Origin of the sequence: Stenotrophomonas rhizophila (assembly GCF_020857975.1) — a bacterium.
In the GTDB taxonomy this organism is placed as follows: domain Bacteria; phylum Pseudomonadota; class Gammaproteobacteria; order Xanthomonadales; family Xanthomonadaceae; genus Stenotrophomonas; species Stenotrophomonas rhizophila_C.
Genome location: NZ_JACWUO010000007.1, coordinates 170623 through 225560 on the forward strand (window position 1 = coordinate 170623; position 54938 = coordinate 225560).

56 protein-coding genes (2 of these 56 only partly in view) are annotated in these 54938 nt (G+C 68.5%); 28 read left to right on the forward strand and 28 right to left on the reverse strand.

What is annotated here, in order from left to right:
• A protein-coding gene (locus IC535_RS09280; protein WP_228885395.1) for an EamA family transporter crosses the window boundary here: on the forward strand, positions 1–582 show its 3' portion. Its footprint begins 291 nt before the window's first position; 582 of the gene's 873 nt are visible here — the last part of the coding sequence; the start codon falls outside the window, past its left edge; its stop codon occupies positions 580–582.
• Positions 583–642: 60 nt separating this feature from the next.
• On the opposite strand, the gene IC535_RS09285 is transcribed toward IC535_RS09280, so the two are convergent.
• The 4 genes from IC535_RS09285 to IC535_RS09300 form a co-directional block, all read right to left on the reverse strand.
• On the reverse strand, positions 643–1383 hold the full coding sequence (locus tag IC535_RS09285) for an endonuclease/exonuclease/phosphatase family protein (RefSeq protein ID WP_228885456.1): 741 nt from the start codon (positions 1381–1383) through the stop codon (positions 643–645).
• 53 nt (positions 1384–1436) lie between these two features.
• Positions 1437–2246: a thiol:disulfide interchange protein DsbA/DsbL gene (locus IC535_RS09290; protein ID WP_228885396.1), complete on the reverse strand. Its 810-nt coding sequence runs from the start codon at positions 2244–2246 to the stop codon at positions 1437–1439.
• 137 nt (positions 2247–2383) lie between these two features.
• Positions 2384–3028, reverse strand: a complete 645-nt coding sequence (locus tag IC535_RS09295) for a thiol:disulfide interchange protein DsbA/DsbL (protein WP_228885397.1) — start codon at positions 3026–3028, stop codon at positions 2384–2386.
• Between the two features lie 105 nt (positions 3029–3133).
• Positions 3134–3919: a c-type cytochrome gene (locus IC535_RS09300; protein ID WP_228885398.1), complete on the reverse strand. Its 786-nt coding sequence runs from the start codon at positions 3917–3919 to the stop codon at positions 3134–3136.
• A gap of 155 nt (positions 3920–4074) precedes the next feature.
• Here IC535_RS09300 and yihA point away from each other — a divergent pair, with 155 nt between their 5' ends.
• Positions 4075–4698: a ribosome biogenesis GTP-binding protein YihA/YsxC gene (gene yihA / locus IC535_RS09305; protein WP_228885399.1), complete on the forward strand. Its 624-nt coding sequence runs from the start codon at positions 4075–4077 to the stop codon at positions 4696–4698.
• Between the two features lie 75 nt (positions 4699–4773).
• Here the strand turns inward: yihA and IC535_RS09310 are convergent, their stop codons facing one another.
• From IC535_RS09310 to IC535_RS09320, 3 genes are all read right to left on the reverse strand, one after another.
• The gene (locus tag IC535_RS09310; protein ID WP_228885400.1) at positions 4774–5745 is read right to left on the reverse strand and encodes an MBL fold metallo-hydrolase; all 972 of its coding nucleotides are present in this window, start codon (positions 5743–5745) and stop codon (positions 4774–4776) included.
• Positions 5746–5843: 98 nt separating this feature from the next.
• Entirely contained in the window at positions 5844–6677 is an 834-nt protein-coding gene (locus tag IC535_RS09315) for a helix-turn-helix domain-containing protein (protein ID WP_228885401.1), read from the reverse strand.
• Entirely contained in the window at positions 6674–7372 is a 699-nt protein-coding gene (locus IC535_RS09320; protein WP_228885402.1) for a VIT1/CCC1 transporter family protein, read from the reverse strand. The genes IC535_RS09315 and IC535_RS09320 overlap by 4 nt, the downstream gene beginning before the upstream one ends.
• A gap of 238 nt (positions 7373–7610) precedes the next feature.
• Between IC535_RS09320 and IC535_RS09325 the strand changes: the two genes are divergently transcribed.
• Complete coding sequence (locus IC535_RS09325) at positions 7611–8975, forward strand: glutamate--cysteine ligase (RefSeq protein ID WP_228885403.1); 1365 nt, start codon at positions 7611–7613, stop codon at positions 8973–8975.
• 155 nt (positions 8976–9130) lie between these two features.
• Here IC535_RS09325 and IC535_RS09330 read toward each other — a convergent pair whose 3' ends face one another.
• Both IC535_RS09330 and IC535_RS09335 read right to left on the reverse strand, forming a co-directional pair.
• The gene (locus tag IC535_RS09330) at positions 9131–9463 is read right to left on the reverse strand and encodes an EmrE family multidrug efflux SMR transporter (protein WP_228885404.1); all 333 of its coding nucleotides are present in this window, start codon (positions 9461–9463) and stop codon (positions 9131–9133) included.
• Positions 9464–9552: 89 nt separating this feature from the next.
• Positions 9553–10614, reverse strand: coding sequence for an NAD(P)-dependent alcohol dehydrogenase (locus IC535_RS09335; protein ID WP_228885405.1), 1062 nt, complete (start codon positions 10612–10614; stop codon positions 9553–9555).
• Between the two features lie 105 nt (positions 10615–10719).
• On the opposite strand from IC535_RS09335, the gene IC535_RS09340 reads away from it, so the two are divergent.
• From IC535_RS09340 to IC535_RS09385, 11 genes are all read left to right on the forward strand, one after another.
• A complete protein-coding gene (locus tag IC535_RS09340; RefSeq protein WP_228885406.1) occupies positions 10720–11610 on the forward strand; it encodes a LysR family transcriptional regulator in 891 nt (296 codons plus the stop codon).
• A gap of 53 nt (positions 11611–11663) precedes the next feature.
• Positions 11664–11975 (forward strand): hypothetical protein, encoded by a 312-nt coding sequence (locus IC535_RS09345; protein ID WP_228885407.1) that lies wholly within the window; start codon positions 11664–11666, stop codon positions 11973–11975.
• A gap of 134 nt (positions 11976–12109) precedes the next feature.
• On the forward strand, positions 12110–12292 hold the full coding sequence (locus IC535_RS18845) for a CPCC family cysteine-rich protein (RefSeq protein WP_429000340.1): 183 nt from the start codon (positions 12110–12112) through the stop codon (positions 12290–12292).
• Between the two features lie 61 nt (positions 12293–12353).
• Positions 12354–12629 carry a formaldehyde-responsive transcriptional repressor FrmR gene (gene frmR / locus IC535_RS09350; RefSeq protein ID WP_228885408.1) on the forward strand — a complete coding sequence of 92 codons (276 nt, stop codon included), beginning with the start codon at positions 12354–12356 and terminating at the stop codon, positions 12627–12629.
• A 55-nt stretch (positions 12630–12684) separates the two neighbouring features.
• Positions 12685–13794: an S-(hydroxymethyl)glutathione dehydrogenase/class III alcohol dehydrogenase gene (locus IC535_RS09355; RefSeq protein ID WP_228885409.1), complete on the forward strand. Its 1110-nt coding sequence runs from the start codon at positions 12685–12687 to the stop codon at positions 13792–13794.
• A gap of 50 nt (positions 13795–13844) precedes the next feature.
• Entirely contained in the window at positions 13845–14675 is an 831-nt protein-coding gene (gene fghA / locus IC535_RS09360) for an S-formylglutathione hydrolase (RefSeq protein ID WP_228885410.1), read from the forward strand.
• A 593-nt stretch (positions 14676–15268) separates the two neighbouring features.
• Complete coding sequence (locus tag IC535_RS09365; RefSeq protein WP_228885411.1) at positions 15269–15706, forward strand: hypothetical protein; 438 nt, start codon at positions 15269–15271, stop codon at positions 15704–15706.
• Positions 15707–15849: 143 nt separating this feature from the next.
• Positions 15850–16272: a hypothetical protein gene (locus tag IC535_RS09370; RefSeq protein ID WP_228885412.1), complete on the forward strand. Its 423-nt coding sequence runs from the start codon at positions 15850–15852 to the stop codon at positions 16270–16272.
• A 650-nt stretch (positions 16273–16922) separates the two neighbouring features.
• The gene (locus tag IC535_RS09375; RefSeq protein WP_228885413.1) at positions 16923–18449 is read left to right on the forward strand and encodes a hypothetical protein; all 1527 of its coding nucleotides are present in this window, start codon (positions 16923–16925) and stop codon (positions 18447–18449) included.
• Positions 18449–19924: an XVIPCD domain-containing protein gene (locus tag IC535_RS09380; RefSeq protein WP_228885414.1), complete on the forward strand. Its 1476-nt coding sequence runs from the start codon at positions 18449–18451 to the stop codon at positions 19922–19924. Before IC535_RS09375 ends, IC535_RS09380 begins: the two co-directional genes overlap by 1 nt.
• Before the next feature lie 173 nt (positions 19925–20097).
• On the forward strand, positions 20098–20430 hold the full coding sequence (locus IC535_RS09385) for a hypothetical protein (protein WP_306433064.1): 333 nt from the start codon (positions 20098–20100) through the stop codon (positions 20428–20430).
• An 18-nt stretch (positions 20431–20448) separates the two neighbouring features.
• Here the strand turns inward: IC535_RS09385 and IC535_RS09390 are convergent, their stop codons facing one another.
• The 3 genes from IC535_RS09390 to IC535_RS09400 form a co-directional block, all read right to left on the reverse strand.
• On the reverse strand, positions 20449–21309 hold the full coding sequence (locus tag IC535_RS09390; protein ID WP_228885415.1) for a PA4780 family RIO1-like protein kinase: 861 nt from the start codon (positions 21307–21309) through the stop codon (positions 20449–20451).
• A gap of 124 nt (positions 21310–21433) precedes the next feature.
• Positions 21434–22084, reverse strand: a complete 651-nt coding sequence (locus tag IC535_RS09395) for a M23 family metallopeptidase (RefSeq protein ID WP_228885416.1) — start codon at positions 22082–22084, stop codon at positions 21434–21436.
• A 4-nt stretch (positions 22085–22088) separates the two neighbouring features.
• A complete protein-coding gene (locus tag IC535_RS09400) occupies positions 22089–23060 on the reverse strand; it encodes a L,D-transpeptidase family protein (protein WP_228885417.1) in 972 nt (323 codons plus the stop codon).
• A gap of 199 nt (positions 23061–23259) precedes the next feature.
• Between IC535_RS09400 and IC535_RS09405 the strand changes: the two genes are divergently transcribed.
• Positions 23260–24687: a GGDEF domain-containing protein gene (locus tag IC535_RS09405; RefSeq protein WP_228885418.1), complete on the forward strand. Its 1428-nt coding sequence runs from the start codon at positions 23260–23262 to the stop codon at positions 24685–24687.
• A 35-nt stretch (positions 24688–24722) separates the two neighbouring features.
• Here the strand turns inward: IC535_RS09405 and IC535_RS09410 are convergent, their stop codons facing one another.
• A complete protein-coding gene (locus IC535_RS09410; RefSeq protein ID WP_228885419.1) occupies positions 24723–25562 on the reverse strand; it encodes a type 1 glutamine amidotransferase domain-containing protein in 840 nt (279 codons plus the stop codon).
• A gap of 110 nt (positions 25563–25672) precedes the next feature.
• On the opposite strand from IC535_RS09410, the gene IC535_RS09415 reads away from it, so the two are divergent.
• Entirely contained in the window at positions 25673–26569 is an 897-nt protein-coding gene (locus tag IC535_RS09415; protein WP_228885420.1) for a LysR family transcriptional regulator, read from the forward strand.
• Between the two features lie 24 nt (positions 26570–26593).
• Here the strand turns inward: IC535_RS09415 and IC535_RS09420 are convergent, their stop codons facing one another.
• The gene (locus IC535_RS09420) at positions 26594–27040 is read right to left on the reverse strand and encodes a universal stress protein (RefSeq protein WP_228885421.1); all 447 of its coding nucleotides are present in this window, start codon (positions 27038–27040) and stop codon (positions 26594–26596) included.
• A gap of 164 nt (positions 27041–27204) precedes the next feature.
• Between IC535_RS09420 and IC535_RS09425 the strand changes: the two genes are divergently transcribed.
• From IC535_RS09425 to IC535_RS09440, 4 genes are all read left to right on the forward strand, one after another.
• A complete protein-coding gene (locus tag IC535_RS09425) occupies positions 27205–28113 on the forward strand; it encodes a LysR family transcriptional regulator (RefSeq protein WP_228885422.1) in 909 nt (302 codons plus the stop codon).
• A gap of 182 nt (positions 28114–28295) precedes the next feature.
• Complete coding sequence (locus IC535_RS09430; protein ID WP_228885423.1) at positions 28296–29834, forward strand: MFS transporter; 1539 nt, start codon at positions 28296–28298, stop codon at positions 29832–29834.
• A gap of 18 nt (positions 29835–29852) precedes the next feature.
• Positions 29853–30908, forward strand: a complete 1056-nt coding sequence (locus IC535_RS09435) for an HlyD family secretion protein (protein WP_267472927.1) — start codon at positions 29853–29855, stop codon at positions 30906–30908.
• Entirely contained in the window at positions 30908–32317 is a 1410-nt protein-coding gene (locus IC535_RS09440) for an efflux transporter outer membrane subunit (RefSeq protein WP_228885425.1), read from the forward strand. Before IC535_RS09435 ends, IC535_RS09440 begins: the two co-directional genes overlap by 1 nt.
• Before the next feature lie 39 nt (positions 32318–32356).
• Here IC535_RS09440 and IC535_RS09445 read toward each other — a convergent pair whose 3' ends face one another.
• From IC535_RS09445 to IC535_RS09465, 5 genes are all read right to left on the reverse strand, one after another.
• On the reverse strand, positions 32357–32695 hold the full coding sequence (locus IC535_RS09445; protein ID WP_228885426.1) for a hypothetical protein: 339 nt from the start codon (positions 32693–32695) through the stop codon (positions 32357–32359).
• Positions 32696–32820: 125 nt separating this feature from the next.
• A complete protein-coding gene (locus IC535_RS09450) occupies positions 32821–33765 on the reverse strand; it encodes a DegV family protein (protein ID WP_228885427.1) in 945 nt (314 codons plus the stop codon).
• A gap of 81 nt (positions 33766–33846) precedes the next feature.
• Positions 33847–34485, reverse strand: coding sequence for a 2-hydroxychromene-2-carboxylate isomerase (locus IC535_RS09455; protein WP_228885428.1), 639 nt, complete (start codon positions 34483–34485; stop codon positions 33847–33849).
• Between the two features lie 77 nt (positions 34486–34562).
• Positions 34563–35861, reverse strand: a complete 1299-nt coding sequence (locus IC535_RS09460; RefSeq protein ID WP_228885429.1) for an amidohydrolase family protein — start codon at positions 35859–35861, stop codon at positions 34563–34565.
• A complete protein-coding gene (locus tag IC535_RS09465) occupies positions 35858–37270 on the reverse strand; it encodes an amidohydrolase (RefSeq protein ID WP_228885430.1) in 1413 nt (470 codons plus the stop codon). The genes IC535_RS09460 and IC535_RS09465 overlap by 4 nt, the downstream gene beginning before the upstream one ends.
• Positions 37271–37474: 204 nt before the next feature.
• On the opposite strand from IC535_RS09465, the gene IC535_RS09470 reads away from it, so the two are divergent.
• Together IC535_RS09470 and IC535_RS09475 are read left to right on the forward strand one after the other, a co-directional pair.
• Positions 37475–38251 (forward strand): AMP nucleosidase, encoded by a 777-nt coding sequence (locus tag IC535_RS09470; protein WP_228885431.1) that lies wholly within the window; start codon positions 37475–37477, stop codon positions 38249–38251.
• A 53-nt stretch (positions 38252–38304) separates the two neighbouring features.
• Positions 38305–38844, forward strand: a complete 540-nt coding sequence (locus IC535_RS09475; RefSeq protein ID WP_228885432.1) for a DUF924 family protein — start codon at positions 38305–38307, stop codon at positions 38842–38844.
• A 194-nt stretch (positions 38845–39038) separates the two neighbouring features.
• On the opposite strand, the gene grxD is transcribed toward IC535_RS09475, so the two are convergent.
• Entirely contained in the window at positions 39039–39965 is a 927-nt protein-coding gene (gene grxD, locus IC535_RS09480; protein WP_228885433.1) for a Grx4 family monothiol glutaredoxin, read from the reverse strand.
• A gap of 56 nt (positions 39966–40021) precedes the next feature.
• Between grxD and IC535_RS09485 the strand changes: the two genes are divergently transcribed.
• Positions 40022–40810: a polysaccharide deacetylase family protein gene (locus IC535_RS09485; protein ID WP_228885434.1), complete on the forward strand. Its 789-nt coding sequence runs from the start codon at positions 40022–40024 to the stop codon at positions 40808–40810.
• On the opposite strand, the gene IC535_RS09490 is transcribed toward IC535_RS09485, so the two are convergent.
• Genes IC535_RS09490 through IC535_RS09510 form a run of 5 tightly spaced genes read right to left on the reverse strand, consistent with a single transcriptional unit; the run spans position 40803 to position 44163 of the window.
• Positions 40803–41126: a hypothetical protein gene (locus IC535_RS09490; protein WP_228885435.1), complete on the reverse strand. Its 324-nt coding sequence runs from the start codon at positions 41124–41126 to the stop codon at positions 40803–40805. The genes IC535_RS09485 and IC535_RS09490 overlap by 8 nt on opposite strands.
• 28 nt (positions 41127–41154) lie before the next feature.
• Positions 41155–41520, reverse strand: a complete 366-nt coding sequence (locus tag IC535_RS09495; protein ID WP_228885436.1) for a hypothetical protein — start codon at positions 41518–41520, stop codon at positions 41155–41157.
• 43 nt (positions 41521–41563) lie between these two features.
• Positions 41564–42244 (reverse strand): class I SAM-dependent methyltransferase, encoded by a 681-nt coding sequence (locus IC535_RS09500; protein WP_228885458.1) that lies wholly within the window; start codon positions 42242–42244, stop codon positions 41564–41566.
• Positions 42245–42261: 17 nt separating this feature from the next.
• Positions 42262–42885, reverse strand: a complete 624-nt coding sequence (locus IC535_RS09505; protein ID WP_228885437.1) for an SGNH/GDSL hydrolase family protein — start codon at positions 42883–42885, stop codon at positions 42262–42264.
• A gap of 3 nt (positions 42886–42888) precedes the next feature.
• Positions 42889–44163, reverse strand: a complete 1275-nt coding sequence (locus IC535_RS09510) for a pyridoxal phosphate-dependent aminotransferase (protein WP_228885438.1) — start codon at positions 44161–44163, stop codon at positions 42889–42891.
• Positions 44164–44349: 186 nt separating this feature from the next.
• Between IC535_RS09510 and rsgA the strand changes: the two genes are divergently transcribed.
• The 3 genes from rsgA to IC535_RS09525 all read left to right on the forward strand — a co-directional run bounded on the left by rsgA (position 44350) and on the right by IC535_RS09525 (position 49629).
• Complete coding sequence (gene rsgA, locus IC535_RS09515) at positions 44350–45447, forward strand: ribosome small subunit-dependent GTPase A (RefSeq protein ID WP_228885439.1); 1098 nt, start codon at positions 44350–44352, stop codon at positions 45445–45447.
• Between the two features lie 509 nt (positions 45448–45956).
• The gene (locus tag IC535_RS09520; protein ID WP_429000337.1) at positions 45957–47198 is read left to right on the forward strand and encodes a flavohemoglobin expression-modulating QEGLA motif protein; all 1242 of its coding nucleotides are present in this window, start codon (positions 45957–45959) and stop codon (positions 47196–47198) included.
• 139 nt (positions 47199–47337) lie between these two features.
• Positions 47338–49629: a TonB-dependent receptor gene (locus tag IC535_RS09525; protein WP_228885441.1), complete on the forward strand. Its 2292-nt coding sequence runs from the start codon at positions 47338–47340 to the stop codon at positions 49627–49629.
• A gap of 287 nt (positions 49630–49916) precedes the next feature.
• Here the strand turns inward: IC535_RS09525 and phbB are convergent, their stop codons facing one another.
• From phbB to IC535_RS09540, 3 genes are read right to left on the reverse strand one after another with little or no spacing between them, the layout of a single operon-like run.
• The gene (gene phbB / locus IC535_RS09530; protein ID WP_228885442.1) at positions 49917–50657 is read right to left on the reverse strand and encodes an acetoacetyl-CoA reductase; all 741 of its coding nucleotides are present in this window, start codon (positions 50655–50657) and stop codon (positions 49917–49919) included.
• A 25-nt stretch (positions 50658–50682) separates the two neighbouring features.
• Positions 50683–52011, reverse strand: coding sequence for a CitMHS family transporter (locus IC535_RS09535; protein ID WP_228885459.1), 1329 nt, complete (start codon positions 52009–52011; stop codon positions 50683–50685).
• 39 nt (positions 52012–52050) lie between these two features.
• Positions 52051–53208, reverse strand: a complete 1158-nt coding sequence (locus tag IC535_RS09540) for an OprO/OprP family phosphate-selective porin (RefSeq protein WP_228885460.1) — start codon at positions 53206–53208, stop codon at positions 52051–52053.
• A 212-nt stretch (positions 53209–53420) separates the two neighbouring features.
• On the opposite strand from IC535_RS09540, the gene IC535_RS09545 reads away from it, so the two are divergent.
• Together IC535_RS09545 and IC535_RS09550 are read left to right on the forward strand one after the other, a co-directional pair.
• Positions 53421–54122, forward strand: coding sequence for a response regulator transcription factor (locus IC535_RS09545; RefSeq protein ID WP_228885443.1), 702 nt, complete (start codon positions 53421–53423; stop codon positions 54120–54122).
• A protein-coding gene (locus IC535_RS09550) for a sensor histidine kinase N-terminal domain-containing protein (protein WP_429000338.1) crosses the window boundary here: on the forward strand, positions 54112–54938 show its 5' portion. 556 nt of this gene lie beyond the right edge of the window; 827 of the gene's 1383 nt are visible here — the first part of the coding sequence; its start codon is at positions 54112–54114; the stop codon falls past the right edge of the window. The genes IC535_RS09545 and IC535_RS09550 overlap by 11 nt, the downstream gene beginning before the upstream one ends.

Below are 54938 nucleotides of genomic sequence, written 5' to 3' on the forward strand. Positions count from 1 at the left end.
GCGGTGGCGATCGAGTTCTGCGGGCCGCTGGCGGTGGCGATGTGGTCCTCGCGCCGGCCGATCGACTGGTTGTGGGTCGGCTGCGCGCTGGCCGGGCTGTTGCTGCTGCTGCCGCTGGGCCACGGAGCGCCGCTGGACCCGGGCGGGGTGATGTTCGCGCTGGGCGCGGCGGTGTGCTGGGCGCTGTACATCATCTTCGGCAAGCGCGCCGGCCACCTGCCGGCCGGGCACACGGTGTCGCTGGGGCTGTGCGTGGCGGCGCTGGTGGTGGTGCCGGTGGGCGTGGCGCATGCCGGCATGGCCTTGCTGGAGCCGAAGATCCTGCTGTTCGGGCTGGGTGTGGCGATCGTCTCCAGCGCGATCCCGATGTGGCTGGAGATGGCCGCGTTGAAGCGGCTGCCCAAGGAGACCTTCGGCATCCTGATCAGCATGGAGCCGGCGGTGGCCGCGCTGCTGGCGATGGGGCTGCTGGCCGAACACCTCACGCCGCTGCAGTGGGCGGCGATCGGTTGCACCGTGCTGGCCTCGGTGGGCAGCACGGTGACGGCAAGGCGGGCGACCGTACCGGTGGTGGGGGCGTAGAGCCGGGCTCTGCCCGGCTGCTCTGCACCCAGGCACCGCGCAGCCGGGCAGAGCCCGGCTCTACGTGCGCAGCGCGTGGCTGGGGACGTCGATGGCCATGGCCAGGGCCAGGTGGTCGGAGAACGCGGCCGGTACCGCTTCGGCGCTGCGTTGCTGCAGGCCGCTGCTGAGCAGGATGTGGTCGATGGCCCGGTCCGGGCGCCAGCTGGGGAAGGTCGGCACCGCGCAGCCGGGCGGCTGCAGGGTGGTCTTCTGGTACAGCACCTGCATTTCCGGGCGCTCGGCCAGGCAGTTGAAATCGCCCATCAGCACCGCATTGGGGTGGTCGGACAGCAGCTCGGCGATGAAGGCCAGCTGCGACATCCGCGAGTTGGTGCCCAGCGACAGGTGCGCCACCGCCACCGCCAGCCCCTGGCTGCCATCGCCGAACTTGGCCAGCAGCACCCCGCGCCCGCCGATGCGGCCGGGCAGGGCGTGGTCCTGCACTTCCACCGGCTCCAGCCGGCTGAGCAGGCCATTGGCACTGGAGGCCACTCCGCCCATCCGGCGGTTGGGCTGGTGGCTCCAGTAATTGAACCCGGCCCGCTCGGCCAGGTAGTGGGTCTGGTTGGTGAAGCCCGAGCGCAGGCTGCCGGGGTCGGCTTCCTGCAGGCCCACGATGTCGTGCCCGCGCGCCAGCTGGGCAATCGCATCCAGGCTGGTGCGCTTGCGCCCGGCCGGCAGCGCATGCGACCAGCTGCGGGTCACATAGTCGCTGTAGCGACGGGTGCTGCTGCCGGCCTGGATATTGGCCGTCAGCAGGCGCAGGGTCCGCGTGGTGGGGGAAGTCACAACGGTAGCCAGGTCCAACCCGATCAGCTGCCCTTGGCGGCGCGTTCGCGGGCGATCAGGTGATCGGCGATGCGCAGCATGTCCGGGAAGCTCTTGCCCTTGACCAGGTACTTGCCGTTGACGATGACCGACGGGGTGCCGGTGATCTTGCTGCGCTGGGCGAACTGCTTGGCGGCATTGGTCTTGGCGTTGACCGCGAAGCTGCCCATGGTGCTGGCGAACTGCTTGGCATCGGCGCCGTGCTTGGCATAGAAGCCGGCGATGTCGTCGACCGAATCGGCGCCGCGCTCGCCCTTCAGGGTCTGCTCGGCGTGGATGGCGGCATACATGGCTTCGTGGGTCTTGTCCTGCAGGCCCATGCTCTGCGCGGCGTAGAAGGCGCGGGCATAATTGTCCCAGGTGCCGCCGAACATGGCCGGAACGTAGACGAAGTTGACGTCGCTGGGCAGGCCGGCCTTCCACGGCCCGATCAGCGGCTGGAACGCGGCGCAGGCCGGGCACACATAGCCGAAGATCTCGGCCACTTCGATCTTGCCGGTGGCCGGCTGGAACGGCTGGCCGTTTTCGATCAGCTCATAGTCGCTGCCTTCCACCGGCTCCGGGCCGGTCGGGCGCGAGGCGGCCGGCGGCGTGGCGCTGGCCGCAGCGGTTTCGGCTGCGGCGGTTTCACCGCTGGCGGCGGTTGCCGCGGTGGCGGCCGGGTCGGTGGCCGGGGCGCTGCTGGTGGCAGCCGGTTCGGTCGGGGCGGTGGTGTTAGCGGTACCGTCCTGGGCCTTGCAGGCGGCCAGGATCGGCAGCAGGGCCATGAGCACAATGGCGAAACGGGTCTTCATCGAAGCATCTCCAGCGGATGAGCATGTTGGGGCCGGCGCTGTGGGCAGCGGCCAAGGGGGAATCATGGCACGCGCGAACGGGCGCCCGGCGTGCACGGTAGGTGACGGTTCAGCGAGCCTGCACGGGGCAGCGCCGCTCAGCGGGCGCGTTCGCCGCGGGCGCGGGCGATCAGGGCGTCGGCGTTGCGCAGCATGGCCTCGAACGAGTCGCCCTTGACCAGGTACCGGCCATTGACCACCAGCGCCGGCGTGCCCGGCACCTGGGTGCGCTGGGCGAAGCTGCGCGCGGCCTTGATCTTCTCGTCCACCGCAGGGTCCTTGAGCGCGGCCAGGTAACGCGCCGGTTCCACGCCATAGGCCTTGTAGAAGGTGGCCAGCTCGTCCGGCGACACGTTCTGCATCGGCAGCGAACGCTGCTCGTGCAGGGCATCGAACATCGCGCGGTGGCTGCGCTTGGCCACGCCGAGCTGGTCGGCGGCGTAATAGGCGCGTGCGAACGAATCCCAGACCCCGCCGAACGCGGCCGGGACCGGGGTGAAGCGCACATCCTTGGGCAGCTTGGCGGCCCAGGCTTCCAGCTGCGGCTCGAAGCGCGCGCAGTGCGGGCAGGTGTAACCGAACATCTCCACCACTTCGACCTTGCCGGCCAGCGGGGCGTACGGGCCGGGCTGTTCGATCAGCTCGTAGTCCTTGCCTTCAACCAGTGCCGGCGGTGCGGCGGCCAGGGCGGACAGCGGGCTCAGGGCCAGCAGCAACAGCATCAAGCGGGGCATCAACGTCATCTACATCCATCTCCATCGGAAAAAACCACGCCGGCCCATCGCCGGCGTGGCAGTGAACATAACCCGCCGCAGCGGCGGGGCGGCCACTGCGCCGCCGAACGGCGCCTACGGTGCCTTGGGCGGTGCGGCCGCGGCCAGGTCGTCGGCGCGGTTGTGCAGGCCCTGCAGGTAGCTGCCCAGGGCCTGGATCTCCTGTTCGGTCAACTGCTTGGCGATGCTGGCCATGATCTGGAAATGGGCCTTGTCGGTTTCCTGGGTGGTACCGGCCTGGTACTCCTGCAGCCGGCGCGCCACATAGGCGGCGTGCTGGCCGCCCACATGCGGGTAGGCCGGGCCCGGGTTGCCGGCGCCGGTGGGGCCATGGCAGGCCATGCAGGCCGGAATGCCGCGTTCGGCATCGCCGCCGCGGTAGAGCTGCTGGCCGATCTCGTAGAACTTCTTGCCGGCGTAGGGGCCTTCGCTGACCAGGCCGTCGTCGGCCAGCCCGGCGCCGGCCTTCTGGGTGGCGAAGTAGGCGCCGATGTCGCGCATGTCCTGCGGGCTGAGGTCCTGCACGAACGGCACCATCGCCGCGGCGGCCCCGGAACTGCGCTGGCCGTTGGCGATCAGCGCCATCTGCTGGGCCACGTAGCGTTCGCTCTGCCCGGCGATGCTGGGGTACATCTCCACGGTGGAGTTGCCATCGGCCGAGTGGCAGGCCGCACAGGCGGCGGCCTTGGCCTGGCCGGCCTTGGCGTCGCCCCAGGTGGTCTTGCTGAAATCGACCTCCAACGAGGCGGTCTTGATCGGCCCGTTGTCCGGCAGCGGGGTGATCGAGGTCTGGGCGACGGCAACGGCGGCCAGCAACGAGACAGCAACAGCGGAAACGGCAAGAACGCGAGCATGGCGCATGCGGAAGCTCCGTGTGGACCGGCCTGGCGGGTGCAGGGTGCACACGCGGGGATCGACCGATTATCCATGCGCTTTCACGCTACGGTCAACGCAGGGTGCAGCATAAAGCGCGCCGAGGCAGCGCGGAGCGGGCCCGGACATGCGATCCTATGGGCATGTCATTGCTCCTCGAACGTGCCCACTACCTGCTTTCGGCCCACAACACCCGGCAATTGCCTGAGGATGTCGGGGCCGAAGTCGCCTTTGCCGGGCGCTCCAATGCCGGCAAATCCAGCGCCCTCAACGCCCTGACCCGCCAGAACAGCCTGGCCCGGGTCTCCAAGACCCCCGGCCGCACCCAGCAGCTGGTGTTCTTCGAGGTCACCCCGGACGCCAAACTGGTCGATCTGCCCGGTTACGGCTACGCCAAGGTGCCGCTGGACCTGCAGGCCCACTGGCAGGCCTTCATCGACCAGTACTTCCGTACCCGGCAGGCGCTGCGCGGCCTGGTGGTGGTGATGGACATCCGTCACCCGCTGAAGGACTACGACCGCCAGATGCTGGCCTATGCGGTGCAGCGCGGCCTGCCCGCGCATGCGCTGCTGACCAAGGCCGACAAGCTCGGCCGCGGCCAGCAGGGCATCGCCCTGCAGAAAGTGCGCAAGGAACTGCAGTCCTCCTTCGGCGATACGGTCAGCGTGCAGACCTACTCCGGCCACGCCCGTCAGGGCGTGGACGAGGCGCGCGAGATCATCGGCGGCTGGCTGGGCCTGAACAAGCCGGCAGCGGAAACCGCGTAACCGGCAACGCCGGCCGCGCCCCGCGGCGGTAGGCACCGACCGTTGGTCGATGCGCCCCTCACCCGGCGCGCCGGTTCACCGCAACGGCGCAAACTCCCCCGGCACCCACGCAAACGCCTGGCCCTCGCGGCGCACATGGCCCAGCCCCGGGAACGGCAGGTGCGCCCCGGCCACCCACCCTCCCTGATCCGCCGCCCGGGCCATCATCGCCCGGCGGCTGGCGATCGCCGCGGTGCGGTCGCTGTCGGCCTCGAACGCGGCATCGGGCCGGGCGAACTGCACGGCATGGAAGTGCACGATGTCGCCCCACACCAGCAGCGACTGGCCATTGCCGCCATCCAGTTGCCACGACACGTGGCCGGGCGTATGCCCGTGGCTGTCCAGCGCGGTCACCCCGTCGGGCAGGGCCTGACCGGGCGTGAACCGGCGCAGCTTGCCGGCGCGGTCATATGGGGCCACCGCCTTGCGCGCCAGCGCGAAGGCAAAACGCACGCCCTGCGGGGCACCGGCTTCGCTGGCCGGGTCCAGCCAATAGCCGGCATCGGCGGCCGACAACCACACCGTCGCCTTCGGGAAGGCCATCTGGCCCTGCGCATCGAGCAGGCCGCACAGGTGGTCCGGATGGGCGTGGGTGAGCAGCACGTCATCCACCTCGGTCGGATCGAACCCGGCCGCGCGCAGGTTGCCCAGCACCTGGCCCAGGCCGGGCCCGAAGCACTGCGCGGTGCCGGTGTCGACCAGGGTAAGGTGCCTGCCACGCTGCACCAGGTAGGCATTGACCGCGGTCTGTAGGCCCTTGCCGTCTTCGGGCACGTAGCGGTGGTCGAGCAGGCGGGTGACCGCGCCCGGGTCGATCCCGACCAGTTCCTGCCGACCCAGCGCCACCGTGCCGTCGAACAGCGCGGTGACCCGCAGCGCGCCGATCTGCTGGTGGTAGACGCCGGGCACCTGCGCGGTCGGGCGGTGTGCGGTGCCGGCCCAGGCCGAACCGGCGCAGGCGGCCAGCAGCAGGGCGCTGGCCAGGGAGCGGACAGAGGGGAGGGACATACGATCTTCCATGCAGGCGGCCGGTGCCGCGGTAACCCCATGCTGCGCGCCGGCACGCGCGCGGTTCGCTCACAATGCGCCGCGATCCGCTCGCCGCCTCAACCGTTGCCGATCGCCCCCGGTTCCAGTCCGTAGCGGGCGGCGAAGCGTTTGCTGAAGCTGCCCAGCGAGCGGTAGCCCACCCGTGCGGCCACCGTCTTGAGCGGCAGCCGGGTGGTGTAGAGCAGGGTCATCGCATGCGCCAGCCGCGCATCCGCGATCAGCTCGCGCATGCTGGCCTGTTCGCCGGCCAGCCGCCGGCGCAGGGTGGCCCCGCTCAGCCCAAGCTGCTGCTCGAAGTCGCGCGACTGCCAGTCGCGTTCGGGCTGGGCGGCGATCAGGTCACGGATGCGTTCGCCCAGGCTGGGCTCGGGCGGTACCAGCAGGCTGCCGTGCCCGCGCCGGCAGAACGCCATCACCAGCGCGGCCAGGGCAAGGCGCGCTTCGCTGTAGCGGCCGTGTTCCAGCGCCTGGCGCCACTGCCGCAGGCTGTGGCCATGCTCGGTCAACGGCAGCCGTGCCAGCGCATCGCCCGCCTCGGGCAGCGGCTCGTTCCACAGCACGCGCGCGGCCGCCAGGACTTCGGCGCACAACGGCACGATCGCGCTCAGGTAGACCCCGCTGGCCGGATCGGGAATGTTGACCACGTCGATGCGGCAGCGCCGGGTGATCAGGAACAGATCGCCCGGCACCAGCTGCAGCGATTGCTGCCCGCAGGCGACCTGCTTGCAGCCCTGCAGCAGGATCGCAAGCTGCGGTTGTGGAATCTCCACCGAACTGGCGCCATGTTCGCGGCGCGCGGTGATGCAGGCATAGCCGTCGGCACGCTGGCAGTCGGCCAGGCTGGCCATTTCGGCCAGCAGCGCGGCAGGTTCGCTGCGGCTGCCGCTCATCGCGCGGTGTCCAGCAGTCGGCCGATCAGCGCGGCCACGCCCATCGCCAGGGCACCCCAGAACATGACCCGCAGCGCACCGCGCAGCGGCGGCGCGCCGCCGGCACGGGCGGCCATTGCGCCGGTCAGGCCCAACCCGGCCAGGGTGGCGGCGGTGGTGAACTGGGCCACCTGCGCATGCGGGGCCAACAGCGCGGTCAGCACCGGCAATGCGGCGCCGGCGGTGAATGCCGCGGCCGAGGCGATGGCCGCCTGCAGCGGGCGGGCGCGCAGTTCTTCGGTGATGCCCAGCTCGTCGCGCGCATGCGCACCCAGCGCGTCGTGCGCGGTCAGCTGCACCGCCACTTCATGGGCCAGTGCCGGGTCCAGCCCGCGCTGCCGGTAGATCGCCGCCAGTTCCTGCAACTCGCTGTGCGGGTCGTCGTGCAGTTCGCGTTTTTCCACCACCAGATCGGCCCGTTCGGTATCGGCCTGCGACTGCACCGATACATACTCGCCGGCGGCCATCGACATCGCCCCGGCGACGGTGCCGGCGATGCCGGTGGCCAGTACCGTCGAGGCCGAGGCACCGCTGGCGGCGATGCCGACCACCAGCCCGGCCACCGACACGATGCCGTCATTGGCGCCCAGCACGGCGGCGCGCAACCAGCCGACGCGGTCGGAGCGGTGCACTTCGGGGTGTCGGGAGCGGCTCATGCCCACAGTCTAGGTGGTCGCCTCGGGCAAAGGCCAACCGCAGCCGCCCTGTGCGGCATGCCGGCGTCGCGCACGGCCCGGGGGAGGGCAGGGCGCCAATGTGCAACTGCGTCCCGTAGGATGCTGAAATCCGTCACGGTGACGCGACGGCCGCAGGCGCCACGATATAGTGCGCCCTTGCGATGCAGGGCGATCAGCCCCACATCCCCGTCCAGACCAGAATCCTGCGAGCCTCCCCTTGTCGAGCCCCAGCCACGTCGCCGAGACGCCGATCACCGACCGAAACGAACTGGTCGCCACGTTGGCCTCCGGCGAAAAGCCCAAGGCGCAGTGGCGCATCGGCACCGAGCACGAGAAGTTCGGCTTCCGCCTGGACGACCTGCGCCCGCCCACCTTCGATGGCGAGCGCGGCATCGAAGCCCTGCTCACCGGCCTGACCCGCTTCGGCTGGGCGCCGGTGATCGAAGGCGGCCGTACCATCGCGCTGCTGCGCGACAACGCTTCGGTCACCCTGGAACCGGCCGGCCAGCTGGAACTGTCCGGCGCGGCGGTGGAAACCATCCACCACACCTGCGTGGAAACCGGCACCCACCTCAACGAAGTGGCGCAGGTGGCCGGCGAGCTGCAGCTGGGCTTCCTCGGCATGGGCTTTCAGCCCAAGTGGACGCGCGATGAGATGCCGTGGATGCCCAAGGGCCGCTACAAGATCATGCGCGACTACATGCCCAAGGTCGGCTCGCTCGGCCTGGACATGATGACCCGCACCTGCACGGTGCAGGTCAACCTGGATTACGCCACCGAAGCGGACATGGTCAAGAAGTTCCGCGTATCGCTGGCGCTGCAGCCGATCGCCACCGCGCTGTTCGCCGATTCGCCGTTCACCGAAGGCAAGCCCAACGGCTTCCAGAGCTATCGCTCGCACATCTGGACCGACACCGACAACGACCGCACCGGCATGCTCGACTTCGTGTTCGAAGACGGCTTCGGCTACGAGCGTTACGTGGACTACCTGCTCGACGTGCCGATGTACTTCTCCTACCGCGACGGCAAGTACCACGATGCCAGCGGGCAGAGCTTCCGCGATTTCATGGTCGGCAAGCTGCCGGTGCTGCCGGGCCAACTGCCCACGCTGCGTGACTGGTCGGACCACATGACCACCGCGTTCCCGGAAGTGCGGCTGAAGAAGTACCTGGAAATGCGCGGTGCTGACGCCGGCCCGTGGAGCCGCCTGTGCGCGCTGCCGGCGTTCTGGGTGGGCCTGCTGTACGACGATGCCGCGCTGGATGCGGCCTGGGACCTGGTCCGCGATTTCAGCCTGGCCGAGCGCCATGCATTGCGCGACGGCGTGCCGCGCCACGCATTGAAGCTGCCGTTCCGCAACGGCACCGTGCGCGACCTGGCCCGTGCGGCGCTGGAAATCGCCGTGGCCGGCCTCAAGCGCCGCGCCGCGCTCAATGCCGACGGCCAGGACGAAAGCCATTTCCTGGATGTGCTGCAGGAAATCGTCGATTCGGGCCTGACCCCGGCCGACCGCAAGCTGGCGCTGTTCAACGGCGAATGGAACCAGAACATCGACCCGCTGTTCAAGCATTTCGCGTATTGAGTGCCGGTGACGACCAACGGTCGTCGCCTACCATTGCCATCCCCGCCGGTAGGTACCGACCGTTGGTCGGTACACGAGATCAGGTCGGTTCCGACCATTGGTTGGCGCACAACGCCAGCCCCGGTAGGTATCGACCGTTGGTCGATACCCCGGCCTCAATGCGCCGCGCTCTTGGAAAACAGATTGATCACCGCCACGCCGGCCACGATCAACCCCATCCCGAGCAACGCCGGCGCATCCAGCTTCTGCTTGAACACCACCCAGCCGATCACCGAGATCAGCACGATGCCCACCCCGGACCAGATCGCATAGGCCACGCCGGTGGGAATGGATTTGAGGGTGAGTGCCAGCAGGTAGAACGCGGCGGCATAGCCGACCACCGTGCCGATCGACGGCCACAGCCGGGTGAAGCCTTCCGACGCCTTGAGCAGGCTGGTGGCGATCACTTCGAACACGATCGCAAGGCCCAGCAACAGATACATGTTCATCGTGCGCGCACCGTTTGGACGATGCGCGCATTGTACGTTCGGCCCCACCATGTGCCGGGCGCTGCAGCAGTGCCCGGCAACGTCGGGGTTCAGGCCGCCTGTGCGCCAAGCGTGGCCATGTCGATCACGAAGCGGTAGCGCACATCGTTCCTGGCCATGCGCTCCCAGGCTTCGTTGACGGTATTGATGTCGATCACTTCCACATCGCTGACGATGTTGTGCTCGGCGCAGAAATCCATCATTTCCTGGGTTTCGGCCATGCCGCCGATCGCCGAACCGGTCAGGTGCTTGCGGCCGAAGATCACGCTGGCGCCGGTCAGCGGCGGGTCCAGTTCGGTCAGCACGCCTACCAGGCACATGGTCGCTTCGCGCTTGAGCAGGCCCATGTACGGGTTGGTATCGTGGCCGACCGGAATGGTGTTGAGCAGGAAATCGAAGCTGCCGGCATGGGCCTGCATCTGCGCCGGGTCGCGCGACACCAGCACCTCGTCGGCGCCCAGGCGCTTGGCATCGGCGCCCTTTTCCGGGGTGGTGGTGATCATCACCACGGTGGCGCCCATCGCCTTGGCGAACTTCACGCCCATGTGGCCCAGCCCGCCCAGGCCGATCACGCCGACCTTCTGGCCGGGGCCGACCTTCCAGTGGCGCAGCGGCGAATAGGTGGTGATGCCCGCGCACAGCAGCGGTGCGGCGGCCTTCAGGTCCAGCGTGTCGGCCACCTTCACCACGAACCGCTGCTCGGTGACGATGTGGTCGGAGTAACCGCCGAAGGTGGGCTTGCCGCTCTCACGTTCGGTGCTGTTGTAGGTGAAGGTTGCGCCATTGGCGCAGTACTGCTCCAGGTCGTGTTCGCAGGCATCGCAATGCCGGCACGAATCGACCATACAGCCCACGCCGGCGTGGTCGCCCACCTTGAAGCGGGTGACGTTGGCGCCCACCTCGGTGACCCGGCCGATGATCTCGTGGCCGGGCACCATCGGGAACTTGGCATTGCCCCAGTCGTCGCGGGCCTGGTGCAGGTCCGAGTGGCAGATGCCGCTGTACAGGATCTGGATGCGGACATCGTCCGGGCCGACCGCGCGGCGCTCGAAGGAGAACGGGACCAGCGGCGCGGTCTGGTCGTGGACGGCATAACCGTGGGCGAGGGACATGGGAATCCTTGGCAGGTTTGTAGAAAGGCGCTTTACAATACGCCCGGTTGCCGTACACGGACAGTCAGGATATCGGCATGATTCATCAAGGCAGACTGCATAATCATGGTCACTGACAACCTCACCCACCTGGCCGCCTTCGCCGCCGTGGCCCGCCACCGCAGCTTCCGCCGCGCCGGCGCCGAGCTGGCCCTGTCCACCTCGGCGGTGAGCTATGCCATCCGCGCGCTGGAAGAACGCCTGGGCGTGGGCCTGTTCCACCGCACCACCCGCAGCGTGGCGCTGACCGAAGCCGGCCAGCGCCTGCTCGAGCGGCTGCAGCCGGCACTGCACCAAGTGCATGATGCGCTGGAGGAAATGAACCACTTCCGCGCCGCCCCGGCCGGCCTGCTGCGCGTCAACGCCACCCGCGCTGCGGTGCCTACCCAGCTCGGCCCGCGGCTGGCGCGCTTCCTGCACGCCCATCCGGACGTGCGCCTGGAGCTGGCCCAGGACGATGGCCTGGTCGATATCGTCGCGCGCGGTTTCGATGCCGGTGTGCGCCTGCACGAGTTCGTGCCCGAAGACATGGTGGCCGTGCCGCTGGGTCCGTCGCTGCGCGGGCTGATCGTGGCCACCCCGGCCTACCTGGCCGCACGCGGCGTCCCGCAGCATCCGCAGGAGCTGGTCGCGCACGAATGCGTGCGCTTCCGCTTCGCCAGCGGCCACCTGTACAAGTGGCAGTTCGAGCGCGACGGCAAGGCGCTGGACATCGACGTACCCGGCCGGCTCACCCTGGACGAACAATCCACCATCCTGCAGGCCGTGCTCGACGACCTGGGCCTGGCCTATGTACTGGAAGATGCCGCCCGACCGCACCTGGACAGCGGCCGGCTGCAGGCCGTGCTGGAAGACTGGAGCCCGCCGTTCGCCGGCTTCGTGCTGTATTACCCGCGCCAGCGGCAGATGTCCTCGGCGCTGCGCGCCTTCGTGGACATGCTGCGCGACAGCGCCTGACCGTCGCCACGCCGGCAACCGGTAGTGCCGGCCGCCGGCCGGCAACCCCTGCCATGGGGCTTTACCACCAGCATATTTCGGTCCTCAACAAGTTCACGGTGGCGCAGGTCATCCTCGGAGAGCCGGTTGTCGCAGTGGTGCGCCGCGAGCTACGCCGTCTTTTCCCGGAGCTCAGGATCGAGTCGGAAGCTATCGTTGAGCTACTCAACAACGAGATACTGAAGCGGGAAGTGCTGGACGGGGAGAAGGTGAAGGATGCCCAGCAGCGCATTCGCAAGGCGTTGACGAAGAACGCCAAGACTCAGGCCAAGAAGCGTGCCGAGGGCGACGATCCCGTATCCCCTGAAGAGATGACTATCGCCTGATTGAGGTAATCGCGGTGGCGATCGCCACCGCGGCATCAACGGGCCGGCATCCTGTCGGCCCGATGTCATGCAGCGGACTGCTCCCGGCCCATGAGGAAACCCACATGAGCACCGACAATAGTCCGTGCGCTCTGATGCCGTGTCCGTGCTGTGAGGTGGGGGCCTTCTTTGAGCATGGGGTCTACGAGATCTGCATTGTGTGCGGCTGGGAGGACGATCCGGTCCAGGCAGCCTTACCTGACTATGCCGGCGGAGCCAATCGAACCAGTCTCAATGCGGCCCGGCAGCGGTGGCTTTCACGGGGCTCAGCGGGTTAGCGGCCACCCGCAGACGCACCATGTATACTATCCCCCAGTATAGTTCTCCGGTCATTCGCCCGTGCCGCATTCCCCCGAAGAGAAGAAGAAGGTCCTGGCCCGCGTGCGCCGCATCCGCGGCCAGTGCGATGCGTTGGACCGGGCGCTGGAAGGCGGCGCCGACTGCGGCCCGGTGCTGCAGCAGATCGCCGCGATCCGCGGCGCCGTCAACGGGCTGATGTCCGAGGTGATGGAAGCCCACCTGCGCGAAGAATTCGGCCAGCCGGCGCAGTCCGATACACAGCGCGCCGAACGCGTGCGCGACATGAGCGCGTTGATCCGTTCCTACCTGAAATAAGCGTGCGGGCCACCGCGCGCTGTCCTGTCCTGTTCCCTGTCTTGGAGAGTTTCCGATGAAATCCCGTGCCGCTGTTGCATTTGGTCCCGGCCAGCCGTTGAAGATCGTCGAGATCGACGTCGCCCCGCCGCAGAAGGGCGAAGTGCTGGTGCGCATCACCCATACCGGGGTCTGCCATACCGATGCGTTCACCCTGTCCGGCGATGATCCCGAAGGCCTGTTCCCGGCCGTGCTCGGCCATGAAGGCGCCGGCATCGTGGTCGAAGTGGGCGAGGGCGTCACCAGCGTCAAGCCGGGCGACCACGTGATCCCGCTGTATACCGCCGAGTGCGGGGAATGCCTGTTCTGTACCTCGGGCAAGACCAACCTGTGCGTGGCCGTGCGCGCCACCCAGGGCAAGGGCGTGATGCCCGACGGCACTACCCGCTTCAGCTACAACGGCGAGCCGATCTACCACTACATGGGCTGCTCGACCTTCAGCGAATACACCGTGGTGGCCGAAGTCTCGCTGGCCAAGATCAACCCGGACGCCAACCCCGAGCATGTCTGCCTGCTCGGCTGCGGCGTCACCACCGGCATCGGCGCGGTGCACAACACCGCCAAGGTGCAGGAAGGCGATTCGGTAGCCGTGTTCGGCCTGGGCGGCATCGGCCTGGCCGTGATCCAGGGCGCGCGCCAGGCCAAGGCCGGGCGCATCTTCGCCATCGATACCAATCCGTCCAAGTTCGAGCTGGCCAGGCAGTTCGGTGCCACCGACTGCGTCAACCCGAAGGAATTCGACAAGCCGATCCAGCAGGTGATCGTGGAGATGACCACCTGGGGCGTGGACCACACCTTCGAGTGCATCGGCAATGTCAACGTGATGCGGGCCGCGCTGGAATGCGCGCACCGTGGCTGGGGTCAGTCGGTGGTCATCGGCGTGGCCGGTGCGGGCCAGGAAATCTCCACCCGCCCGTTCCAGCTGGTCACCGGCCGTTCGTGGAAGGGCACCGCCTTCGGCGGCGTCAAGGGCCGCAGCCAGCTGCCGGGCATGGTCGAGGATGCTATGAAGGGCGATATCGAACTGGCCCCGTTCGTCACCCACACCATGGGCCTGGAGCAGATCAACGATGCCTTCGCGCTGATGCACGAAGGCAAGTCGATCCGTTCGGTGGTCCACTACTGATGGCTGCCGGCGGCGTGCCACGCGCCCGCCGCCCGGCCAGGGAGATACCCATGCAACGTATCGAACACCGTGCCGCCTGCGGCGGCTGGCAGGACGTGTACCAGCACCGCTCGCAGGTACTGGACTGCGAAATGAAGGTCGCCGTCTACCTGCCCCCGCAGGCGGCCACGCAGAAACTGCCGGTGCTGTACTGGCTCAGCGGGCTGACCTGCACCGAGCAGAACTTCATCACCAAGGCCGGCGCGCAGCGGTATGCGGCCGAGCACGGGGTGATCCTGGTGGCGCCGGACACCAGCCCGCGCGGCGACGACGTAGCCGACGCCGACGACTATGACCTGGGCAAGGGCGCCGGCTTCTACCTCAACGCCACCGAGCAGCCCTGGGCGGCGCACTACCGCATGTACGACTACATCGTCGACGAACTGCCGGTGCTGATCGAGGCCCATCTTCCGGCCAGCGATGCACGCAGCATCAGCGGCCATTCGATGGGCGGGCATGGCGCGCTGGTGATCGCCCTGAAGAACCCGGGCCGCTACCGCAGCGTGTCGGCGTTCTCGCCGATCGTGGCGCCCACCCGCGTGCCGTGGGGCCAGGAGGCGTTCACCGCCTACCTGGGCGAAGATCGCGCCAGCTGGTCGGCCTGGGATGCCAGCGAACTGGTGGCCACCGCCCAGGAGCGCCTGCCGCTGCTGGTGGACCAGGGCGCGGGCGATGAGTTCCTCGACACCCAGCTGCAGCCGCAATGGCTGCAGGCCGCGTGCACCGCCGCCGGCCATCCGCTGCAGCTGCGCCTGCAGCCGGACTACGACCATAGTTACTACTTCATCAGCAGTTTCATTGGCGAACATATCGCGCATCACGCCAAGGCACTGCAGGGCTGATCGCGACAGCGCGCAGGCGGCAATCGTGCTGCCTGCGCGGTGGGTCACAGCGATGGGTTAGGAACTGGCGCTAATATCGACAGCTACATCGGTGGAAGTGCGACGTCGGTATGCCTGGGCCGGGGGTGCGGTTCGTCTTTGCGCCTGATGAAGAGGCTGCCGCCCGTCACTTGATAGTCCAACTCATACAGGCTGGCCTCAACTTCGAGACGCAGCCATCTCGGTTGAGGCAGACAGATGCACCCCCCTTTTATGGGGAAGGTCATCTTTCAAGAGAGGTGGATGCTCGTCAGCCCGTGTCATGCTGCGGCCGACTAATAATTGATTTCTGGGGCTCAATGTCCTGAAGATCATCATTCGGGTTGATGCAATGTATAGCCGCAACCGATCATGGGAAATGAGCTCTATGTCTCCTGTGGACTGATTTCGACTATGTCAGTATGCGGACGTCGAGCAGGAGCTCGGCTGTGGTCGTGTCGATTGCGCGCAGGTTCCGGGCGGAACGATTGTTGTGTGGCGCTGTCCGCAGAGGTCAGTGCACCATGCGAATTTCCGGTGTCAGGGTGCATATTGGGAAAACTAGAGGGCTGGAGATGAGTGGGACGTTCGATTGGGTCGAGTTCCCTGAGGGTCGTGCGAGGTTCTCGGGTATTCGCCGTGGCTGGGATGAGCAGGGGCGGCATACGTTCTCGATTGAACTCCGGGGCGCCGAGTACTTTGGTCAGATCAAGCGCAATTTCCCAAAGAACGATGACGACTACGAGGTCGCTATCGATGCGTTCGGCTATGGGCTTGGAGAGACTGTCGGGATGCCCGGGCCTGGTGTGCGGGATGTTTTTACTGCTGACGAGGTTGTCATTGCCAAGGCGCTGGTGACTGGGCTTGTTCAAGCCGGGTTTGAATTCGTTGAGCCTCCCAGTATCTTCTTGGTAAGGAATATCGCTAACTTCACGGGAAGGATCCTGTTCGACGAGGATTGGGTGCTGGCTGCTCATCGGCCTGTCCGAATGGCGGATTGCTCTACTTTTTGAGATGCCTCGTATCGTGCCGGAGTTGCGCTAGTGCCGATCAATCTAAATGATTCCCAGAGACTATGGTTGCTTAATATAGATATTGGTGCAGGGTGGTGTCATTTTAGAAAAAATGACATGCCGTGAAAATTGGGGATTTTGAAGTGAATAATACATTCGGGTGGATTTGTTTTCCTGAAGGACGTGCGCGATTTGGTGGGGGAGTCCGCGGGTGGGATGAACTCGGCCATGAGACGTTCGCTCTAGAGCTTCGTGGAAGGGAGTACTTCGGCGAGATCAAGCGGGTATATCTGGAAAATCACAATGATTTCAATATTGTGATCGACTCTTTCGGGTACAGATCCGAAAGGGACGTCAGCATGCCTGGCACGGATGTGCGAGAGGTTTTTTCGTCAGCTGAAGAAATTACGGCTCGAGTCATGATCGTCCAGCTCATCCAGGCTGGCCTCAAGTTCGAGACACCGCCATCCCGGTTAAGGCAGACAGAGACATCCCATTTCATGGGAGAGGTAATTTTTAGCGAGGGATGGATGCTCGTCAGGGCAGTTGACGGTCGGAGGACGTAATGGCTGATTACTCGGCTCATATCGCGCAGATCAATCAGTCGAGTTCTCTTGAAGAAATTCGGAGAATTGCACGTCAGTTTTCGGCTCAGGCAGTCGGTGAAGGGGGGATTCTCTACAGCCGACCAGTGGGGAACGTGAACTCCGAGACGATTGCGCTTGAGCTTGCTGAGAAATCTGGCGCCCCAATAATAAACAAGACGCCTCGCGCTGCATTTCTGTCGGATGGAGATGTCCGTATTGCGGTAACTGCATCTTCGGAAAGACTATTTGTTGCGCAGGGGTATGCTGCTGAATTTGCGGAAAAACTGGCTATTAGTTTTCAGTATGGCGACCCGAAGGCCGCTGCCAATTCTCTCACCTCGCTGGATGAGTGCCTCTGGGGAGATGCGTCTAGAGAGTTCGCCGCTTCCTTGCGCGGCGATATCAAGGTAGTTGCTTCCACGGCAAACATGGAACGTGTCTTCGGCAAGGTTGAGCTCCCGGCCATCCTGGACAACCCGAATGTCCAGACATTGGGCGGCCGGTCAGTGACAGAGCTGCGCGCTATAGCTGCAAGGGATGGCATGCCGGCGTTGCTGGATCCAGTCCAGGCGCAGTTCCTGGGTGCGGCCCCTCGCGGCATCTACACAGTGCCTGGCGAACTCTCGGTCATGGGGGCGCCCGTAACGCTCTCGCGCGAGTTCGCCGATGCCATGGGCGTCGATTCCAGCAGGTTCCTCCCCGCCGCCAATCTGTCGACCTCCGGCGCGGTGGTGCGCGCCGATATCGACATGGCACTTCGGGTTGCGCAGGATGAAGTCAGTGTCATGCGTGGATCGGTACTGCGGGAGCATCCGCAGACGCAGAGCATCCGCCTTCCTGGCGCTGCGGTTGAAGAGGTGGCGTCCAGGCCGGCACCTGCGGAGAGAGTTACTGTCCATTCCGGTGGCAGCCCCGGCCTCAAAGCCGCCGGCATCGCCGGCACCGCGCTGCTGGCCCACGACTTCGCCACCTCCGGCCACAAGTGGGTGCAACTGCAGTCGCAGGGCAACCAGACCGGTGCGGACTCCACCGCCGCGCATTTTGTCGGCCGCAATGTCGGCGGCGCGATGGGCGGCTTCGTGGCCGGCGCCGGAGTGGGCCTGCTGAGTGGTTCCTGGACCGGTCCGGTTGCGCTGGGTGCCGGGCTCGGTGGCGGGGTGATCGGCGCCTACATGGGCGAACGCTGGGCCGAACAGAAGGATATCGACCGGATCTACACGCAGGAAGATCCGCTGGGCCGGGTGTGGACGCGCCAGCCGGGCGATGCCGACGGGCGCTGGCTGCGCGCTGCGCACCAGCAGCAGGTACAGACCACCGCGCTGGGCGGCGAGGTAGAGGTGCGGCCGGTGCAGACCGCGCTGGGCGAGGATGTGTACTTCCGCGAGCAGTACGTGGCCACCGGGCGGCTGGAGCGGCTGTTGAACTATCAGGCCGCCAACGCCTCTTATGAGCTGGGTCTGACCAACCCGCCGCCGCCGAAGGATCCCTACCGGCTGGACGCCAGCGCGCAGACGCAGCCGCCGCGCGCGCCGTTCGAGCAGCAGCGCGACTTCGTGCGCGATGCACAGTCCGGGCAGTGGCAGTTGGAGATCAAGGAACTGCTGGATGGTCGTGTTCCCAGCATCCACAGGCATGCGGTGGAGTCCGAACGCGCGCTGGACCTGGACCAGCAGGCGCGCACGGTGATCGCGCAGAACGCGGCCAATACGCCGGCGGCGATGGCGGCACGTTACGAGGTGGCCCATGCGCAGGGCCGCTGGAGCGACTTCGACCCGGCGCTGCCGCCGGCGATCCGCGCCGCGCAGGCGCAGGCCGATACGCTGCGGGCCAGCGACGGCAATGCGTACACGCGCCAGGACGATGGCCAGTGGGTACGCGGCGGGCGGGTGTTCGACAGCACCGCCACGCTCAACCTGCGCGACGAACTGGAACTGACCTGGCAGAGCCAGCAGGCCGGCGTGCAGGACACCCGGGCGATGGCCCGGGAGGTGGCGGCCACCCTGCAGCTGGCCCCGGAAGGCGTGCGCGCGCAGCTGGCGGCGCTGTATGCCCAGCACGGTATCGAACGCAGCGAAGCGCAGCTCGCTGCCAGTGCCGCCACGGTGGAACACCACCATGCCCGCGATGGGCTGCACACGACTTCACCCTGGCACTGATGCCCGACCCGCGCACGCATGCGCCCAGCGCGGACAGCGCCATTGCCAGCTTCGCCGCCGACGGCGGCAACCGCATGCTGCTCAGGAGCACCACCACCGCCGAGGAGGTCGCGCAGCTGCAGGCGCTGCGCGTACCGGGTGGCGCGGACGGGGACAACCCGCTGCCCGATGCACTGGAACTGCGCATCGATGCGCTGTCGCCGCAGCAGCGCGAGGCTTACCAGCAGGCGCTGCGCGAAGCCAACCGGCAGGGCGTGTCCGCCCCGGAAGCGCAACAGGCGGCCAGCTTTGCGGCGGCCAACCTGCATGCGCCGCCGGCGGAAGCGACTCGGGCGCCGCAGGCGGTGGTCGAACTGGAGCGGCAGCGCGATGCGCCTGGCCCGCCTGCCGCTGCGGCGCAGACGGTGCCATCCGGGCCGCCGCCGAGCGTGCCCCACAGCATCCCGGCGCACCTCGCAGCGGCCGGACCGGTCGCGCAACCTGATGCTCCCCAGCCCCGTTACGAGCGGGAAACGCCGCCGGCACCGGCCGCCACCGAACATGCCGCCCCGCCACAGCCACCGGCCAGCCAGCTGGCTGCCGGGCAGGCCACGCCAACGCCTGGGGCGCCGCCCGCGCCGGAGCATCCGCTCCCACCTGCCCAGCCCCAGGACACAACGCGGCAGGCGGCTGCGCCAACTGCGGGCAAGCCGCTGGCATCGCCGTCGCGACCGGACATGCCCGCCGAGGCCATGCAGCGCCAGATCGCCGACGATCACATTCATCAACATCCCGGGCTGTCGGGCATCACGGCAGCCTCCGTGCAGGGCGCACCGATGCGCCCGTTGCCGGACGCGGCAGCGCAGGCCACGCCTGCCCCGGCGATCACGCCGGATATCCTTCAGGAACGACAGCACCCGCCGGCACAGCATTCCGCGCCAGCCTCCGCGACGGACGCGCGCCCGCATACCGGCACCGAAAGCCCGCACAGCACGCACCGGGAAAGCACGTACCTGCAAAGCACACCACCTCCCGCCGCGCCCGCCACGCCCGCACCGGCGTTGACGCCAATGCAGGCCGGCCATCCCGACCACGCGCTCTACCAGCAGGTGCGCGACGGGGTAGCCGCCCTGGACGCCAAACACGGGCGCCAATTCGATGTGACCAGCGAACGCATGACCGCCAGCCTGCTGGTGCTGGCCAAGGGCAGCGGGCTGGAGCGGGTGGACCATGTGCTGCTCAGCAATCCCACTGCCCAGCTGCCGGCCGCGCACAACGTGTTCGTGGTGCAGGGCGAGCTGAACGATCCGGCGCACCAGCGTGCGTTGATGCCCACGCTGCAGGCCGCGCAGACCCCGGTGGACGAATCGCTGCAGCAGTTCGATGTGGTCAGCCGCGAGCAGCAGCAACGCCTGCAGGCGCAGCAGCTGGAACAGCAGCTGCATGACGAGCGCGAGCAGCAGGTCATCCAGTCGCGTGCGGCCAGCATGGGCTGAGGCACGGCTGCGCGCGACCGCTGCCGCCGCTTGAATCGCGTCGGCGCTGCTGAGACGATTCCCCGCCGGTGTCCGGCAGCAGCGGTTCGGCGCCGCCGGCGGCATGACCGTCTGGATCGGGATGGATCTATCGGCCGGCCCATGGTGCGGCCGCCACACACGGAGGTAGCGGCATGTTGTTCATGATCGGCCAGGGCGAACGCATCGTGGTGATCGGCCCGCCCGAGCCGCGGCATTGCCCGCGTTGCGAGCAGGTCACCGATTTCCAGCCGCAGCTGAAATACCGCTACGCCGAGTTCGACCTGCTGTTCGGCATGGTCTACGCCAAACGCTACCAGCTGGCCTGCCCGCAGTGCGGGCACGGCTGGCTGCTGGATACGCGGGAAACCGAGCGCGGCCTGGGCGCGGTGCCGATTCCGTTCCGGCTGCGCTATGGCCTGTTGATCGGGCTGGCGCTGGCCGCGGGCATCGCCATCGCGGCATGGCGCTTCAACCACGGCGGTTGAACACGCTGCTGCGCCGCCTCAGTCCTCGTTTTCTTCGGCGGCCTCGCGGCCCTGCTGGCGGATCAGGGCTTCTTCGCGCGCATCGTTGATGGCGTGGCGCACGCTGTCCAGGTCGATGGTGCTTTCATCGTGCACGAAGGTGCCGGTCAACGGGCTGTCCGGCAGCAGCTCGCCGGCCTCGAACAAGGCCCACATCTCTTCGCCGTACCAGCTGTCCAGCAGTTCCGGGGCGAACCGGCCCAGGTAGGCGGTGAGGTTGTTGACGTCGCGCAGCAGCATGCTGCGCGCGGCGTTGTTGCCGCCGGCACTGACCACCTGCGGGAAGTCGATCACCACCGGGCCGTCGGGGCCGACCAGCACGTTGTACGGCGACAGATCGCCGTGGATCAGGCCGCAGCACAGCATGCGCACCACCTGGCGGACCAGGATCTGGTGGAAGGCGCGGGCCTGTTCCGGCGGCAGTTCCACTTCTCCCAGGCGCGGGGCGGAGAAGCCCTCGGCATCGGTGACCAGTTCCATCACCAGTACGCCGTGGTAATAGCCGTACGGCTCGGGCACGCGCACGCCGGCGTCGCGCAGCTGGTACAGCGCCTCCACCTCGGTGTTCTTCCAGGCCGTTTCCTGCTGCTTGCGCCCGTACTTGCTGGCCTTGCCAACCGCACGCGCCTCGCGGCTGCCGCGCACCTTGCGGCCTTCCTGGTACTGCACGCGCTGCTGGAAGCTGCGCTGGGCCATGTCCTTGTATACCTTGGCGCAGCGCACATCCTCGCCGCTGCGCACCACGTACACCGCTGCTTCCTTGCCGCTCTTGAGCGGACGCAGTACTTGGTCGATCACGCCGTCGTCGATCAGCGCCTGCAAGCCTTGGGGGGTCTTCACGGAATCTCGGGTCTGGGGCCGGCGCCGATGCGCCCGCCTGGAAGGGGGAGGGATTTTCGCATCTTCGGGGCGCCCGGGCCATCGGCGGCCTGCGGCGGCGGTTCAGGCCGGTGGCCTGGGCGGCTCAGGGCAGGGGCTGCCCGCCTCGCAGCAACGGGTAGGGGTTCAGCGCCTGGCCTTTCCACCACTGCTTTTCCGGGCCCAGCCGGTGGATTTCGAAGTGCAGGTGCGGCGCGTCGGGGCTGGCGTTACCGGTGCTGCCGACATAACCGATCACCTGGCCGCGGGTGATGGCCTGGTGTTCGGCCAGGCCGTCGGCATAGCGTTGCAGGTGGGCGTAGTAGTAGCAGTACTGCCCGCCCGGCTCGAACTGGTACACGGTCAGGCCACCGCGCTCGCTGCGGAACAGTTTCTCCACCGTGCCATCGGCCACCGCCAGCACGGGGGTGCCGGCCGGGGCGAGGATGTCGATGGCATCGTGCACGCGGCCTTCGCTGCGCGCATCGGTGAAGGTGTCGCGCAGCTGTGCGGCGGTGATGCCCTGCACCGGCAGCAGCAAGGCGCCGGGAGCGTCCTGGGCGGCGGCCATCCTGGCCGGGGCCACGGTCGGCGCGGCAGCCGCGGTTGCGGCGGCGGACGGTGCGGTGCGCGCGGGGGTGGCCGGCATCGCCGGGGCAGTTGTCGCCACGGCAGGCGCCGGCGTGCGCGGGCCCAGCCACCACCAGCCGGCCACGCCGATCACCAGCCCCAGCGCCAGCAGTTTGGGCAGGCTCATCGCATCACTCCTGCATCACTACCGGCACCGAGGCATCCACCGCATCGGCCACCTGCAGTGCGTCCCAGTTGGTCATGCGCACGCAGCCATGCGATTCGGTCTTGCCCACGTGGCCGGGCTCGGGCGTGCCGTGCAGGCCGTAATGCGGCTTGGAAATGTCGATCCAGACCCGGCCGACCGGGTTGTTCGGACCCGGCGGCAGGGTGGCCTTGCTGTCGCCACGCTTGGCGTCCCAGAACAGCTTGGGGTTGTAGTGGAAGGTCGGGTCGCGGGAGATGCCGAGGATCTTCCAGGTGCCGATCGGCAGCGGATCATGCCTGCTGCCCGAGGACACCGGGAACTGCGCATAGACCTTGCCCTGCGCGTCGTACAGCCGCAGGGTGGCATCGGATTTGTCGATCACCAGCTTGGCTGCTTTCGGCAACGCCGCCGGGGCGATGTTGGGCACCTGGATGACGCTGCCGGCGCGGGCCAGGTCCACGCCGGGGTTGAGCGTGCGCAGCAGCTCGGGCGAGGCATGGAAACGCTCGCCCAGGGCCTCTTCCACCGAACTGTAGCCCAGCGTTTTCAGCGCGGCCTGTTCGGCCGGTCGCTTGGGCACCGGCTGGAACGGGCCGGCCACGTCCCCGGCGGTGAGGGTGTAGCGGGCCAGCACCGCGGTGGCGTCCGGCTGCAATGCCTGCCAGGTGGCCGCGTCGAGTTCACCGCTGGCCGCCAACCCGCGCGCGGCCTGGAAGCCGGCCACTGCGCGGCGCTGGTTGGAGCCGGGCAGGCCGTCGATCTGGCCCGGCGAGAAATGCGCGCGGTCCAGCAGCACCTGGGCATGCAGGTCCGAGCGCGGCGTGCTGACCACTGCCGTGGTTTCTTCCAGTGGTGCCGGTAGTGCGGCCGGGGCCGGTGCCTGTGCCAGCACCGGGGCGGTGGCGGCCAGGGCCAGGGCGATCAAGGTGGAGGTCAGCGGGCGCTGCAATGGCATCGGGTGCTTCCAGGGGCAAGGGTCGGTTTCACCATGCCGCAGCGGTCTGCACGGGGGCCGTGAAAAGGCTGACGCGCAGCTGAGTGCGGCGCCGGCGCGGGTTGCCGTGTGCAAGCTGTGAAGTGCATCACATTGCGCGGCGGCGTTCGCCGTGAAAACCGGTATGGTTGGGCCACACCGCATCCGGATGGGAAGTCGCATGGCGGCATGGTTGGCGGCGCTGTACCTGCTTTGCCACGGACTGGCCTTGGCCCTGCTGCCCGGCCACGCCACGGCGGTGTCGTTCTCCTTCCTGGTCGGCGCCCCGCTGTTGGCGGCGCTGGCCTGCCTGTGGCGCATGCGGCGCAGTTCGGCCTGGGTGGGCTGGCTGGCGCTGGCGCTGGGCATGCTGCTGTGGGCCGGTGGCATGGCGCTGAACATGTACCAGGAGATCGGCGCGGGCATGGCCGATGCGGTGCCCGGTGCCAGCATGCTGCTGTATGTGCTGTACGGGGTGCCGCTGACCTTCGCTATGGCCCACCCGCGGCATGAGCCGTGGCAGCTGATCGTGATCGACGGAGCATTGGCGCTGCTGCTGGGCTACCTGTTCTTCGTGCACACCTTTTCCTTCGCCACCCTGCACGCCACCGGCGAGCAGGGCATCGTCAGCCTGCGGCTGATGTTCGATATCGAAAACCTGTTCATCGCGGTGTTCGCGCTGGTGCGTTTCCTGGCCAGCGAAGATGCCGCGCGACGGGTGTTCTTCCGCGCGCTGGCGGTATTTGGCTGGGTCTACCTGGGCGTGGCGGCCTATATCAACCACCTCGCCGCCGATGACAGCTACGGTGGTGTGGTGGACCTGCTGATCGATGTGCCGTTCCTGCTGCTGGCGGTGTTGGCCCTGCGCAGCGGCACCGGGGGGGCGGTATCCACGCCACGGCGGCTGGCGCTGGCGGTGGGCGCGGGCAGCCCGCTGATCCTGCCGGCGGCGTTGCTGGTGGTGTCGGCGCTGCTGGTGCGCGCCCACCCCTATCTGGCAGTGATGGGCTTTGCCTTGGCTACGCTGGGCTCGGGGTTGCGCAGCGTGGTGATGCAGGTGCGCTCGCTGGAGCGCCAGGACCAGCTGGACGTGCTGGCGCGGATCGACAGCCTGACCGGGCTGGCCAACCGCCGCCAGTTCGACCAGGCGCTGCAGGCCGAATGGAGCCGCGCACGGCGCAACGGCCAGGGCGTGGCGCTGCTGATGCTGGATATCGATCACTTCAAGACGTTCAACGACCGCTTCGGCCATCCGCTCGGCGATGCCTGCCTGCGCGCGGTGGCGACCGCGCTGGCCGGCTGCGCCACGCGCGGCACCGACGTGGTGGCCCGTTACGGTGGCGAGGAATTCGCGGTAGTGGTGCCGGCGGCCTCCCGCGATGGCGTGCTGGCCCTGGCCGAGACCATGCGCACTGCGGTGGAGCGCTTGCGCCTGCCTTCGCAGGATCCCCAGCGGCCGGTCAGCGTTACCGTCAGCATCGGCATGGCGCGGGTCGAGGCGGTCGGCGGATCCGACCCGGCCGCGCTGGTGGCGGCCACGGACGCGGCCCTGTACCTGGCCAAGCGCCGCGGCCGCAACCAGGTCGCCGAAGGCGCGCTGCCGTTGTAACCGACGCCTTCGCCGACCGCAGCGGCAGGCCCGGTTCACAGCCGTTGCAGCAGGGCGCGCGCCACCGCCAGGGCCGATGCCGGGTTCTGGCCGGTGATCAGCTCACGGTCGACCACCACCTTCGGCGTCCACGGCGTGGCGTTGCTCTGGTAGCGCACGCCGGCCTGCTGCAGGGCGCTCTGCGGATAGAACTTCATGCTGCCGCCGCCCAGCTGCGGCTTGGCCTGTTCTTCTTCCTGGTTGCTGATCACAGTGACGTTGTAGTCGCGATAGATCCATTGCGGATCGATGGCGGGCCGCAGGCCGGCTTCCATCGCGGCGACGAAGCCACGCGCATCGGGCAGCGTGGACAGCAGTGCGATCGGGCCATGGCAGACCAGCGCGGTGGGTTTGCCGTGGCGGTGGAACTGGGTGAGCAGCCGGCCCAGCGCAGGGTCCTGCAGCAGGTCCTGCATCGGCGCGTGGCCGCCGGGGATGTAGACCGCATCGAACTGCGCATGGCCGATCTGTTCGATCCGCGCCAGGCTCAGCACCGGCGAGCGGGTGCGATCGGTCAGGGCCAGTTGCTGCAGCAGATCGGCATGCGCTTTCATCGCAGCGGCATCGTTGTTGAAGTACATCGGCTGTACCGACGACGCATCCACGCTGGGGGCCACCCCGCTGGGGGTGGCGAAGGTGAGCTGATGGCCGGCGTCGAGCAGCAGCTTGACCGGCTGCATCAACTCGTTGAGGTAGAAGCCGGTCTTCAGGACCTGGCCGGCCTGGAGGTCCAGGTGGTCGGCATCGGACAGCACCACCAGCACGTTGTCGGCATGGGCGGTGCCGGTGGTCAGGGCAAGGGCCAGTGCAAGGCCAAGGGTGTGCTTCAGGGACATGGCGGGGCTTCCGATGGTGGCGCGGGCTGCGCGGGAGCCGGCACTGTATTGGGTGCCTGGATGCGCATAAACTGGCGCAAAGACAATGCACTTGTTCCCGGGAGGATCAAATGGCGCGCCAGTTCGATTATCTCGGCGACGTGGAGGCCTTCTTGGCCGTCGTCGACCAGGGCTCGTTCACCGCCGCTGCCGTGCAGTTGGCGACCACGCCATCGGTGCTGAGCCGGGCGGTCACACGGCTGGAAACCCGCCTGGGCCAGCAGCTGCTGCGGCGGAGCACGCGCAGCATCGGCCTGACCGATGCCGGACGCCGCTACCGCGAACAGACGCGCGCGGCGTTCACCCAGTTGGAAGATGCCGGGCGCGAGCTGCTGGGCGACCCACAGCACGTGACCGGGCGGGTGCGGCTGAGCGTGCCGACCACCTATGGCCACTACCGCCTGCCGGCCGTGCTGGCGCGTTTCAGCGCGCGCCACCGGCAGGTGCAGGTCGAGCTGAACATCAGCAACCGCAATGTCGATCTGGTCGCCGAAGGGTTCGACCTGGCGGTGCGTCTGGGGGAACTGCCCGACAGCGGCCTGGTGGCGCATCGGCTCGAAGAGGCGGCGCTGTGCCTGGTGGCATCGCCGGACTACCTGCGCCGCGCGGGCGTGCCGCAGGTGCTGGATGACCTGCGGCAGCATCGTTGCCTGCCCTTCGTGATGCCCAGCAGCGGGCGCATCGCGGCGTGGGCGCTGCGCGACCAGGGCGGTGACGTGGAATGGTCGCCACCGCCAGCGCTCACCGTGTCCGACGATGTATTGGGCGTGGTGTCGCTAGCCGCGGCGGGCTTGGGCATCTGCCAGAGCTACGACTTCATCGTCGGTACGGCGATCGCGCGCGGCGAACTGGTCGAGGTGCTGCCGGCGCTGCGCGGGCGCAGCCGGCCGTTTTCGGTGGTGTATGCACCGCACCGGCGGCAGTCGGCGGCCAGCCGTGCGCTGGTGGAAGCGCTGCGCGCCGGTTGAGCGTGCAGCGCGACCGCGCGGGGCTCAGGAGCCGGCGTCGCGGACCTCCACCAGCACCGGGCAGGGCGCATGGTCGATGGTCCATTGGCCGACGGAGCGGTCGAACAGGCGTTCCACCCGGGAAAGATGCCGGTGGCCGATGACGATCAGGTCGCAGCCGTGCTGCCGTGCCTGTGCGCATAACACCTCGGCCGGGTCGCCGGCCGGATGGCGGGCCACCGCGTCGATGCCGCGCTCGCGCAGGTCGGCCAGCGCGATGTCCAGCAGCTGCACCGCCTGGCGGCGCTGGTCATCGGCGGCGCGGTACTCGGTTGTGTCGCTGCGCGGTGCGTCATCGTCCAGCGCATAGGAGGGGTCGAGCACGCACACCAGGTGCAGCCGGGTGCGGGGCGTGGCCAGCGAGCCGGCCAGGGCCAGCACCTGCGCGTGCTGGGGGCCGCCATCGAGGGCGACCAGGATGTGCTTGAACATGGGGGAGTGCCGCAGAAGCCTGCAAAGGGGGAGCACGATGGTGGCGCAAAGCCGCGCGCGCACCCATGCCGTGCACCGCAGGCAAGGATTGCGTTGAACGCACGGGTGGCGGTGTTGGCATGCCGTAAAGTGATTGCCATCCCCCCTCTGATGCTGCCGTAGCCATGCCCGACCTGAACCTGTTGCTTGCGCTGGATGTCCTGATCGAGGAAGGCAGCGTGGTCGCCGCCGCGCGGCGCATGAACCTGAGCGCGCCGGCGATGAGCCGCACCCTGGGCCGCATCCGCGAGGCGGTGGGCGACCCGGTGCTGGTGCGCTCGGGCCGCGGGTTGGCCCCGACCCCGCGCGCGCTGCAGCTGCGCGAACAGGTGCGCGGGGTGATCGAGCAGGCCCACCTGGTGTTCAATGCCGGCCGCGAGGTCGACATGATGACCCTGGAGCGTACCTTCAGCATCCGCGCCAATGATGTGTTCGTGGGCACCTACGGCGGGCGCATGCGCGAACTGTTCAAGGCGCAGGCGCCGCGCGCGGTGCTGCGCTTCGTGCCCGAGGGCGACGTGGACGATGATGCCATGCAGCAGGGCCGCATCGACCTGAACATCAGCGCGACCGGCAAGCTGGGCGCCGACACCAAGGTGCAGAATCTGTTCAGCACCTCGTTCTTTGGTGCGGCGCGCGCGGACCATCCGCTGTTCGACGAGGACATCACCATCGATCGATTCGTGGCCTACGACCACATCGCGGTGTCGCGGCGCGGGCGGCCGCATGGGCCCATCGACGAGGACCTGGCCAGCATGGGCCTGACCCGCCGCGTGGCGCAGATCATGCCGACCTTCCATTCGGCGATCTTCGCCGCGGCCGATTCGGACCTGATCCTGCCGCAGATGCCCAGCGTCATGCTGGGCCGGCTGGAGCGCCTGGGCGTGCCGCTGCGCCTGTTCGAACTGCCGATCCCGGTGCGCAGCGCGATTGTGGTGCAGGCATGGCACCCCCGCGTGGACAGCGACCTGGCGCATCGCTGGCTGCGCCGCAGCATCAAGGCGATGTGCGACGGCGAGGCTGGGTTTGCCTGAGCGCAGGACGCCTGCGGGCGTCCAGGAATGACCGTGCCAGGCGTGCGTTGCATGCACGCCTGGATTGGGGGATACACCATTTTTCGCAGCATCGGCGCTGCCTAGACTGCCGCTCCCTGTCGTGGAGCGGATTCCATGTCGATGTTGTTGTGCGTCCACCGCGCCGATGCTGGCGGTGCACGATGAGCGTGCTTGCCACGCCCCTGCCGGCGGCTGCCGCCGCGCCCCCCGCCGCACCGCCACAGGTGTTCGGCCTGCGCCTGGCGGTGGGCCTGTGCGGCGTGCTGCTGGCGGTGCTGATCTCGGGCATCAATGAAAACGTCACCAAGGTTGCGTTGGCCGACATCCGCGGTGCGATGGGTTTCAGCGTGGACGACGGCAGCTGGATCGTCGCGCTGTACACCGCGATGTCGGTCGGCGCGATGGCCTTCGCGCCGTGGTGCACGGTCACCTTTTCGCTGCGTCGTTTCGCGATGTGCATGATCGGCGCGTTCATGCTGTTGGGCGTGCTGTGCCCGCTGGCACCGGACCTGCCCTCGTTCCTGATCCTGCGCGCGCTGCAGGGCCTGTGCGGCGGTGCGTTGCCGCCACTGCTGATGAGCGTGGCGCTGCGCTTCCTGCCGCCGGGCATCAAGCTGTACGGCCTGGCCGGTTATGCGCTGACCGCCACCTTTGGGCCCAGCCTGGGCACGCCAATGGCGGCGTTGTGGGTGGAATACGTGGGCTGGCACTGGGCGTTCTGGCAGATCGTGCCGTGGTGCCTGGCAGCCATCGCCATGGTCGGCTGGGGCCTGCCGCAGGACCCGCTGCGGCTGGAGCGCTTCGGCCAGTTCGATGGCTGGGGCCTGGCGCTGGGCCTGCCGGCCCTGGTGATGCTGGTGCTGGGCCTGGTGCAGGGCCCGCGGCTGGACTGGTTCGCTTCCCCACTCATCTGTGCCTTGCTCGGCGGCGGCAGCGGCCTGCTGGCACTGTTCTTCTACAACGAGTGGTCGCATCCGCTGCCGTTCTTCAAACTGCAGTTGCTGGCCAATCGCAACCTCACCTATGCCTTGATCACCCTGGGCGGGGTGCTGTTCGTGCTGCTGGCGGTGATCATGATTCCGTCCAGTTTCCTTTCCAAGGTGCAGGGCTACCGCCCGCTGCAGACCGCGCCGGTGCTGCTGTGGGTAGCCATTCCGCAGTTGCTGGCACTGCCGCTGGTGGCCACCCTGCTCAACCAGCGCCGGGTCGATTGCCGCTGGGTGCAGGCCATTGGCCTTGCGATGCTGGCGCTGGCCTGCTGGCTGGGCGCACAGCTCAGCAGCGAGTGGAACCGCGACAACTTCGTGCTGCTGCAGATGGTGCAGATCTTCGCCCAGCCGATGGCGGTGCTGCCGCTGCTGATGCTGTCCACCGGCAGCCTGGCCCCGGCCGACGGCCCGTACGCATCGGCGTGGTTCAACACGGTCAAGGGCTTTGCCGCCGTGCTCGCCGGCGGCCTGCTGGAAGCGGCCACCACCGTGCGCAGCCACTTCCATTCCACCGTGCTGGTCGAACGCCTGGGCAACGCGCCCTGGCTGGACCCGGCCGCGACGCCATCGTTGGCGGCCCGCCTGCATGCGCAGGTGGTCAGCCTGACCTCGGCCGACCTGTACCTGATGGTGGCGGTGGTCGCCATCGCCCTGATCGCGCTGATCCCGTGGCTGCCCTCCCGCATCTTCCCGCCACGTGCCGTGGCCTGAATTCCTCAGAGATCCCCCATGTCCCCGCAAAGAAAACATGTTCCCGTGGTCATCGTCCTCGGCGTGGTCGTGCTTGCCGCCGGTGGTTGGCTGCTGCTGCGCGACGGTCGCCACCAGTACACCAACAATGCCTACGTCACCGCCGACTTCACCGTGGTCGCGCCGAAGATCGCCGGGTTCGTCAGCGAGGTGCGCGTGGCCGACAACCAGCGGGTCAAGGCCGGCGATGTGCTGGCCCGCATCGACGACCGCGACTACCAGGTAGCGCTGGTGGCCGCGCGTGCCGACCTGGCCAATGCGCACGCGCAGCTGGCCAACGCACGGGCCGCGCTGGCCCAGCAGGACTCGCTGATCGACCAGGCGCGCGCCAACGTCGATGTCAGCCAGTCCGAACTTACCCTGGCCCAGGCCGACCAGCAGCGCTACCGCGAGCTGGCCCGCGATGGTGCCGGCACCGTGCAGAACGCGCAGCAGGCGCAGTCGCGCCAGGCCGTGGCCAGCGCGCACCTGCAGCAGGGCCGTGCCGCGCTGCTCACTGCGCGCCAGCGCACCGATATCCTCGGTGCCGGCGTGCAGGCCGCACAGGCGGCGGTGCAGCGCGCCGAAGCCGCGCAGGCACGCGCCGAACTGGATCTGTCGCACACCGAACTGCGCGCCCCCATCGATGGCATGGTCGGCCGCCGCGCGATCCGCGTGGGCGCCTACCTGACCCCGGGCACCGCAGTGCTGGCGGTAGTACCGTTGCAGCAGGCGTTCGTGGTGGCCAATTTCCAGGAAACCCAGCTGACCCGCATGCGTGCCGGGCAGCAGGTGGACCTGCAGGTGGACGTATTCCCCGGCCAGCGGCTGCGTGGGCACATCGACAGCATCGCTCCGGCCACCGGCGTTACCTTCGCCGCGGTCGCCCCGGAAAACGCCACCGGCAACTTCACCAAGGTGGTGCAGCGCATCCCGGTCAAGATCGTGCTGGACAAGGACCAGCCGCTGGCCGACAAGCTCCGTGCGGGGATGTCGGTGGAGGCCAGCGTGGACCTGGACAGCGGCCGCCGCGGGCTGGCCGGGGAGGGCGCGTGATGGTGTCGGCGACCGCGCGCGTACTGGCCGGCAGCGCGCTGTGCATGGCGCTGGCCGCCTGCACGCTGGGGCCTGATTTCGTGCGTCCACAGGCCCAATTGCCGGCGCAATGGCAGGGCACGGCGGTCAGCGCCGGCGCGCTGGCCGATGACGGCCAATGGTGGCAGGGCTTCGATGACCCCATCCTTGCCACGCTGGCCACGCGCGCGCTGCAGGCCAACCTGGATATACAGCTGGCTGCCAATCGCGTGCAGCAGAGCCGTGCCGCGCGGGGAGTTTCCGCTGCCGAGCGCTGGCCCGGTGTCAGCGCCACGGCCAGCGGGGTGCGGGCACGCAACAGCGAGGTCGGCTTGAACGATCCCTCGGGCAATGCCGGGCGCGACGACTACGGCCTGTTCCAGGCCGGGATCGGGTTGAGCTGGGAGCTGGATCTGTGGGGGCGCGTACGCCGCCAGGTCGAGGCAGCCGATGCGCGCGTGCAGATCTCGGGGGAGGATGCGCACGCGGTGCAGACCGTGGTGCTGGCAGAGACCGCGCGCAACTACCTGCAGCTGCGTGCCACCCGCCAGCTGCGGGTGATCACCGCGGACAACCTGCGCATCGCCCGCGATATCGCGCACCTCACACAGGCCCGCCAGCGGCAGGGCGTGGCCAGCACCCTGCAGGTGGCCAGCGCGGCCGCCCAGGTGGCCGCGCTGGAGGCGCGGTTGGTACCGCTGCAGCACCGCGACGCGCAGCTGCGCAATGCCCTGGCGCTGCTGCTGGCACAACCGCCGCATGCGCTGGATGCCACCTTGGAAGGTCAGCGCATGGACTGGCCGGCGTTGCCGCCGATGGCTGCCGGCGTACCCGGCGAACTGGCTGCGCGGCGCCCCGACATCCGCCGCGCCGAAGCGGCGCTGCATGCCGCCACCGCATCGATCGGGGTGGCCAAGGCCAGCTTCCTGCCGCGCATCACCCTCAACGGCGATGCCGGCTTCCAGGCCAGGCAGCTCGACGACCTGGATGGCTGGGATGCACACCGTTTCAGCATCGGCCCAAGCATCAGCCTGCCGATCTTCCAGGGCGGGCGGTTGAAGGCCAACCTGGCACTGAGCCGGCTGCAGCAGCAACAGGCCGCGGTGCAGTTCCAGCGCACGGTACTGCAGGCGTGGCACCAAGTGGATGATGCGATCGACAGCTACGCGGCCGAGCAGCAACGCGGCGAGCGCCTGGCGCTGGCGGTGACCGAAAGCGACCGCGCGCTTGGCGCCGCGCAGCGGCAGTACCGGGCGGGCGTGGTGGACATGCTGGATGTACTGACGACCCAGCGCATCGCGCTGGACAACCAGGCCGCGCTGGCCGACAGCCAGGCTGCGGCGGCGATCGCGCGGGTGGAGCTGTACCGCGCGCTGGGCGGCGGCTGGTGAAGGGCAGTGCCGGCCCGCGGCCGGCAATGCCGGTCGGGTTCAACGCACGTCGCGCAGTTCCCAGTGGTGGCCGGCCAGCAGGCGCAGGCGCTGCTTGAACACGTCGCTGTCGACGCGCGTGGTAGCCACCAGGTTGATGCGCAGGTCCTTCTGCTCGCCGGTGACGGTGGCGTCCGGATCGGTGGCGCCCCATTGCGGCTCGACCGCATCCGGGTCGGGCTGCTTGGCGCGCCACTTTTCAAACAGCGTGGTGCTGCGCAAGGCGTCCTGCAGTTCTTCGGCGAAGCCGGCCGCGCCCTGCGAGTGGAAGGACAGGTCGGAATCGTTGCCGCGGGCCTTGGACGGGTCCGGCAGGCTGATGTGGTACTGCGTTGGCATGGTTATCTCCGTGGGATGCGGCAAGGCTGACAGAACCGCGGTGGATTCGGCGTGCACGCCGTGGCCGCCGGCCTGCGCGGGCGCGGCAATCGTGGCATGGCCACGACCGCGCCTGCCAGCCTCGCTCAGGCATGGAACGTATGCGGTTGGTCGGCAAAGCCGATCGTGAGCGCGCCCTTGCCCACGTTGACCATGCCGGTCAGGCTCATCACCGCTTCGAACACCTCCACCCCATGGCTCTGGCAGGTCTGGCGCAGCGTGGCATAGCCGGGCAGGGCGTGCAGGTCGGCCAGTTCGCCGCCGTAGCTGATGCAGACGGTGGGCGTCATCAGCCCGGCCTGGACCCGCTGGCCGACGAAGTCGAACAGCTTCTGCACGGCGTTGTCGAAGCCCTTGATCTTGGCCACCGGCCCGGTCTGCCCGCGATAGCCGTGCAGCACCGGCTTGATGTCCAATGCGCTGCCCAGCGCAGCGCTGAGCAGGCCCACGCTGCGGTCGCCCTTGTGGCGGGCGCGGGCGCGCAGGTAGTACAGGTCGCGGGGAACCATGTAGCCATGCACGTTGAGCGCCAGCTGCTCCAGTCGTTCGCGGATCTGCTGCACGCTGGCCCCGCTGTCGCGCAGCCGTACTGCTTCCACCGCGGTCACGCCCTGCGCGGCGAACAGGTTCTGGGTATCCAGCACCCGCAGCGCGAACGGCGAGTTGAAGCCGGCCGCCTGGCGCACCGGTTTGTAGTCGTTGAGGATGGCGAAGCTGGCCTGCATCGCGTTGTCGTGGATCGGGCTGCGGGTCTTGGTGATGGTCATGCAGAACACATGGTCGTAGTCGATCACCAGCTTGCCCAGGAACAGGTCCCGGATCTGGGTCACGCTGAACGGAATGGTCTCCGCTTCGGCGCCGTGTTCGGCGACGTGGGCGTGCAGGAAACTGAGCGTGGCCTGTTCGTCGCGGTGGTCGGCGAGCACCGCTTCGCCGATGCGTACGGTGATCGGCAGCAGCACGATGTTGTGTTGCGCGATGAAGTCCTGCGGCAAGTCGCAGGCAGAGTCGACGACGATCCCGATGCGCATCCTGTGAGCCCCCTCCAGGCAGGTGTAGGTCCGGAAGTGTGAAACCTATCCCAAAAACGCGGCGGCTGCCTGACCGGGCGGTCAGCCCGCCGGGCGCCGCCGCTCCACCGCGACCGGCAGGTCGTCGATCCGGGCCCACTGCTCCCGGTCCAGCAGGCCGGGGTCGGCCAGCACCGCCTGCATCAACCCATGCGATTCATTGCCCCAGAACAGCTCCCCGTCGATGGCCAGGGTGGGCACCCCGAACACGCCGGCGCCGATCGCCGCCTCGGTGTTGTGCCGCAACTGGTCCTTGACCGCCGGTGCGGCCACCGCGGCGGCTACGTCGGCCACGCCCAGCATCGCCCCGGGCAGGGCCAGCGCCGGGGAGCTGTCGGCGGCCTGGCCGTCGCGCCAGATCCAGTTGAACAGCACCTCCACCGCCGCGTGGGTGCCGCCGGCGGCCAGGCACAACCGCAGTGCGGCCAGCGGGTTGAACGGATGGGCGGGCGGAAAGCGCAACGTCACGCCCTGCTGCCGGGCCTGCCACAGCGCCTGGCGGTAGATGAAGCGGCGCTTGGCCGGGATCTCGGCCGGGCCCAGGGTGCCCAGGTGGGCCAGTACGGCGCCGAAGGCGATCGGCACCGGGGTGATCTGTTCGAACTGCGGCAGCTGTTTGAGCTGCTGCCAGTGCAGGTAGGCGAACGGCGAGACGAAATCGAAATACCAGCGCAGGTCCATGGCGATCCTCGGTGTCGGGCACCGCGTCGATCATGCCGCAGCCGGGCGGCCGGCGCGAACGACGGCCACCGGAGCGCTTAGCGCGGGTATGCGCGCGGTTCGCTGCCGGCCGGGGCCAGGTAACGGTCGCGCAGCTCGGTCTGGCGCGAACGCATCGGCATCGCCCGGCCGCCCAGCCACACCTGCCCGGCGTAGTGGCCCACGTCCAGCGGGTCGCCTTCCCACAGCACCAGGTCGGCCAGCTTGCCCACCTCGATGCTGCCGATGCGCTCGCCCACCCCCAGCACCTGCGCCGGCACCCGGGTCAGCCCGGCCAGGCCGTCCTGCCAGGGCAGGCCGTTGGCCACCGCGTTGCCGGCCAGCTGGCGCATCTTGCGTGCGTTGTGCGAGGCATCGTCGCGCTGGGCGAAGCTGACCTGCACGCCGGCCGCACGCAGCCGTGCGGCGTTTTCCAGGGTAGCCCCGAGCTGGTCGAAACTGGCCGGCAGGTTGCCCAGCGCATCGACGAACACCGGCACCCCGGCCCGGGCCAGCTGCGGGGCCAGGCGCCAGGCCTCGGCGCCACCGGCGATGGCGATCTTCACCTTCTCGCGGGCGGCCCAGCGCAGCAGCTGGCCGATGTCGGCGGCGCGGTCGACCTGCACCACGATCCGGCCCTGGCCGGCCAGGTAGCGCGCCAGGGTGCTGCGCCCGGCCGGGGTCAGCAGCGCGTGCGGCGAATCGGCCGGTACCCGGCCGCGCGCCTCGCTGACCATCTGTTCCAGCAGCATCCACTGCGCCGCGCGCGAGCTGCCGGTGAGCTCGGCAGCGGACGCGCCCAGGCGGATGTACAACGCCAGCGGCCCGATCGGCTCGGCACTGCCGTCCAGGCGCACCACGCCGCCCTGGCCGGCAATGAAGCCGCCGCCACTGTTCGCCCCAAGGGCGGTGAAGCCGATCCCGTCCAGGCGTGCAACCGGCACCAGCACCGAGGCCGGGTTGTAGGCCAGGCTGACATCGAACTCTGGCCGCAGCGGTTGCTCGGTCAGCTTCAGGGTGCTGTCCACCGTGGCCGCTTCGCCGGAGACCTCCTCGATGCCGATCTCGGTGATGCCGCCGAACAGCGCCGGGGTCAGCGGCTTGCCGGCCGCCTCCACCACCGCCACCCCGGCCGGCGCGGACAGGCCGCTGCCGACGGCGCGGATCACCCCGCCCTGGACCAGTACATCGGCGTGTTCCAGGCTGCCGCGCGCGCTGACGGTATGCACCGTGGCGTTGCGGATCAGCAGGTCCTGGGCCTGCAGCGGCAGCGCCGCCAGCAGCAGAAGGGTAGTGCCGAGCCATGCCCGGCAACGCACTACCGGGCAACGCAGCGCAAGGCGGGTCACCGCGCTCATGGCCGGGCCTCCTGGCCGAGCATGAAGTCCGACAGCGGTTGCCGGCGCGGGTCATGGCGGTCGTAGACCTGGTGGCCGTCCACGTACACCTTCTCGGCCAGCGCATAGGAGCTGAAGGGGCTGCCGTTCCACACCACCACATCGCCCATCTTGCCCACCTCCAGGCTGCCGGTCTGTTGTTCCACGCCCAGCGCGCGCGCCGCGTTGAGCGTCAGCCACATCATGGCCCGCTCCGGCGCGATCTCGATGCCGGCACGGCGCGCATTGGCGATCACCTTGGCCGCCTCCTGGTTGAGCCGCTGGATGCCCTCGGGCGAATCGGAGTGCACGATCGCGCAGCTGTTGGCCGGGCGATCGACCAGCGCGATGTTGTCCTGGATGCCGTCGAAGGCTTCCATCTTGAAGCCCCACCAATCGGCCCACAACGCGCCGCAGACGCCTTCGGCGGCCAGCCGGTCGGCCAGCTTGTAGGCTTCCACCGCGTGGTGGAAGGCGGCGATCTTGAAGCCGAACTCCTTGGACAGGTCCAGCATGGTGGCCATTTCATCGGCGCGGTAGCAGTGGATATGCACGCGGATGTCGCCCTGGATGGCGCCGGCCAGCGTGTCCAGCTTCAGGTCGCGCTTGCCACCGGCATCGCCGGCGCTGTCGCCCTTGTCGCTGCCGCTGAACCAGCGTTTCTTCTGCGCCGGCTTGCGCGCGGCGTTCTTGGCGATGTACTCGCTGGCATCAATGAAGGCGGCGCGGTAGCCGGCCACGTTGCCCATCCGCGTGCCCGGTGCGATGCCCTTGCCGCCGCCATAGACGCGCTTGGGGTTCTCGCCGCAGGCCATCTTCAGGCCCCACGGCGCGCCGGGGAATTTCATCGCCTGGTAGGTGGTGGCGGCCACGTTCTTCAACGTGACCCCGCGCCCGCCGACCAGGTTGGCCGAACCGGGCAGCACCTGCATGGACGTCACCCCGCCGGCCAGCGCGGCGGCAAAGCCCGGATCCTGCGGCCATACCGAATGCTCGGCCCAGACATTGGCGGTGACCGGCGCGGTCATCTCGTTGCCGTCGCTGTGCGCGCCCACGCCCGGGCTGGGGTAGACGCCCAGGTGCGAGTGCACATCGATGATGCCCGGCGTCACCCACTTGCCCTGCGCATCCACCTGCCGCGCATCGGCCGGCGCGTCCAGCGCGGTGCCCAGGGCGGCGATGCGGCCATCGCGCAGCAGCACGTCGGTGCGTTCCAGCCGCACCCCGGTGCCGGTCAGCACGGTGGCGTTGCGGATCAGCACCGGCGCCGAGGCGATCGGCGCGTAGGTGCTCGGGTAGGGGTCCTGCATGAAGCGCGACGCGGCCGGTGCCGACGGCGCGGCCAGTGAGAACAGCGCCAGGCCCAGGCCGGCGGTCAATCGTGTGCGCATGGTTTCCCCGGTATGGCATCGACGTAACCGGCGACGCTAGCGGTGGAACGAGGGTTTGCCAAGTGGCCAGGCGCACAGGCGCGGCAGCGGGGCATGGCCGCGCCTGCGCCGGAACACGGCCCATGGCCGCCTTTTTCTTGCTTGTTCGTCGTGCATCCCCAGAATAGGTGGCTGGTCAACCAGGTGCTGGACAGGAACTGCAGGATGAAGAGCAAACAGGAAATCGTCGAAAACTGGCTGCCGCGTTACACCGGGGTGCCGCTGGACCAGTTCGGCCAGCACGTGCTGCTGACCAATTTCGCCGGCTACCTGCATGCCTTTTCGCAGCTGACCGGGGCACCGGTGCAGGGCCTGGACCGACCGATGGCCAGCGTCACCAGCGACGACATCACCCTGATCAACTTCGGCATGGGCAGCCCCAATGCGGCCATCGTGATGGACCTGCTGTCGGCGGTGATGCCCAAGGCGGTGCTGTTCCTGGGCAAGTGCGGCGGGCTCAAGCGCAAGAACCAGCTGGGCGACCTGATCCTGCCGATCGCCGCGATCCGCGGCGAGGGCACCTCCAGCGACTATCTGCCGCCGGAAGTACCGGCGCTGCCGGCATTCGCGCTGCAACGGGCGGTGTCCACCACCATCCGCGACCTCGGCCACGATTACTGGACCGGCACGGTCTACACCACCAACCGACGGGTCTGGGAGCATGATGAGGCATTCAAGGAAAAGCTGCGGCTGATGCGCTGCATGGCCATCGACATGGAAACCGCTACGCTGTTCGCGGCCGGCTTTGCCAACCACATTCCGATCGGGGCGTTGCTGCTGGTGTCCGACCAGCCGATGATCCCGGACGGGGTGAAGACCGAGGCGTCCGACGCCAAGGTCAGTTCCCAGTTCGTTGAAAACCATATCCAGATCGGTATCGAGGCGCTTAAGCTAATACGGCGCAACGGCAAGTCGGTCCGCCATCTGCGCTTTGATGAGTGATTGCAATGGTACCGGTGGGCGTCTCGGGGACGCACCGCCGACAGGGGTAGTGAATGGACGTGGCGGCACAAGTGGTGGAGTTCTGGCGCGAGGCGGGACCACAGCAGTGGTTCGCACGCGATGATGCGTTCGATGCGCGGTTCCGCCAGCGGTTCCTCGAGGAGCACTACGCGGCGGCGCGACGTGCCCGTGAGCACTGGCTGGGCACGGCCGACGGAGCGCTGGCGTTGATGATCCTGCTCGACCAGTTCCCGCGCAACTGCTTCCGCGACACCGCCCATTCCTACGCCACCGATGGCCTGGCCCGACACTACGCGATGCGCGCGGTGGAGGAGGGGCTGGATCTGCAGCTGGTGCCCAAGCTGCGTGCCTTCATCTACCTGCCGTTCGAACATTCCGAAGACCCGCAGGACCAGGAGCGTTCGGTGGCGATGTTCGACGTGCTGGGCGACAAGGAATACCTGCGGTACGCCGAACTGCACCGCGACATCATCCGCCGCTTCGGCCGTTTCCCGCACCGCAATGCCGTGCTGGGGCGGATGCCGACGCCGGAAGAACTGGATTACCTGGCCGAGGGCGGGTTTGCCGGCTGATCCGGCGCCGCGCCATCCACGCATGGCGTGGATCTACGGATGGTGTGCTTCGGCGATTGCCGTCACCCGCGTGTGGAGGCCTTGCGTGCCCTCGGGGTAGATCCATGCCATGCGTGGATAGGCACCCACCGACGCCATGAACAAAAAACGCCGGCAATGCCGGCGTTTTTCGTTGATCGCGTTACCTCGGGCGATCAGTACTTCGGCACGCTGTTGTCCACATCGTTGGACCAGGCATCGATGCCGCCGGTGATGTTGAACACCTCGGTGAAGCCCAGCGCGCGGAACTGCTCGGCCGCCTGCGCGCTGCGGCCGCCGTGGTGGCACAGGAAGGCCAGCGCGGTGTCCTTGGGCAGGGCTTCCAGACGCGCGCGGTTGTCGCCGTCGAAAGTGTCGAACGCGGCGTTGATCGAGGCGATCGCACGCTCGTCGGCCGGACGCACGTCCACCACGGTGATGCTGCCGGCGCGCAGACGGTCGTCGGCATCGCGCACCGCCAGTTCCTGCACCTTTTTCGGTGCGTTCGGGTTGTCGATCGCCAGGCCCTTGCCGCGGATGTCGTCGACCCAGTCGATGGTGATGCCATCGGCGCGGCGTGCGCTGGCCAGGTCGAACTGCACGCGCAGGCCGTTGGATTCGGCGGCGATGGCGTTGTCATCGTGCGGGGCCAGCTGGAAGTTCGGCTGGAAGTTGGCATCGATGCCCAGCTGCAGCGACGCGCCCGGGGCGTCGGCCAGCGCACCGCGCAGCATCTCCACCGCGGCCGGGGTCACCGTGATCGACGGCGCGGTGCGGTCCGGTGCGGCCAGGCCGAGCATGCTGCTCAGCTCACCGCTGCCGGCCATCTGCAGCAGGATGTCGCTGCCGCCGACCAGTTCGCCGTCGATGTACAGCTGCGGGATGGTCGGCCAGTCGCCATAGGCCTTGATGCCTTCGCGGATTTCCTGGTCGGCCAGCACGTTGACGTGGGCGAACTCCACGCCCAGATCCTGCAGCGCGCCCACGGCCTTGGCCGAGAAACCGCACTGCGGCATGCCCGGCTGACCCTTCATGAACAGCACGACGCGGTTGGCGTTGAGGATGGATTCGATGCGCGAGCGCAGGGCGGGTTCAAGGGACATGGCGGTCGGTCCGGCGTTTGGAACCGGACATTCTACGCGGCATGGCATCATGGGGCATGACCGTACCGGAAACGTTGCATCGCATTCCCCGCCACCCGTGGCGTTGGCTGCCCTGGCTGCTGCTGTCCCAATTGCTGGTGGCATGGGCCTGGGTGGCGCTGGGCTGGCTGGCGGGGCTGCCGTTGATGCTGGCCTCGCACGCGCTGTTCATGGTGCCGGTGTTCCTGCCCAACAGCCGCTTCTACGCGCCGGTGCTGAGCCGCCTGCCGGGCCCGGCGCCACGGGTATGGCTGACCATCGATGACGGCCCTTCGCACGAGACCCCGGCGGTACTGGACCTGCTCGACCGCTACCAGGCCAAGGCCACCTTTTTCCTGGTCGGCGAGCGTGCGCTGGCCCAGCCTGACCTGGTGCGGCAGATGCTGGCGCGCGGGCACAGCCTGGGCAACCACAGCCACGGCCACCCGCAGGCCCGCTTCTGGCGGCTGGGGCCGGCGGCGATGGCCGATGAAATCGCCCGGTGCCAGCAGGCCCTGACCGCCATCGCCGGCCAGCCGCCGCGCTGGTACCGCTCGGTGGTGGGCATGACCAACCCGTTCGTGGCCCCGGCCCTGCAGCGCTGGAACCTGACCCGGGTGGGCTGGAGCGCGCGCGGCTTCGATGGCGTGGATTGCCAGGCGCAGGCGGTGGTGGAGCGCATCAACGCCGATCTTGGCCCCGGCGCGATCGTGCTGCTGCACGAAGGCGCCGCGCACGGCCACAACCTGGCCATCATCGAGGCGGTGCTGCAGGCCCTGCAGGACCGCGGGCTGCGCGCCGAACTGCCCGACGCCGCGCTCAGCTGAGCGCGCCGATCACCATCAATCCAGCCGTTCCGAGCAGCGCGCCGCAGGCGAACACCACGCCCAGGATCGCCAGCACCCGGCGCCGGCCATGCTGCACGATGCCGGCCACGCCCAGCGCCAACGCCACCATTTCCAGCAGCCCGGCGCCGATGATGCCCAGCCCCAGCAGCACCGCCATCGGCGCGCCTTCGTCCAGCCCGCCGGGGGAATTGATCTCGGCAAAACCGGCCAGGACGACCAGCAGGAACAGCGCGACCCCGCCGCCCAGCGACAGGATGAACGAGGCGATGCCCAGCCCGGAATGACGGATCTGCATGTGAACTCCTGTAACGGGGCCGCCGGGCTCAGGCCGACGCGGCCGCAGGGATGGCCATGGCCACCGGATGGGAATGCTGCCACTGCTGGCGCATCCAGCTGCCCAGCGACACCTGCGCCATCAGCAGGGTGACCGACAGCCCCAGCGCCAGCACCCCGGTCACCCGGCGGCGGCGGTGCTGCAGCAGGCTGCCGATGCCCAGCAGGGTGGCCAGCACGGCCAGGCCGGCGCTGATGCACAGCACCACCAGCAGCACCACCGGCAGCTCGCGCATCTGCGCGTGGGCGGGGGTATGGGCGTAGTGCGCGCTGATGGCGAACATCACCAGCCCGCACAGGCTGACCACCAGCGCGGCGATGCCCAGCGCGGAATGGCGGGGCGCTTGCAGGTTCATGTGGGGCTCCATGCCGGGACGGGGCGTGAGTATGCGCGCGCAGTCACGGTGCCGCAGCGCGCTCGGCGCAGATCAGCCAGTTGTTGAACGGGGTATTGCCGTACAGCGGGGCCATCTGCAGGTGCAGGCCGGCCGCTTCCAGCGGCGCGCGCACGCTGGCCGCATCGGGGTAGTGGCGCGGGCGGGTGCCCATCCAGCCGACCAGGTGGGCCAGCATGTCGGTGATGCGGGTGGTGCGGTCGCGGCCGCTGTTGTCGGCCAGGGTGGTACGAATCACCAGCCGCCCACCGGGCGCCACGCGCGCGGCGGCCTGGCCCAGCAGCGCGGCCTGGGCCTGCGCCGGCAGGTACTGCAGCACGTCCAGCAGGGCTACGCTGCCGTGGTGGTCGGGCAGCTCGGCGCTGGCATCCAGGCAGGCAAAGCGCGCGTCGGCCAGCCCCGCGCGGGTACCGGCGCATTGCGCGCGCGCGATCTTGTCCGCGTCGATGTCCACGCCCAGGTAGGGCTGCTGCTGCCCGGCCTGGCGCAGCACGTGGGCCAGCAGGCCCAGCCCGCAGCCGATGTCCAGCAACGGCGCCGGGGCCGGGGCCAGCGCGGCCAGCACGCCCGGGTACAGCGGGTCGCTGCCGAGCTTGCCGCGGCTGTAGTAGTAGTCGCGCCGGCTGCCCAGCTGCCGGGAGGGCCGGAAGGCCTCGGCGATATGGCGGGCCTGTTCCCTGGCCAGTGGTGTGGCGTCCGTGCTCAGGGTGCTGCCTCCGCGGCCAGGTGCAGGCGCGCCACCGGGTAGGCGCGCTGGTTCCACAGCGCATACATTGCCGCCGAGGGGTGCAGGCCGTCGTCGGCCAGCATCGCCGCTTCGCCGCCGGCGGTGCGGGTGAGGTCGGTGATATCGATGAACGCCACGTCGTGTTCGGCACAGATCGCCGCGGCGGCGGCGTTGTAGGCATCCAGTTCGTGGCCGATCTGGATGCGGTCGCGCCCGGACCCGGCCGCGAAGGGGGTCACCCCCCAATCGGGAATCGACAGCACCAGCACGCGCGGTGCGCGGTTGCCGGCAAAGCCGAGCGCGCGCTGCAGCAGGGCGGTGAAACGTGGGCGGTAGTCGTCCACGCTGCGCCCGCGGTACTGGTCGTTGACCCCGATCAGCAGGCTGACCAGGTCGAACGGGCCCTGCGGCGCGGCGGCGTCGATGCCGGCGTCCAGTTCGTCGGTGGTCCAGCCGGTGGTGGCGATGATGCGCGGGTCGTCCAGCGCGATACCGCCGCGGCGCAGTGCGTCGGCCAGCTGCAGCGGCCAGCGCCCGGCCGGGTCGACGCCTTCGCCGATGGTGTAGGAATCGCCCAGTGCCAGGTAGGACAGCGCCATCGCTCAGGCTACCGCGCTGCGCGGCTTCAGCGGTACCACCTTGGTGTTGGCTTCGGCGCGGCGGGCCAGGGCGCGGTCGATGCGCGCGAATACATCGCCCATGACCTCCGCTTCGGGCAGCAGGGTGACGCGGAAGTGGTGGCGGTAGGGCACGTTGAAGCTGGAGCCGGGCACGACCAGCACGCCTTCCTCGTTCATCAGTTCCAGCGCGAAATCATGGTCGTCGAAGCTGCGCGCGGCCGGCCCGACCACCGCCGGGAACGCGTACAGCGCACCGGCCGGGGCCACCAGCGACAGGTGCTCGCTGGCGTTGCAGGCCTCGATCACCGCCCGGCGGGTTTCATACAGGCGCCCGCCCGGCGCGCACAACGCCGAGATGGTGTCCGGCCCGTTGACTGCCGCCTCGATGGCGTACTGGCCGGGCACGTTGGCGCACAGCCGCAGCGCACTGAGCAGGTCCATCGCCGCGCGGAACTCGCCCAGCCGCTCGGCCGCGCCGGACAGCATCGCCCAGCCCACCCGCCAGCCGCAGGCGCGGTGCACCTTGCTCAGCCCGCTGAAGGTGATGCACGGGTGCTCGCCGGCCATGGGCGCCACCGGATGGAACTGCGCGTCGTCGTAGAGGATCTGGTCGTAGATCTCATCGACCATCAGCAGCAGGTTGTGGCGGGCGGCGATGGCGACGATGCGCTCCAGCAGTTCGCGCGAGTAGCTGGCGCCGCTGGGGTTGTTGGGGTTGATCAGCACGATCGCGCGGGTGCGCGAGGACACCAACGATTCGATTTCGACCGGGTCCGGCTGGAAGCCGTTCTCCGGCGCGCAGCGGTAGTACACCGGGCGGCCGTCGTTGAGGATGGTCGCCGCCGACCACAGCGGGTAGTCGGGCGAGGGCACCAGCACTTCATCGCCGGGGTTGAGCAGGGCGCGCAGCGACAGGTCGATCAGCTCGCTGACCCCGTTGCCGACGAATACCCGGTCCGGATGCGCATCGGGCGCGCCACGCCGGGCGTAGGCGGCGGCGATCGCGTCACGTGCCTCCGGCAGGCCCTGCTGGTGGGTATACGGGTCGGTGCGGCCCATGTCGTCGGCGATCGCGCGCTGCAGGTGCTCGGGCGCGCGGAAGCCGAAGGCGCCCGGGTTGCCGATGTTCAGCTTGATCAGCTTGCGGCCCTGGGCCTCCAGCTCACGCGCTCGCCGCGCCAGTTCGCCGCGGATCTCGTAGCGGACTTCGGACAGGCGCTCGCGGGTGGCGAGCGGCTTCAGCGGAGGCGTGGACATGAACGGGCCGTCATTCAGGCATGGAAACCGCATGGTAGCGGAATTGTTGCGTTGCGGGGCATAGGTTTTCGGGATGAATTCCCAGCCCTGGCGGGCAGTTGCGGGTGAAAGGGGCTGCCGGTTCGCCCCCCGCATGCCGGCGCACCGCAGCGACGGCCGGCCGCCACACCCTCTAGAATGGGTGCGATGAGCGAATCCACTGATTACCTTGCCCTGCAGACCATCGGCTGGCCCTGGCCGGGCGGCCCCGAGCTGCCGGCATGGCAGGCCCTGTTCGAGCAGTTCCCGCAGGCGCGCCCGGGCCGGGTGATCGAGCAGCACCGCACCGGCTACATCGTGTCCGATGCGCCCGACGCGGCGATCAAGACCGAATCGCCGCCGGAGTGGCAGCGCCCGCGATTCCCCAGCCATGAGCGCGCCGCGGTGGGCGACTGGGTGCTGCTGGACGGCATCAAGATCGTCGCGCTGCTGCCGCGGCGGACCGCGATCAAGCGCGGCGCGGCCGGCGAGCATTACCACCAGCAGGTGATCGCGGCCAACATCGACACGGTGTTCATCGTCTGCGGGCTGGATGCGGACTTCAACCCGCGCCGGATCGAACGCTACCTGCTGCTGGTGGGCGGTGGCGGCGCGCAGCCGGTGGTGGTGCTGACCAAGGCCGACCAGACCGAATACAGCCAGGATGCCCTGGATGTGCTGGAAGAACTGGCCGCGCAGGACATCCCGCTGCTGGCGATCAACGGCAAGGACCCGGCCAGCGCCTCGGCGCTGCTGCCGTGGCTGGGTGCCGGCAGCACCGTGGTGCTGGTCGGTTCTTCCGGCGCCGGCAAGTCCACGCTGACCAATACCCTGCTGGGCGAGGAGCGGATGAAGACCGCCGACGTGCGCAGCAACGATTCGCGCGGGCGCCATACCACCACCCACCGCGCGCTGATCCCGCTGCCGGCCGGCGCCTGCCTGATCGATACCCCCGGCATGCGCGAACTCAAGCCGACCGGCGAGGAGGCGCTGAGCGAAGGGGGCTTTTCCGACGTTGAAGCCCTGTCGGCGCAATGCCGCTTCCGCGACTGCGCGCACCAGCGCGAGCCGGGCTGTGCGATCCGTGCGGCGATCGACGACGGCACGCTGGACGAAGAGCGGTTGTTGAACTACTTCAAGCTCAAGGAAGAAGTGGCCGCCGCAGCCGCCAAGCTGGCCGTGCGCCAGGCCCAGCAGGCGATCGAACGCAAGCATGTGGGCAAGGGCGCGCAGTGGCGGCCGGGCGGCAAGGGCGGCCGGCGCTGATGCGCGCTGATGCGCATTCGCGCATCAGCCCCAATGTTTGCAGGGCAAACATCGGGCCCCGGCTCACCACCTCCAAATCCCCGCGCCTGTCGGCGCGCCCCCTTTACCAAAGGGGGCTGTTCCTCCATGGGGTGGATGAGGGGCTGGCGGTATCCCGGTAGATCCTCGCCGCGCCTCATGAACGAGGTTTGCCGATATATTGAGCGCGTCGCCACGCGAGGAGGCATCTGAATCCACGGGATACGCGTGGTTGCGTGGATGCGCTTCGTTCCGCGGTCATGAACGCCTGAGCGCAGGCTTCGGCCGGTGATCAGCGTCGATGGGATGCCGGAGGCATTGCTGCCTCGACTCCGGACGTTTGCGCCGCGCTGCGCGCGGCCTCCACGCGCGGCGTGGATCTAGCCCCGGTTGCCGATGGCTGCGGAGGCGGTGCGGAGACCTGGGCAGTGATCGACGGCCTGTTCACCGTTTGATGCCGAGCCTGCTAATGTCCGCCCATGGACACCCCGATGACCGTGGATGGTGAGGTGGCCCGCCACACCGCGCTCGACGCGCAACTGGTGGAGGCGGTGGCCGGGATCAAGCTGCTGGGCCTGACCAGCTGGCCGGCGGCGCTGCAGGCGCCGTTCCTGGCCAGCGTGGCGCGCGGCCAGCCGGCGCTGCCGCAGGTGGACTATCCCAGGCTGGACTTCGGCGATACCCGCCGTGCGCTGGCCGCGATCAGCGCCCGCTGCGATCCGGACCATCCGATCGGCCTGTACGTGCAGCGTTCGGCGCATAGCTGGGACTTGGCTGCGGGCCTGCTCGAATCGCTCGGCACCGCCGCGGTAGACCGCTATTCGGTGCAACTGTTCGGCGCGCCCGAAGACCCGCTGCCGGGCAATGGCCCCAGCACCCGCGAGGCCGCCCGCCACTTCATCCAGATCGCGCAGGAACTGGACCACGAACTGCTGGCACCGGAAGAACAGGTGCCGGTCTCGGCCACCGCGCTGCAGCTGCAGCTACAGAGCGACCTGGATGCGTTCTTCGAATCGCGCATCATCAGCGTGCAGCTGGACCCGGAACTGATTTCCAAGGCTGCCGCCGGCCCGACCCGGATCCGCCTGCGCACCAGTGCGCGCTTCAGTGCCTACGACCGGGCGCAGTTGTTCCACCACGAGGCCCTGGTGCACTCGCTGACCGCGCTCAACGGCCGCGAGCAACCGCACCTGCCCAGCCTGGCGCTGTCCTCGCCGCGGGTCACCGCCACCCAGGAAGGGTTGGCCACCTTCGCCGAGCAGATCACCGGCAGCATCGACATCGAACGGCTCAAGCGCATCAGCCTGCGCACCGAAGCGATCGCGATGGCGCGCGAAGGCGCCGACTTCATCGCCGTGTTCCGCTATTTCTGCGAAGCAGGGCAGAACAACGAAGAGAGCTTCGCCTCGGCCCAGCGCGTGTTCCGCGGCGTACCGCCGAGCGGCGGCGCGGCCTTCACCAAGGACACCGTGTACCTGCGCGGGCTGGTCTCGGTGCACACTTTCTTCCGCCACATGCTGGCCGAAGACCGCCTGCAGGTCTGCCGTTGGCTGTTTGCCGGCAAGATGTCGCTGACCGATGCGATTGCCTTCGCCCCGCTGTTCGAGGAAGGCATCCTGCGCCCGCCGCGCTGGTTGCCGCATTGGGTGAGCCGCGCCAACGGTCTGGCCGGCATGCTGGCGTTTTCGCTGTTCGCCAACCGCATTCGCATGGACCAACTGGCCGCCGAATAGCGCAACGGCGCAGGTTCCATGCACTGCGTCGCATTTCGTCGGCTGCGCGCGCCACCGTCAAAATCCTTTCATGTTCCGCTCGCATGATGGTCATGCCCCTGCATAGCGCAGGTCATCACCCTCCATGCAACGGATCACCATGCTTACCCGACCCCTGACCCTCGCCGTCGCGCTGGCGCTGTGCGCCGCCCATGCCCACGCCGCCGAAGTGGATGCAACCGGTGAAGCTGCAGCTTCGCCCAGTGCCCAGACCCTGGACACCGTGTCGGTGATCGGCCAGGGCGAAACCCGCCAGGTGCAGCGCATCACCGCGGTCGACAAGGAGGTGCTGCCGCCGGGTACCAGTGGCCAGAAGATCCTCGATCGGCTGCCTGGCGTGTCGGTGCAGTCCAACGATGCCTTCGGGGCCAACGAGGAATCGCAAAGCATCAGCCTGCGTGGCTTCGACAAGAGCCGACTGGGCTATACGCTGGATGGCATTCCGCTGGGCGACAACAGCTACGGCAACTACAACGGCCTGAGCATCGCCCGCGCGCTGATCGCCGAGAACCTGGCCGGCGCCGAACTGTCGCAGGGCATCGGTTCGCTGGGCGTGGCTTCCACCAGCAACCTGGGTGGCACCATCCAGTATTTCTCGCAGGACCCGTCCACCGAGTTCGGCGGCCGTGCCAGCGTCACCGTCGGCGATGACAACCAGCGCCGCGGTTACCTGCGCGTGGACACCGGCGACCTCAACGGCTTCTCGGCCTATGTGTCCGGCGTGCACCAGGACTCGGACATGTGGGCCGCGCCCTACCAGAACCAGACTACCCGGCAGTTCAACGCCAAGGCCGTGTGGAACGTGGGCGACCACCGCTTCGGCGCGTTCGCCGCCACCTCGCGGGTCAGCCAGGCCAACTACGCCTACCTGTCCAAGAACATGCTCGACCGCGGCCTGGGCTACGACTGGAATATCTACGCGCCGGACTGGGACCGCGCCGTGGCCGCCGCCTACTGCGCGCCGGGCACCTACAACGCACAGAAGTGCGCGTTCAGCGGCGGCGTCAACAGCATCGACGATGCCTACTACCAGAGCCGCGCGTTGCGCGACGACAACCTGTACGCGCTGGATGCCGATCTGGCGCTGGGCGACAACGCGCGGCTGAAACTGCTGGGCTACCACCACGAAAACCGCGGCCAGGGCCACTGGTGGGCGCCGGGCCAGCCGTCCAACCCGGGTACCCCGCAGGCGCTGCCGATTTCCATCCGCAGCAGCAACTACACCATCAACCGCCAGGGCATCACCGCTGCACTGAGCTGGCAATGGGGCATCCACGCGCTGGAAGCGGGCCTGTGGTACGAGCGCAACGACCACAACATCGAGCGCAACTTCTACTACATCACCGGCCCGTTCCTCGACGACGGCTACCTGAACCACCCCGACCGCCGCCTGTTCGACCAGGACTTCGATATCCGCACGCGCCAGTTCTACGTGCAGGACCGCATGCGCTTCCTCGACGACCGCCTCACCATTGATGTCGGTATCAAGAGCCCGAACACGCGCATGACCGCCACCGCCAAGCCGGGCACCGAAGCCAGCTATGCGTCGGGCACGCTGACGGCCAAGGAATCGGTGCTGCCGCAGGCCGGTATCGGTTTCAAGCTGACCCCGAACCAGGAGCTGTTCGCCTCCTACTCGGAGAACATCGCCGCCTTCGTCGGCGGTGGCAGCGGCGGCCCGCTGCAGGTCTCGCCGGAGTCGTTCGCGGCCAGTGCCGGGCTGGAGCCGGAGAAGTCCAAGACCCTGGAAGCCGGCTTCCGTACCTTCGGTGAGAAATACCAGGCCTCCATCGCCGCCTACAACGTGGTGTTCGACAACCGCCTGCTGTCGCTCAACCCATGCACCAGCATCGAAGTGGGCACCCGGCCGGAGTGCATCACCCGCTTCATCAACGTCGGCTCGGTCAAGAGCCGCGGCGCGGAACTGACCTTCATCCTCAAGCCGGTCGACGGCCTGCAGTGGTACAACGCGCTGTCCTGGAACAAGACCACCTACGAGGACGACTACATCTCCGGCGGCGCGGTGGTGCCGGTGGCCGGCAAGATCACCGTGGATACGCCACAGCGGATGGCCTCCAGCGAGATCAGCTGGAACCGCGACGGGTTCTTCGCCAGCCTGCGTGCCAAGTACACTGGCAAGCGGTACTACACCTATACCAACGACCAGTCGGTGCCGGGCGTGACCACCTTCGATGCGGGCGCCGGCTATTCGTTCGGGCCTGGATTGGGGTTGCGCGATATCAAGGTCTCGCTCAATGCGACCAACCTGACCAACAAGCGCTACGCGGGCCAGTTGAGCGCCTTCGCCCCGACCGATCCGACCGGGACGCGCTACGCGATCCACGCCAGCGCACCGCGGCAGATCTTCATGACGGTGGCGGCGGAATTCTGAGGCGCCTGAGCGGTTGCCGTCGCGCACCCACCGGTAGCCACCGACCGTTGGTCGGTGGTGCCGGTCAACGTCAGCGATTCGCCCGGCGCTACGTCCCTTAAAAGGAGGCGCTTTGCCGATTTATGGTAGGTCCGAGCCGTGCTCGGACAACGTGGTGCTGGAACGAAGCGTGTCCGACCACGGGTCGGACCTACCCCCGATAGAGGAACCAAAGAAAAAGCCGCGGCGCATCAGCACCGCGGCGCACCTCGTGGGGGAGGTCCCGCATCACGTGGATGCGTTGAAGCTCAGAACATGTGCAGGCCGCCGTTCACCGCATAGTCCGCGCCGGTAACGTACGCGGCATCGTCCGAGGCCAGCCACGCACACAGGCTGGCCACTTCCTCCGGCTTGCCCAGGCGGCGCAGCGGTACCGAGCCGGCCAGCCGGTCCAGTACGTCCGGCGGGAAGCTGCTGATCGACTGGCTGGCGATATAGCCCGGCGAAATGGTGTTGACGGTGACCCCGCGCGCGGCCACTTCATTGGCCAGCGCGCGGCTGAAGCCGTGCATGGCCGCCTTGGCGGTGGCGAAGTTGACCTGGCCGATCTGGCCCTTGTGCGCGCTGACCGAACCGATGTTGACGATGCGGCCCCAGCCGCGCGTACTCATGCCGTCGATCACCTGCTTGGTGATGTTGAACAGGGCATGCAGGTTGGAGCCCATCACCGCGTTCCAGTCGTCCTGGCTCATCTGCCGGAACAGCACGTCGCGGCTGCCGCCGGCGTTGTTGACCAGCACGTCGATCTCGCCGACCTCGGCCTTGACCTTGGTGAAGGCGGCCACGCTGGAGTGCCAGTCGCCGGCATTGCCTTCGGAGGCGATGAAGTCGAAGCCCAGCTCGCGCTGCTCGCGCAGCCAGCCGGCCTTGCGCGGCGAGTTCGGCGCGCAGCCGGCAACCACGGTGTGGCCGTTGCGGGCCAGTTTCTGGCAGATGGCAGTGCCGACACTGCCCATACCGCTGGTGACGTAGGCGATGCGAAGAGTCATTGCAGAACGCTCCTTGGTAATCCGATCAGGCGGCCAGCGGGTACAGGCCGAACAACAGGCTGCCGACCATCAGCAGCAACGAAATGGCCACGGCCCACTTCAGGGTGAACTTCTGGTGGTCGGCGAACTCGACCTTGGCCAGGCCCACCAGCAGGTAGGTGGACGGCACCAGCGGGCTGAGCAGGTGCACCGGCTGCCCGGCCAGCGAGGCGCGGGCCATTTCCACCGGGGTGATGCCGTAGTTGCCGGCCGCCTCGGACAGGATCGGCAGCACGCCGAAGTAGAACGCGTCGTTGGACATGAAGAAGGTGAACGGCATCGAGGCGATCGCGGTGATCACCGCCAGGTACGGGCCCCAGCTGTCGGGGATGATCGCCAGGAAGCTGTGCGACATCGCCTCGACCATGCCGGTGTTGTTGAGGATGCCGGTGAAGATGCCCGCGGCGAAGATCAGCGCTACCACCGACAGGACGTTGCCGGCATGGTTGACCACGCGGCGGCGCTGCTCGGCCAGGTTCGGGTAGTTGATCACCAGGGCGATGGCGAAGCCGACCATGAACAGCACCGGCATCGGCAGCACGCCGATGATCAGCGCGGTCATCAGCGCCACGGTCAGGGCCAGGTTCACCCACAGCAGCTTCGGCCGCTTGGTGTCCTCGGCGTCTTCCACGGTGGGCAGCGCGTTGCCGTCGTCGGAGACGCTGCTGTCCATCCAGCTGCCGCCCTGCGGCAGACTCACCACGCCCAGCCGGCGCCGTTCCTTCAGGCCCAGGTACCAGGCCAGCAGCAGCACGCCGGCGCAGGCCAGCACCATCGACGGGATCAGCGGCACGAACACGTCGGCCGGGTCCACGTGCAGCGCGGTGGCCGCGCGCGCGGTCGGGCCGCCCCACGGGGTGAGGTTCATCACCCCGCCGGCGAGGATGGTCACGCAGGTCATGTTCAGCGCGTTCATGCCCAGCCGCTGGTACAGCGGCAGCATCGCCGACACGGTGATCATGTAGGTGGTCGAGCCGTCGCCGTCCAGCGAGATCAGCATCGCCAACATCGCGGTGCCGAGCACGATCTTCATCGGGTCGCCCTTGACGAAGCGCAGGATCACGCGCACCAGCGGGTCGAACAGGCCGGCATCGATCATCACCCCGAAGTACAGGATGGCGAACATCAGCATCACGCCGGTGGGCGCGATCTTCTTGATGCCTTCCAGCATCATCTCGTCGATGTCCGCGCCGAAGCCGCCGAGCAGGGCGAACATGATCGGGATGGTGATCAGGGCGACCAGCGGCGACAACCGCTTGCTCATGATCAAATACATGAATGTAATGACCATGCCAAAGCCGAGGATGCTCAGCATCATCTGCAGACTCCTGGAGGGGTAGACGGAAGGAAGGGCTTAGAAGTCGAACTGCAGGCGGCCGGTCACCGCGCGGGTGCGGTCCACGGTGGTATCGGCCAGGCGGTCGCGGTTGTGGCTCTGGATCAGGTTGAGCATCAGGCGCAGGTTCGGGCGCATATACCAGTTGCCGCCCAGGGTCCAGGCGCTGGTCTGCGCATCGCGCAGGTCCGGTGCGCCGACCAGGTGCTGGTCGCCGCGCATCTGGTCGTAGCGCAGCGCCAGCTCGAACGCGCCGGCCTTGTGCTGCAGGTCCTCGACCCGCGCGAAGCGGCCGGTCTTGCGGTCGTAGGCGCGCGATTCGCCGGTGACGAACCAGCTGAGCATGCCGTAGCCGGCCAGCACCTTGCCGCGCTGGCTGCCGTCATCGAAGGTGGCCCCGCTGAGTTCGCCCTGCCAGGACAGCGGGCCGCGCACCTGCGCGTATTCCAGCGACCACTTGTTGACGTCGGTATCGCGGCCGGCCGAGAAGTCGACCAGGGTCAGCCGGCTGTTGTCGGACAGGTGGCCGGCCGGGCGCGGGCGGATCTTCAGGCCCGGCACGCCGTTGGCGCCGGGGTTGTCGTAGCGTTCGTGGGCCAGCGACAGGCCCAGGTGCAGCACGTCCCCGGCGGTGGCGCCCGGCGCCCAGGTGACCCGGCCACCAGCGGCGCGGCCCTTGACCTGCCAGGCGTCGATGCTTTCCAGGCTGTAGGCGCTGGCCGCCCAGGTCATGTCGCCGCGGGCGGCCTGCCAGGAGGCGCCCAGGCGGTACAGCGGGGCCAGCGTGGTGCCGGCATTGCCGCGCTCCAGGAAGCTGCCGTAGTTGGAACTGGTGCGGTCATCCAGCGAGAAGAACTGCTTGAACTGGCCCACGGTGAGCTTGCCGGCGTCGCCGAAGCTGCGGCTGACGTAGACGTCCTTGGCTTCGACGTGGTCGTCGGAGAAATCGGCTTCCAGCTTGTAGTCGACCGCGAAGAACCTGCCGGACACATCGACCCAGGCGCGGCGGACCTCGGTGTCATCCTTGTTGGGCGTGCCGCGGCGGTCGTTGTCGAAGTCGGCGAAATCCAGGTGCAGGCGGCCGCCCAGGGTAGCGGTGACCGGGCGGTCATCGTCGCTGCCTTCGGCGGCCCACAGCGGAGCGGTCAGCGAGAGCAGCGCGCAGGCGGCCGGCATGCGCCAGCGCAGTGAGTTCAGTTCCACGGACCCTCCCAGGTACACGGTTGTTCGATGGTGTGGCACGGGCGCCGGCAGCGGACCGCGAGGCGATGGCGCAGCCTAGTGCGGACAAGCTGTCATCCACCTGTCAGCGCCTGCTGCAGCGCAGCGCGACCCACATTGCCGGCCGCACGCGCTAGGATTTGTGCACCGTTCCCGATTCCTGGCCGATGCGCATCCTGCTGGTGGAAGACAACCCGGACCTGGCCGATGCCATCGTCCGCCGCATGCGCCGCAGCGGCCATGCGGTGGACTGGCAGCGCGATGGCCTGGCCGCAGCCAGCGTGCTGCGCTATCAGGGCTTCGACCTGGTGGTGCTGGACATCGGCCTGCCCGGGTTGGACGGGCTGCGGGTACTGGCCGGCATGCGCGAGCGCGGCGACAGTACCCCGGTGCTGATGCTGACCGCACGCGACGGCATCGAAGACCGCGTGCAGGCATTGGACGTAGGTGCCGACGATTACCTGGGCAAGCCGTTCGATTTCCGCGAACTGGAGGCGCGCTGCCGGGTGCTGCTGCGGCGCGCCCGCGGCCAGGCCAGCGACGTGGTGCAGATCGGTGCCTTCCAGTTCGACAATGCCTCGCACCGGGTCAGTCTGGACGGCCAGCCGATCGAACTGCCCAACCGCGAATTCCGCCTGCTGGAAATCCTGATGGGACGGATCGGCCAGGTGGTGGGCAAGGATGAGATCGGCAATGGCCTGTTCGGTTTCGACGACGAGGCCGGCCCCAATGCGATCGAGCTGTACGTGGGCCGGCTGCGCCGCAAGCTGGCCGACGCGCCGCTGCGCATCGTCACCGTGCGCGGCAGCGGCTACCTGCTCGAAGCGGTGGACGACGATGCCGGCAGTGCGTGCGGCGATGACGACTGACCCGCGCACCTCCGGCTCGATCCGGCATACGCTGTGGCTGTACCTGGGCGCGTTCCTGGCGCTGTTCGCGGTGGCCTTGCTGTTCGGCGCGCGCGCCTACGGGCAACGTGCCGCCAACCGCTCCTACGACCACCTGCTGGTGTCCTCGGCATTGTCGATCATCGATTCGGTGGCGCTGGTGGAGGCGCAATGGCAGGTGGACCTGCCGTATGCCGCGCTGGACCTGCTGGCCATGGCACCGGAAGACCGCGTGTTCTACCGCGTGTCCGACGCACGCGAGCAGACAGTGACCGGCTACGCGGACCTGCCGCTGCCGCCGCATGCGCCCAGTGACCGCCCGCAGCTGTTCGATGCCCTCTACAGCGGCGAGCAGGTGCGCTTTGTGGTGGTGTCGCGGCGGGTGTCCTCGCCGTCGGCGCAGGGCGAAGTGCGGGTGCAGGTGGGCCAGACCCGGCGCGCGCGCGAAGCGCTGGCGCAGGACATGGTGACCCGTGCGTTGCTGGCCATCGCCGTGTTGTCGCTGCTGTCGCTGGCCCTGGTGGGCCTGGGCGTGCACCGCGCGCTGCGCCCGCTGGTGCGGATGGAGCGCGAGCTGGCCCGGCGCGAGCCGTCCGACCTGAAGCCGCTGGACGCCAGCGTGCCGCGCGAGATGGACAGGATGGTGGGCGCGCTGAACCACTTCATGGGCCGCCTGCAGGGCAGCAATGAAACCCTGCGGGCGTTCATGGCCGAGGCCGCGCACCAGATGCGCACGCCGCTGGCTGCGCTGCGCGCGCAGGCGCAGCTGGCACTGGACGAGGAAGATCCCGAGGACAT

What these genes read in the sequence shown, in the direction of transcription:
- IC535_RS09470 (WP_228885431.1), top strand. Translation starts at nt 37,475, where the DNA reads ATGAAGAGCAAACAGGAAATCGTCGAAAACTGGCTGCCGCGTTACACC.
- IC535_RS09540 (WP_228885460.1), bottom strand. Translation starts at nt 53,208, where the DNA reads ATGCCGGCCGCCTGCGCGCTGCTCTCGCTGACCGCTCCGCTGTGGGCC.
- IC535_RS09445 (WP_228885426.1), bottom strand. Translation starts at nt 32,695, where the DNA reads ATGCCAACGCAGTACCACATCAGCCTGCCGGACCCGTCCAAGGCCCGC.
- IC535_RS18845 (WP_429000340.1), top strand. Translation starts at nt 12,110, where the DNA reads ATGCCGTGTCCGTGCTGTGAGGTGGGGGCCTTCTTTGAGCATGGGGTC.
- IC535_RS09495 (WP_228885436.1), bottom strand. Translation starts at nt 41,520, where the DNA reads ATGAACCTGCAAGCGCCCCGCCATTCCGCGCTGGGCATCGCCGCGCTG.
- IC535_RS09310 (WP_228885400.1), bottom strand. Translation starts at nt 5,745, where the DNA reads ATGTCCCTCCCCTCTGTCCGCTCCCTGGCCAGCGCCCTGCTGCTGGCC.
- IC535_RS09510 (WP_228885438.1), bottom strand. Translation starts at nt 44,163, where the DNA reads ATGTCCACGCCTCCGCTGAAGCCGCTCGCCACCCGCGAGCGCCTGTCC.
- IC535_RS09440 (WP_228885425.1), top strand. Translation starts at nt 30,908, where the DNA reads ATGGTGTCGGCGACCGCGCGCGTACTGGCCGGCAGCGCGCTGTGCATG.
- yihA (WP_228885399.1), top strand. Translation starts at nt 4,075, where the DNA reads ATGTCATTGCTCCTCGAACGTGCCCACTACCTGCTTTCGGCCCACAAC.
- IC535_RS09355 (WP_228885409.1), top strand. Translation starts at nt 12,685, where the DNA reads ATGAAATCCCGTGCCGCTGTTGCATTTGGTCCCGGCCAGCCGTTGAAG.
- IC535_RS09400 (WP_228885417.1), bottom strand. Translation starts at nt 23,060, where the DNA reads ATGCCATTGCAGCGCCCGCTGACCTCCACCTTGATCGCCCTGGCCCTG.
- rsgA (WP_228885439.1), top strand. Translation starts at nt 44,350, where the DNA reads ATGAGCGAATCCACTGATTACCTTGCCCTGCAGACCATCGGCTGGCCC.
- IC535_RS09415 (WP_228885420.1), top strand. Translation starts at nt 25,673, where the DNA reads ATGGCGCGCCAGTTCGATTATCTCGGCGACGTGGAGGCCTTCTTGGCC.
- IC535_RS09485 (WP_228885434.1), top strand. Translation starts at nt 40,022, where the DNA reads ATGACCGTACCGGAAACGTTGCATCGCATTCCCCGCCACCCGTGGCGT.
- IC535_RS09490 (WP_228885435.1), bottom strand. Translation starts at nt 41,126, where the DNA reads ATGCAGATCCGTCATTCCGGGCTGGGCATCGCCTCGTTCATCCTGTCG.
- IC535_RS09465 (WP_228885430.1), bottom strand. Translation starts at nt 37,270, where the DNA reads ATGCGCACACGATTGACCGCCGGCCTGGGCCTGGCGCTGTTCTCACTG.
- IC535_RS09345 (WP_228885407.1), top strand. Translation starts at nt 11,664, where the DNA reads ATGGGGCTTTACCACCAGCATATTTCGGTCCTCAACAAGTTCACGGTG.
- fghA (WP_228885410.1), top strand. Translation starts at nt 13,845, where the DNA reads ATGCAACGTATCGAACACCGTGCCGCCTGCGGCGGCTGGCAGGACGTG.
- IC535_RS09375 (WP_228885413.1), top strand. Translation starts at nt 16,923, where the DNA reads ATGGGGGCGCCCGTAACGCTCTCGCGCGAGTTCGCCGATGCCATGGGC.
- IC535_RS09295 (WP_228885397.1), bottom strand. Translation starts at nt 3,028, where the DNA reads ATGACGTTGATGCCCCGCTTGATGCTGTTGCTGCTGGCCCTGAGCCCG.
- IC535_RS09455 (WP_228885428.1), bottom strand. Translation starts at nt 34,485, where the DNA reads ATGGACCTGCGCTGGTATTTCGATTTCGTCTCGCCGTTCGCCTACCTG.
- IC535_RS09435 (WP_267472927.1), top strand. Translation starts at nt 29,853, where the DNA reads ATGTCCCCGCAAAGAAAACATGTTCCCGTGGTCATCGTCCTCGGCGTG.
- IC535_RS09315 (WP_228885401.1), bottom strand. Translation starts at nt 6,677, where the DNA reads ATGAGCGGCAGCCGCAGCGAACCTGCCGCGCTGCTGGCCGAAATGGCC.
- IC535_RS09290 (WP_228885396.1), bottom strand. Translation starts at nt 2,246, where the DNA reads ATGAAGACCCGTTTCGCCATTGTGCTCATGGCCCTGCTGCCGATCCTG.
- IC535_RS09330 (WP_228885404.1), bottom strand. Translation starts at nt 9,463, where the DNA reads ATGAACATGTATCTGTTGCTGGGCCTTGCGATCGTGTTCGAAGTGATC.
- IC535_RS09475 (WP_228885432.1), top strand. Translation starts at nt 38,305, where the DNA reads ATGGACGTGGCGGCACAAGTGGTGGAGTTCTGGCGCGAGGCGGGACCA.
- IC535_RS09300 (WP_228885398.1), bottom strand. Translation starts at nt 3,919, where the DNA reads ATGCGCCATGCTCGCGTTCTTGCCGTTTCCGCTGTTGCTGTCTCGTTG.
- IC535_RS09460 (WP_228885429.1), bottom strand. Translation starts at nt 35,861, where the DNA reads ATGAGCGCGGTGACCCGCCTTGCGCTGCGTTGCCCGGTAGTGCGTTGC.
- IC535_RS09410 (WP_228885419.1), bottom strand. Translation starts at nt 25,562, where the DNA reads ATGTCCCTGAAGCACACCCTTGGCCTTGCACTGGCCCTTGCCCTGACC.
- IC535_RS09450 (WP_228885427.1), bottom strand. Translation starts at nt 33,765, where the DNA reads ATGCGCATCGGGATCGTCGTCGACTCTGCCTGCGACTTGCCGCAGGAC.
- IC535_RS09405 (WP_228885418.1), top strand. Translation starts at nt 23,260, where the DNA reads ATGGCGGCATGGTTGGCGGCGCTGTACCTGCTTTGCCACGGACTGGCC.
- IC535_RS09535 (WP_228885459.1), bottom strand. Translation starts at nt 52,011, where the DNA reads ATGCTGAGCATCCTCGGCTTTGGCATGGTCATTACATTCATGTATTTG.
- IC535_RS09525 (WP_228885441.1), top strand. Translation starts at nt 47,338, where the DNA reads ATGCTTACCCGACCCCTGACCCTCGCCGTCGCGCTGGCGCTGTGCGCC.
- IC535_RS09545 (WP_228885443.1), top strand. Translation starts at nt 53,421, where the DNA reads ATGCGCATCCTGCTGGTGGAAGACAACCCGGACCTGGCCGATGCCATC.
- IC535_RS09420 (WP_228885421.1), bottom strand. Translation starts at nt 27,040, where the DNA reads ATGTTCAAGCACATCCTGGTCGCCCTCGATGGCGGCCCCCAGCACGCG.
- IC535_RS09430 (WP_228885423.1), top strand. Translation starts at nt 28,296, where the DNA reads ATGAGCGTGCTTGCCACGCCCCTGCCGGCGGCTGCCGCCGCGCCCCCC.
- IC535_RS09340 (WP_228885406.1), top strand. Translation starts at nt 10,720, where the DNA reads ATGGTCACTGACAACCTCACCCACCTGGCCGCCTTCGCCGCCGTGGCC.
- IC535_RS09520 (WP_429000337.1), top strand. Translation starts at nt 45,957, where the DNA reads ATGACCGTGGATGGTGAGGTGGCCCGCCACACCGCGCTCGACGCGCAA.
- grxD (WP_228885433.1), bottom strand. Translation starts at nt 39,965, where the DNA reads ATGTCCCTTGAACCCGCCCTGCGCTCGCGCATCGAATCCATCCTCAAC.
- IC535_RS09365 (WP_228885411.1), top strand. Translation starts at nt 15,269, where the DNA reads ATGAGTGGGACGTTCGATTGGGTCGAGTTCCCTGAGGGTCGTGCGAGG.
- IC535_RS09320 (WP_228885402.1), bottom strand. Translation starts at nt 7,372, where the DNA reads ATGAGCCGCTCCCGACACCCCGAAGTGCACCGCTCCGACCGCGTCGGC.
- IC535_RS09505 (WP_228885437.1), bottom strand. Translation starts at nt 42,885, where the DNA reads ATGGCGCTGTCCTACCTGGCACTGGGCGATTCCTACACCATCGGCGAA.
- IC535_RS09380 (WP_228885414.1), top strand. Translation starts at nt 18,449, where the DNA reads ATGCCCGACCCGCGCACGCATGCGCCCAGCGCGGACAGCGCCATTGCC.
- IC535_RS09425 (WP_228885422.1), top strand. Translation starts at nt 27,205, where the DNA reads ATGCCCGACCTGAACCTGTTGCTTGCGCTGGATGTCCTGATCGAGGAA.
- IC535_RS09335 (WP_228885405.1), bottom strand. Translation starts at nt 10,614, where the DNA reads ATGTCCCTCGCCCACGGTTATGCCGTCCACGACCAGACCGCGCCGCTG.
- phbB (WP_228885442.1), bottom strand. Translation starts at nt 50,657, where the DNA reads ATGACTCTTCGCATCGCCTACGTCACCAGCGGTATGGGCAGTGTCGGC.
- IC535_RS09385 (WP_306433064.1), top strand. Translation starts at nt 20,098, where the DNA reads ATGTTGTTCATGATCGGCCAGGGCGAACGCATCGTGGTGATCGGCCCG.
- IC535_RS09395 (WP_228885416.1), bottom strand. Translation starts at nt 22,084, where the DNA reads ATGAGCCTGCCCAAACTGCTGGCGCTGGGGCTGGTGATCGGCGTGGCC.